The 56,077-nt window shown below is 70.7% G+C and carries 56 protein-coding genes (1 of these 56 cut by a window edge); 25 read left to right on the top strand and 31 right to left on the bottom strand.

Going from position 1 to position 56,077, the window contains the following annotated elements; genetic code table 11:
• Positions 1-27 precede the first annotated feature (27 nt).
• Positions 28-1,419 carry an amidase gene (locus tag ACFFC4_RS02940; protein WP_375497600.1) on the top strand — a complete coding sequence of 464 codons (1,392 nt, stop codon included), beginning with the start codon at positions 28-30 and terminating at the stop codon, positions 1,417-1,419.
• On the opposite strand, the gene ACFFC4_RS02935 is transcribed toward ACFFC4_RS02940, so the two are convergent.
• From ACFFC4_RS02935 to ACFFC4_RS02920, 4 genes are all read right to left on the bottom strand, one after another.
• Entirely contained in the window at positions 1,389-1,754 is a 366-nt protein-coding gene (locus tag ACFFC4_RS02935) for a DUF427 domain-containing protein (protein ID WP_375497598.1), read from the bottom strand. The two genes, ACFFC4_RS02940 and ACFFC4_RS02935, sit on opposite strands and share 31 nt — an antisense overlap.
• Before the next feature lie 28 nt (positions 1,755-1,782).
• Positions 1,783-2,172 (bottom strand): hypothetical protein, encoded by a 390-nt coding sequence (locus ACFFC4_RS02930; protein ID WP_375497596.1) that lies wholly within the window; start codon positions 2,170-2,172, stop codon positions 1,783-1,785.
• Between the two features lie 69 nt (positions 2,173-2,241).
• Complete coding sequence (locus ACFFC4_RS02925) at positions 2,242-3,816, bottom strand: phospholipase D-like domain-containing protein (RefSeq protein WP_375497594.1); 1,575 nt, start codon at positions 3,814-3,816, stop codon at positions 2,242-2,244.
• Positions 3,817-3,830: 14 nt separating this feature from the next.
• Positions 3,831-4,847, bottom strand: coding sequence for a LacI family DNA-binding transcriptional regulator (locus ACFFC4_RS02920; RefSeq protein WP_375497592.1), 1,017 nt, complete (start codon positions 4,845-4,847; stop codon positions 3,831-3,833).
• Positions 4,848-4,948: 101 nt separating this feature from the next.
• Between ACFFC4_RS02920 and ACFFC4_RS02915 the strand changes: the two genes are divergently transcribed.
• The 5 genes from ACFFC4_RS02915 to ACFFC4_RS02895 all read left to right on the top strand — a co-directional run bounded on the left by ACFFC4_RS02915 (position 4,949) and on the right by ACFFC4_RS02895 (position 10,497).
• A complete protein-coding gene (locus ACFFC4_RS02915; protein WP_375497590.1) occupies positions 4,949-5,842 on the top strand; it encodes an amidohydrolase family protein in 894 nt (297 codons plus the stop codon).
• Positions 5,839-6,441, top strand: coding sequence for a cysteine dioxygenase family protein (locus tag ACFFC4_RS02910; protein ID WP_375497666.1), 603 nt, complete (start codon positions 5,839-5,841; stop codon positions 6,439-6,441). The genes ACFFC4_RS02915 and ACFFC4_RS02910 overlap by 4 nt, the downstream gene beginning before the upstream one ends.
• Positions 6,438-7,664 carry an NAD(P)/FAD-dependent oxidoreductase gene (locus ACFFC4_RS02905; RefSeq protein ID WP_375497588.1) on the top strand — a complete coding sequence of 409 codons (1,227 nt, stop codon included), beginning with the start codon at positions 6,438-6,440 and terminating at the stop codon, positions 7,662-7,664. Before ACFFC4_RS02910 ends, ACFFC4_RS02905 begins: the two co-directional genes overlap by 4 nt.
• Positions 7,661-8,704: a homocysteine S-methyltransferase family protein gene (locus ACFFC4_RS02900; RefSeq protein WP_375497586.1), complete on the top strand. Its 1,044-nt coding sequence runs from the start codon at positions 7,661-7,663 to the stop codon at positions 8,702-8,704. Before ACFFC4_RS02905 ends, ACFFC4_RS02900 begins: the two co-directional genes overlap by 4 nt.
• Positions 8,705-8,790: 86 nt before the next feature.
• The gene (locus ACFFC4_RS02895; RefSeq protein ID WP_375497584.1) at positions 8,791-10,497 is read left to right on the top strand and encodes an MFS transporter; all 1,707 of its coding nucleotides are present in this window, start codon (positions 8,791-8,793) and stop codon (positions 10,495-10,497) included.
• A 1-nt stretch (position 10,498) separates the two neighbouring features.
• Here the strand turns inward: ACFFC4_RS02895 and ACFFC4_RS02890 are convergent, their stop codons facing one another.
• From ACFFC4_RS02890 to ACFFC4_RS02880, 3 genes are all read right to left on the bottom strand, one after another.
• Complete coding sequence (locus tag ACFFC4_RS02890; RefSeq protein ID WP_375497582.1) at positions 10,499-10,996, bottom strand: hypothetical protein; 498 nt, start codon at positions 10,994-10,996, stop codon at positions 10,499-10,501.
• Between the two features lie 13 nt (positions 10,997-11,009).
• Entirely contained in the window at positions 11,010-11,141 is a 132-nt protein-coding gene (locus ACFFC4_RS02885; RefSeq protein ID WP_375497580.1) for a hypothetical protein, read from the bottom strand.
• Positions 11,142-11,243: 102 nt separating this feature from the next.
• The gene (locus ACFFC4_RS02880; protein ID WP_375497578.1) at positions 11,244-11,423 is read right to left on the bottom strand and encodes a hypothetical protein; all 180 of its coding nucleotides are present in this window, start codon (positions 11,421-11,423) and stop codon (positions 11,244-11,246) included.
• Between the two features lie 115 nt (positions 11,424-11,538).
• On the opposite strand from ACFFC4_RS02880, the gene ACFFC4_RS02875 reads away from it, so the two are divergent.
• The 3 genes from ACFFC4_RS02875 to ACFFC4_RS02865 are packed head-to-tail and all read left to right on the top strand — an operon-like array spanning position 11,539 to position 14,219.
• Positions 11,539-11,835: a metal-sensitive transcriptional regulator gene (locus tag ACFFC4_RS02875; RefSeq protein WP_375497576.1), complete on the top strand. Its 297-nt coding sequence runs from the start codon at positions 11,539-11,541 to the stop codon at positions 11,833-11,835.
• A gap of 18 nt (positions 11,836-11,853) precedes the next feature.
• Positions 11,854-12,078 (top strand): heavy-metal-associated domain-containing protein, encoded by a 225-nt coding sequence (locus tag ACFFC4_RS02870; protein WP_375497574.1) that lies wholly within the window; start codon positions 11,854-11,856, stop codon positions 12,076-12,078.
• A gap of 29 nt (positions 12,079-12,107) precedes the next feature.
• Entirely contained in the window at positions 12,108-14,219 is a 2,112-nt protein-coding gene (locus ACFFC4_RS02865) for a heavy metal translocating P-type ATPase (RefSeq protein ID WP_375497664.1), read from the top strand.
• Here the strand turns inward: ACFFC4_RS02865 and ACFFC4_RS02860 are convergent.
• The 9 genes from ACFFC4_RS02860 to ACFFC4_RS02820 all read right to left on the bottom strand — a co-directional run bounded on the left by ACFFC4_RS02860 (position 14,212) and on the right by ACFFC4_RS02820 (position 24,521).
• Positions 14,212-15,309, bottom strand: a complete 1,098-nt coding sequence (locus ACFFC4_RS02860) for an MSMEG_0565 family glycosyltransferase (RefSeq protein WP_375497572.1) — start codon at positions 15,307-15,309, stop codon at positions 14,212-14,214. The two genes, ACFFC4_RS02865 and ACFFC4_RS02860, sit on opposite strands and share 8 nt — an antisense overlap.
• A gap of 2 nt (positions 15,310-15,311) precedes the next feature.
• Positions 15,312-16,151, bottom strand: coding sequence for a carbon-nitrogen hydrolase family protein (locus tag ACFFC4_RS02855; protein WP_375497570.1), 840 nt, complete (start codon positions 16,149-16,151; stop codon positions 15,312-15,314).
• A 3-nt stretch (positions 16,152-16,154) separates the two neighbouring features.
• On the bottom strand, positions 16,155-17,408 hold the full coding sequence (locus ACFFC4_RS02850; RefSeq protein ID WP_375497568.1) for an MSMEG_0569 family flavin-dependent oxidoreductase: 1,254 nt from the start codon (positions 17,406-17,408) through the stop codon (positions 16,155-16,157).
• 61 nt (positions 17,409-17,469) lie between these two features.
• Positions 17,470-18,306 (bottom strand): carbon-nitrogen hydrolase family protein, encoded by an 837-nt coding sequence (locus tag ACFFC4_RS02845; RefSeq protein ID WP_375497566.1) that lies wholly within the window; start codon positions 18,304-18,306, stop codon positions 17,470-17,472.
• On the bottom strand, positions 18,303-19,688 hold the full coding sequence (locus tag ACFFC4_RS02840; protein ID WP_375497564.1) for an MSMEG_0567/sll0787 family protein: 1,386 nt from the start codon (positions 19,686-19,688) through the stop codon (positions 18,303-18,305). The genes ACFFC4_RS02845 and ACFFC4_RS02840 overlap by 4 nt, the downstream gene beginning before the upstream one ends.
• A 117-nt stretch (positions 19,689-19,805) precedes the next feature.
• Positions 19,806-20,864: an MSMEG_0568 family radical SAM protein gene (locus tag ACFFC4_RS02835; protein ID WP_375497562.1), complete on the bottom strand. Its 1,059-nt coding sequence runs from the start codon at positions 20,862-20,864 to the stop codon at positions 19,806-19,808.
• Positions 20,865-20,867: 3 nt separating this feature from the next.
• On the bottom strand, positions 20,868-21,398 hold the full coding sequence (locus ACFFC4_RS02830) for an MSMEG_0572/Sll0783 family nitrogen starvation response protein (RefSeq protein WP_375497560.1): 531 nt from the start codon (positions 21,396-21,398) through the stop codon (positions 20,868-20,870).
• A gap of 29 nt (positions 21,399-21,427) precedes the next feature.
• On the bottom strand, positions 21,428-22,246 hold the full coding sequence (locus ACFFC4_RS02825; RefSeq protein ID WP_375497558.1) for an amidohydrolase family protein: 819 nt from the start codon (positions 22,244-22,246) through the stop codon (positions 21,428-21,430).
• 268 nt (positions 22,247-22,514) lie between these two features.
• On the bottom strand, positions 22,515-24,521 hold the full coding sequence (locus tag ACFFC4_RS02820; RefSeq protein ID WP_375497556.1) for an FAD-dependent oxidoreductase: 2,007 nt from the start codon (positions 24,519-24,521) through the stop codon (positions 22,515-22,517).
• 287 nt (positions 24,522-24,808) lie between these two features.
• On the opposite strand from ACFFC4_RS02820, the gene ACFFC4_RS02815 reads away from it, so the two are divergent.
• Complete coding sequence (locus tag ACFFC4_RS02815) at positions 24,809-26,677, top strand: serine/threonine-protein kinase (protein WP_375497554.1); 1,869 nt, start codon at positions 24,809-24,811, stop codon at positions 26,675-26,677.
• Positions 26,678-26,681: 4 nt separating this feature from the next.
• Here ACFFC4_RS02815 and ACFFC4_RS02810 read toward each other — a convergent pair whose 3' ends face one another.
• The 3 genes from ACFFC4_RS02810 to ACFFC4_RS02800 are packed head-to-tail and all read right to left on the bottom strand — an operon-like array spanning position 26,682 to position 28,802.
• Entirely contained in the window at positions 26,682-27,776 is a 1,095-nt protein-coding gene (locus ACFFC4_RS02810; protein WP_375497552.1) for a dipeptidase, read from the bottom strand.
• A complete protein-coding gene (locus ACFFC4_RS02805) occupies positions 27,769-28,410 on the bottom strand; it encodes an MBL fold metallo-hydrolase (protein WP_375497550.1) in 642 nt (213 codons plus the stop codon). Before ACFFC4_RS02805 ends, ACFFC4_RS02810 begins: the two co-directional genes overlap by 8 nt.
• Before the next feature lie 8 nt (positions 28,411-28,418).
• Complete coding sequence (locus ACFFC4_RS02800) at positions 28,419-28,802, bottom strand: DUF5709 domain-containing protein (RefSeq protein ID WP_375497548.1); 384 nt, start codon at positions 28,800-28,802, stop codon at positions 28,419-28,421.
• Positions 28,803-28,854: 52 nt separating this feature from the next.
• On the opposite strand from ACFFC4_RS02800, the gene ACFFC4_RS02795 reads away from it, so the two are divergent.
• The gene (locus ACFFC4_RS02795) at positions 28,855-30,210 is read left to right on the top strand and encodes a cryptochrome/photolyase family protein (RefSeq protein WP_375497546.1); all 1,356 of its coding nucleotides are present in this window, start codon (positions 28,855-28,857) and stop codon (positions 30,208-30,210) included.
• Positions 30,211-30,240: 30 nt separating this feature from the next.
• Here ACFFC4_RS02795 and ACFFC4_RS02790 read toward each other — a convergent pair whose 3' ends face one another.
• The 3 genes from ACFFC4_RS02790 to pdxH are packed head-to-tail and all read right to left on the bottom strand — an operon-like array spanning position 30,241 to position 33,130.
• Positions 30,241-31,131 carry an aldose 1-epimerase family protein gene (locus tag ACFFC4_RS02790; protein WP_375497544.1) on the bottom strand — a complete coding sequence of 297 codons (891 nt, stop codon included), beginning with the start codon at positions 31,129-31,131 and terminating at the stop codon, positions 30,241-30,243.
• Positions 31,128-32,492 carry an MFS transporter gene (locus ACFFC4_RS02785; protein ID WP_375497542.1) on the bottom strand — a complete coding sequence of 455 codons (1,365 nt, stop codon included), beginning with the start codon at positions 32,490-32,492 and terminating at the stop codon, positions 31,128-31,130. The genes ACFFC4_RS02790 and ACFFC4_RS02785 overlap by 4 nt, the downstream gene beginning before the upstream one ends.
• Entirely contained in the window at positions 32,489-33,130 is a 642-nt protein-coding gene (gene pdxH, locus ACFFC4_RS02780; protein ID WP_375497540.1) for a pyridoxamine 5'-phosphate oxidase, read from the bottom strand. The genes ACFFC4_RS02785 and pdxH overlap by 4 nt, the downstream gene beginning before the upstream one ends.
• A gap of 93 nt (positions 33,131-33,223) precedes the next feature.
• Here pdxH and ACFFC4_RS02775 point away from each other — a divergent pair, with 93 nt between their 5' ends.
• Together ACFFC4_RS02775 and ACFFC4_RS02770 are read left to right on the top strand one after the other, a co-directional pair.
• Complete coding sequence (locus tag ACFFC4_RS02775; RefSeq protein WP_375497538.1) at positions 33,224-34,330, top strand: citrate synthase 2; 1,107 nt, start codon at positions 33,224-33,226, stop codon at positions 34,328-34,330.
• 23 nt (positions 34,331-34,353) lie between these two features.
• Complete coding sequence (locus tag ACFFC4_RS02770; protein WP_375497536.1) at positions 34,354-35,649, top strand: D-arabinono-1,4-lactone oxidase; 1,296 nt, start codon at positions 34,354-34,356, stop codon at positions 35,647-35,649.
• Here the strand turns inward: ACFFC4_RS02770 and ACFFC4_RS02765 are convergent.
• Positions 35,646-36,041: a VOC family protein gene (locus ACFFC4_RS02765; protein WP_375497534.1), complete on the bottom strand. Its 396-nt coding sequence runs from the start codon at positions 36,039-36,041 to the stop codon at positions 35,646-35,648. The two genes, ACFFC4_RS02770 and ACFFC4_RS02765, sit on opposite strands and share 4 nt — an antisense overlap.
• Positions 36,042-36,072: 31 nt before the next feature.
• On the bottom strand, positions 36,073-36,720 hold the full coding sequence (locus tag ACFFC4_RS02760; protein ID WP_375497532.1) for a hypothetical protein: 648 nt from the start codon (positions 36,718-36,720) through the stop codon (positions 36,073-36,075).
• Positions 36,721-36,779: 59 nt separating this feature from the next.
• On the opposite strand from ACFFC4_RS02760, the gene serC reads away from it, so the two are divergent.
• From serC to ACFFC4_RS02740, 4 genes are all read left to right on the top strand, one after another.
• A complete protein-coding gene (serC, locus tag ACFFC4_RS02755) occupies positions 36,780-37,895 on the top strand; it encodes a phosphoserine transaminase (RefSeq protein ID WP_375497530.1) in 1,116 nt (371 codons plus the stop codon).
• Positions 37,896-37,949: 54 nt separating this feature from the next.
• Positions 37,950-38,978, top strand: coding sequence for a septation protein SepH (gene sepH, locus ACFFC4_RS02750; RefSeq protein WP_375497528.1), 1,029 nt, complete (start codon positions 37,950-37,952; stop codon positions 38,976-38,978).
• A 169-nt stretch (positions 38,979-39,147) separates the two neighbouring features.
• The gene (locus ACFFC4_RS02745; protein ID WP_375497526.1) at positions 39,148-40,956 is read left to right on the top strand and encodes an ABC transporter ATP-binding protein; all 1,809 of its coding nucleotides are present in this window, start codon (positions 39,148-39,150) and stop codon (positions 40,954-40,956) included.
• Complete coding sequence (locus ACFFC4_RS02740; RefSeq protein ID WP_375497524.1) at positions 40,953-42,791, top strand: ABC transporter ATP-binding protein; 1,839 nt, start codon at positions 40,953-40,955, stop codon at positions 42,789-42,791. The genes ACFFC4_RS02745 and ACFFC4_RS02740 overlap by 4 nt, the downstream gene beginning before the upstream one ends.
• A 34-nt stretch (positions 42,792-42,825) precedes the next feature.
• Here the strand turns inward: ACFFC4_RS02740 and ACFFC4_RS02735 are convergent, their stop codons facing one another.
• The 5 genes from ACFFC4_RS02735 to ACFFC4_RS02715 are packed head-to-tail and all read right to left on the bottom strand — an operon-like array spanning position 42,826 to position 46,808.
• Positions 42,826-43,176 carry a hypothetical protein gene (locus ACFFC4_RS02735; protein ID WP_375497522.1) on the bottom strand — a complete coding sequence of 117 codons (351 nt, stop codon included), beginning with the start codon at positions 43,174-43,176 and terminating at the stop codon, positions 42,826-42,828.
• Positions 43,177-43,214: 38 nt separating this feature from the next.
• Positions 43,215-44,288: a YncE family protein gene (locus ACFFC4_RS02730; RefSeq protein WP_375497520.1), complete on the bottom strand. Its 1,074-nt coding sequence runs from the start codon at positions 44,286-44,288 to the stop codon at positions 43,215-43,217.
• A gap of 5 nt (positions 44,289-44,293) precedes the next feature.
• Positions 44,294-45,076 (bottom strand): TrmH family RNA methyltransferase, encoded by a 783-nt coding sequence (locus ACFFC4_RS02725; protein WP_375497518.1) that lies wholly within the window; start codon positions 45,074-45,076, stop codon positions 44,294-44,296.
• Positions 45,076-46,383 (bottom strand): MFS transporter, encoded by a 1,308-nt coding sequence (locus ACFFC4_RS02720; RefSeq protein WP_375497516.1) that lies wholly within the window; start codon positions 46,381-46,383, stop codon positions 45,076-45,078. Before ACFFC4_RS02720 ends, ACFFC4_RS02725 begins: the two co-directional genes overlap by 1 nt.
• Complete coding sequence (locus ACFFC4_RS02715) at positions 46,380-46,808, bottom strand: MarR family winged helix-turn-helix transcriptional regulator (RefSeq protein ID WP_375497514.1); 429 nt, start codon at positions 46,806-46,808, stop codon at positions 46,380-46,382. The genes ACFFC4_RS02720 and ACFFC4_RS02715 overlap by 4 nt, the downstream gene beginning before the upstream one ends.
• A gap of 68 nt (positions 46,809-46,876) precedes the next feature.
• On the opposite strand from ACFFC4_RS02715, the gene ACFFC4_RS02710 reads away from it, so the two are divergent.
• Positions 46,877-47,113, top strand: coding sequence for a DUF2530 domain-containing protein (locus ACFFC4_RS02710; RefSeq protein ID WP_375497512.1), 237 nt, complete (start codon positions 46,877-46,879; stop codon positions 47,111-47,113).
• Here ACFFC4_RS02710 and ACFFC4_RS02705 read toward each other — a convergent pair.
• Entirely contained in the window at positions 47,036-47,929 is an 894-nt protein-coding gene (locus ACFFC4_RS02705; protein WP_375497510.1) for a DUF3027 domain-containing protein, read from the bottom strand. The two genes, ACFFC4_RS02710 and ACFFC4_RS02705, sit on opposite strands and share 78 nt — an antisense overlap.
• A gap of 79 nt (positions 47,930-48,008) precedes the next feature.
• Here ACFFC4_RS02705 and ACFFC4_RS02700 point away from each other — a divergent pair, with 79 nt between their 5' ends.
• The 3 genes from ACFFC4_RS02700 to ACFFC4_RS02690 are packed head-to-tail and all read left to right on the top strand — an operon-like array spanning position 48,009 to position 51,153.
• The gene (locus ACFFC4_RS02700) at positions 48,009-49,715 is read left to right on the top strand and encodes an MFS transporter (RefSeq protein WP_375497508.1); all 1,707 of its coding nucleotides are present in this window, start codon (positions 48,009-48,011) and stop codon (positions 49,713-49,715) included.
• Complete coding sequence (locus ACFFC4_RS02695) at positions 49,715-50,353, top strand: futalosine hydrolase (protein WP_375497506.1); 639 nt, start codon at positions 49,715-49,717, stop codon at positions 50,351-50,353. Before ACFFC4_RS02700 ends, ACFFC4_RS02695 begins: the two co-directional genes overlap by 1 nt.
• Positions 50,350-51,153: a 1,4-dihydroxy-6-naphthoate synthase gene (locus ACFFC4_RS02690; protein ID WP_375497504.1), complete on the top strand. Its 804-nt coding sequence runs from the start codon at positions 50,350-50,352 to the stop codon at positions 51,151-51,153. Before ACFFC4_RS02695 ends, ACFFC4_RS02690 begins: the two co-directional genes overlap by 4 nt.
• 201 nt (positions 51,154-51,354) lie before the next feature.
• Here ACFFC4_RS02690 and ACFFC4_RS02685 read toward each other — a convergent pair whose 3' ends face one another.
• Entirely contained in the window at positions 51,355-51,738 is a 384-nt protein-coding gene (locus tag ACFFC4_RS02685) for a cold shock domain-containing protein (RefSeq protein WP_375497502.1), read from the bottom strand.
• Positions 51,739-51,878: 140 nt separating this feature from the next.
• Here ACFFC4_RS02685 and ACFFC4_RS02680 point away from each other — a divergent pair, with 140 nt between their 5' ends.
• The 4 genes in view from ACFFC4_RS02680 to ACFFC4_RS02665 are tightly spaced (at most 23 nt apart) and all read left to right on the top strand, a layout consistent with a single transcriptional unit that may run on beyond the window.
• Entirely contained in the window at positions 51,879-52,094 is a 216-nt protein-coding gene (locus ACFFC4_RS02680) for a hypothetical protein (protein ID WP_375497500.1), read from the top strand.
• A 23-nt stretch (positions 52,095-52,117) separates the two neighbouring features.
• Entirely contained in the window at positions 52,118-54,559 is a 2,442-nt protein-coding gene (locus ACFFC4_RS02675) for a helicase-associated domain-containing protein (RefSeq protein WP_375497498.1), read from the top strand.
• Positions 54,556-55,704 (top strand): sensor histidine kinase, encoded by a 1,149-nt coding sequence (locus ACFFC4_RS02670; protein WP_375497496.1) that lies wholly within the window; start codon positions 54,556-54,558, stop codon positions 55,702-55,704. Before ACFFC4_RS02675 ends, ACFFC4_RS02670 begins: the two co-directional genes overlap by 4 nt.
• Positions 55,701-56,077, top strand: partial view of a response regulator gene (locus tag ACFFC4_RS02665; protein WP_375497494.1) — the 5' portion only. It continues 295 nt past the right edge of the window; the window shows 377 of its 672 coding nt (coding positions 1-377); the start codon lies at positions 55,701-55,703; the stop codon falls past the right edge of the window. The genes ACFFC4_RS02670 and ACFFC4_RS02665 overlap by 4 nt, the downstream gene beginning before the upstream one ends.

The following is a 56,077-nucleotide window of genomic DNA, read 5'->3' as shown; positions in this document are numbered from 1 at the left end:
GCAACACAACGCTGCCACGCTGGCGCGATGGAGCCGGAGCGCACCGCGGCGGCTCTGCCCGTGGTCGCGGGCGACGGGCTTGTCGGCTGGAGCGCGGCCGAACTCGCGGCCGCAGTGGTACGCGGCGAGGTGTCCGCCGTCGAGGTCACGCAGGCGCACCTGCACCGCATCGCGGAACTCGATGCCACCCTGAACGCACTCGTCCGGGTCGACGCCGGGCAAGCGCTGCGGTCGGCGCGGGCGGTCGATCGGCGCCGGGCCCGCGGTGCGCCGCTCGGGCCGCTGGCCGGGGTGCCGTTCGTGAGCAAGGACAACATCGACGTCCGACGACAGGCCACGACAAGCGGGTCGCGGGCAGGCGATGACGTCGTGGCGTTGCGCGACGCGCCGGCGCTGGCTCGGGTGCGAGCTGCCGGTGGGATCCTGCTCGGCCGGTCCAACATGGACGAGTTCGCGATGGGCGCCTCGACCCGTACCTCGGTATTCGGTGCGACACGCAACCCGTGGGACCCGGCGCGCAGCCCCGGCGGCAGCAGCGGCGGATCGGCGGCGGCGGTGGCCGCCGGGCTTGCTGCCTTCTCGCTCGGTACCGACACCGGGGGTTCGATCCGCGAGCCCGCTGCTCAGTGCGGCATCGTCGGCTTCGCGCCGTCGCCGGGTCTGGTCCCGCTCGCCGGGGTGGTGCCATTCGCGCCCGAGTTCGATCGCGTGGGTCCGCTCGCCCGCACCGTCGAAGACGCCGCGCTGGTCACGGCGGTGCTGGCCGGTCGGGCGCTGCCCAGCACACCCGCCGGTCGCCCGCGGGTTGGCGTGGTGCGGGAGCTCGCCGGTGCACCCAACCAGGCAGGGGTGCGACTGCGCTTGGCCGACGTGGTCGACCGGCTCGAGCGGGCCGGAGTCGACGTGGTGGAGGTGTCGATCCCCGACGCCGCCCGCGCGCTGCAGGCGTACATGACGCTGACGTCGGTGGCCTGCATCCCGCACCTCGAGCGCTATCTGCGGGCCGGACTCGCCGGCGGCGAGGTAGTACGGCGTATCGCACTAGGACAGGCGCTGCTGCTCCCTACCAGCTCGACCGACCTGAGCGCCGCGGGCGACGTACGCGCTCGCCTTGCCCGGCAGGCGGCTGAGGCGATCGCCGGGTGCACCGCGCTGCTCTCACCGACGATGCCCATCACCGCGCCGACCTGGGACTCCCTGGTCGCCGACACCGAGCTCACCGACCCGATGCGAGCGCCCTACACCGACTGCTGGACGGTCGTCGCGAACCTGATCGGCTGGCCGGCGGTGTCCGTCCCGGCGGGGGTGTCATCCGACGACGGCATGCCGGTCGGCGTCATGCTCAGCGGCCGCCCGGGCTCGGACGGCGCGTTGTTCGGCGTCGCAGATCAGGCCGCGATCTCGACCTTGTTCGGGTAGAAAGCCACGTGCTCGACGATGTCGGCCACGGCGTCGTAGGGCTGGGGGTAGAACCAGATGACGTCGTCCACGACCTGCTCGCCGACGGCCACCGAGTAGTAGGACGCGGTGCCCTTGTACGGGCAGTACGTCGTGGTACCGCTGTCGCGCAACATCGCTCGGTCGACGTCGGCGATCGGCAGGTAGTACGCGACCGGGTACGTCGACTCCTGCAGTTCGAGGGCCGCGGTGGTGTCGGCGACGACCGTGTCGCCGAGGCGGACGGTGACCCGGCCGGCGTGCGGCTGCACGGTGATCGGGTGGTCGGGTCCTGGGATGAGCTGCTGATTCGCCATGTGTCCTGCAACCATCCGGGCGAGCCGGTTATGCCGAGTCGCCGTCGTGCTTATCGTCGTCCTTCTCGTCATCGTCATCGGACGAGTTCTCGTCCGCTTCCGGGACGTCGTCCACCAGCTCATGTTCGCCCGGGATGTCGGTATCGCCCGTGACGGCTGTGCCGGTGTAGAAACCCTCGTCGGGATCGAAGTCGAGCTTGTCGCGGTCGTTGTACACGGGCTCGGCATCGGGTCCTTCGGGCTGGTCCTCGGACTTCGTGTCGTCCGACTTCGTGTCGTCGTCGGCCTTTGCGTCGTCGTCGTCGGACGCCGAGTCGCGGTCGCGGTCGCCCGGCATCGGACGGTGTTCGGGCCGATCGTCGGCCGAGTGGGCGCCGTTGCCGGGCATCGGACGGTCGGTCTCGTCGTCCTGGGTCACCGTTGCTCCGCATCGTTGCGATCGACTGGTAGCCGGGTGTCTACCCAATCCGAGAGGGCGACGCGCAGATCACGGACCGACCAGTCGCAGCACCCGCTCGGCCGGCGCGAAACCGGCTGGATGGTCCGGCGTGCGCCACAGCAGGGGATCGTCGACGCCCGCCCATTCGGGTCGCCACATGCCCAACGCTTGGTCGAGGTCCTCGAGCTGCGCTCGGATCGGTTCGAGCGGAGCCCGCAGGTGTTCGCCCCAGACCGCGACCCGCAGGTCGCGGACCACGTCGGTGGTCGTGGTGACGGCCGCGCACAGCTCGGCATCGGTGCCGAACATCGAGCGGCTGAACATGTTGGCCGAACCGATCGAGGCGAACACATCGTCGACGAGTACGAGCTTGGCATGCACGGTGACGTGCTCGACGCGGAACTCGGCCACGTTGTTGCGATGCCGGCGGTCGAGGGAATCGACGAGCTTGCGGCGGATGTCGGCGTTCATGGCGCGGTTGATCGGACTCAGGTGGAACCCGACGTCCTCGGGGTCGCGCACACCGGACCCGACGAGCACCACCCGCACGCCTCGTCCGGCTGCTTCGCGCAGTGCCGGCCACAGCTCGTAGCGTTCGTTGCCGCCGGCCGACTCGCTGAGGTACTGGTCCTCGATGTAGACGTAGCGCCGCGCGCGTGAGATCGCATGGGTGAGCGTGCCGAACACCTCTTGGTAGCCGCCCACAGGCTGCACGCGCCATGGGCTGCGCCGCCACGGCAGCGCCGACGCGACCTTGAAGGGGTGGGCCGAGCGCACGACGCGCACTGCGGTGCCCGGAGTCGGCACCGGGTCAGTGGTGACCGCCGGATCGACCGGGGGCACTGCCTGCTCGGGGTTGAGCAGCACGAGCCGTCGAGACGCGTTGATGCGGTACCTGCGCGGCAGCGTCGACGCCTCGATCCACCGCAACCGCAACGCCGTCCAGACCTGTTCGGCGGCCCGACCGCGCAGCCGCACCGCCATGTCGTGCCAGCCCCAGCGCTGCCCGCCCAGCTGCAGCGAGTCGTGCGGGCCGGCGTCGAAGCGCTGGCGCACCAGGTCGATGCCCGAGACGAGGGCGGTCAGGTCGCCACCGATGCGGGCCACGACCGCCTTCTGATGGTTCGAGCCGAGGATCGCGCCGCCGGAGTGGTCGAGCAGCACCCGCCCGCGCAGCGGAGGTTCGGGATTGTCGCGCAGCGGCGGCGGCGCCGCCGGATCCGCACGCAACGCGCGCAGCTGCGCAGCGTGCTCGGCCGTGGCCCGGAAGCCGCCGAAAAGCGTGCCGGGCGTCGACGACGCCCACGTTCGCGAGGCCAGCAGCACCCGGATCTCGACGCCGCCCGCAGCCATTCGCGCCAGCCGTTCGCCGAGCGGATGGTACCCCGCGTCGCCGGGCTCGCGGCCGTGCAGGTCGAGCGTCGGGTCGAGTTCGAGGCCGACAATCGACACCGCGTCGCCGGGGCCGGCCGCGGTGAGCAGGTCGCTCAGCGCGGGCAGGTAGCGCGCGCCGTCGAGCAGCGGTTCCCACGAGGTGTCCTCGACGAAGGTCGGGCACTCGTCAGTGGCCGGCGGGAAGTAGCGCAGCGCCTCACCCAGTCGATCGGACGCGAGGGGCAGCACGCACAGGACTCTATTCAGCGGGTCCGACGACCGGGCCGCAGGGGAGCGACCGAGGCCCGCTCCTGCAGCTGCGGGGTCAGCACGACGCGATGCGAGCGCTTGTCCTCGTCGATGGCTTCGATCGTCCGATCCACGACTTCACGCACCAGGTCGTCGAGCGGCCAGCGGAAGCTCGACATCGGCGGGGTCAGGATGCGCGACACCTGATGATCGTCGAAGCCTAGGACCGACACATGCTGCGGGATCCGCAGGCCGAGACGTTGCGCGGCAGCGTAGACGCCGTAGGCCATCGAGTCGGCGAGGCAGAAGATCGCCGTCGGCGGCGTGCTCGCCGACAGCACCTGCTCGGCGATGTCGGCGGCGCGCAGCAGATCGTGCTCTGCCATGTGCACCTCGATGCGCAGGCCGAGGCGCTCGCCGGCTTTGGCGACGGCGGCATCGGCCGGCCGGCCGGGCGTGCTCGGCGAGGACGGGGTCAGCACCGCGACGTGCCGGTGCCCGGCCGCGGCCAGGTGTTCGAGCGCGGTGTCGACGCCGCCGGCGTTGTCGAACACGATCTCGGCGGCTGCGCCCTGGATACCGTCGCCGACGGAGATCAACGGGACGCGACGCGCGAGCTCGGGCCAGTGCTCGCCGGTGGCGTCGACCGACAGCACGATCAGCGCATCGACCCGCTGGTCGACGAGCTGGTTGGCGAGGTGCTTCTCCAACGCGGGATCGTTCGAGGCGTCGACGATGAGCGCGTGCCGGTCGTGCTCGAGCAGGCCCCGGCCGAGGTCGGCAGACATGCCCTGCTGCCAGATGTCGGTCAGCGAGCCGCACAGCAACCCGATCGTCCCGGTCCGCCCTGACGCGAGCGCGCGAGCGATCGGGTCGACCTGGTAGCCGAGTCGCTCGGCGACGTCGCGCACCCGCTCCTGCGTCTCGACCGGGACGTGCAGTCCGCGCAGCGCGTAGGACACCGCAGCAGGCGAGAGCCCCGACTCGTCCGCCACGTCGCGAAGAGTCACCCGCTTGGCTCGCTGGCGCACGCGGCGATCGTAACCGGAAGTTGACGAGACGGTCTTCTGCACGAAGCAGGTGAAGCGTTACAGTGAAGCGGTTCACTAATCGCGCTCGGGGGAGAGGTTTCGTGTCGTCAGCCGCCGTCGACGTGCACCAGCACCTCTGGCCGGCTGCCCTCGTCGAGGCACTTCGGCAGCGCAGCACGCCACCCCTCTTGCGCGGCTGGGCCCTGCACCTCGCCGGCGAGCCGCCCTTCGACGTGGACCCGGCCGATCACGACGTCGCGGTCCGCGCCGCGGGCGAGGCGGGCACCGCCCTGGTGTCGCTGTCGTCGCCGCTCGGCATCGAGCAACTGCCCGTCGACGAGTCGGTGCCCCTGCTCGCCGCCTGGCACGACGGTGCGCGCGAGCTCGGTGGACCGTTCGGTGCGTGGGCGTCGGTCAGTGCGGTCGAGCCCGATCTGGACGGCCTGAAGCAGCTGCTTACCGAGGGTTTCGTCGGCCTTCAGGTGCCGGCCACCTCGCTGCGCGATCCGCACGCTGTGGAGCGGCTCGCGCCGATGCTCGAGCTGTGCGAGACGTTGGGCAGCCCGGTGCTCGTCCATCCCGGCGCGGTGCCTGCCAGCGGGTCGGTCGAGCCGTGGTGGCCGGCGCTCGTCGACTACCCCGCCCAGCAGCAGGCCGCCTGGTGGGCCTGGCATGCCGTCGGCCGTTCGTTGCTGCCCCGACTGAGGCTGTGCTTCGTGGCCGGCGCCGGTCTGGCGCCACTGCACCACGAACGCTTCGCCGCCCGCAGCGGCCGCCGCTTCGTCGTCGACCACGACGTCTTCGTCGACACCTCGTCGTACGGCCGGCAGGGCATCGACGCGCTGACCCGCACGCTCGGCATCGACGTCGTCGTGCTGGCCAGCGACCGGCCCTACGCCGAACCGCCGGCGCAGGCCCTGCTCGACCTCGGCGCCGCCGCCTGGCACGCGGTCGCCGTCAGCAACCCGAACCGTTTGTTGGAAGGAACCACCTGATGGCCGCGCCCGTCGACACCGGCGTCCCGGCGCGTGCCGCGCTGGGCATCGCCGACCTCGCCGGCGATCCCGACTGCTGGTCCACGTCCCTGTATGAAGCCCTGCCGGACCGCGACCTCGATCAGGACGAGCTGCTGCGTCTCGTGGCGTCGATCGCGACGCACCCCGAACTGTGGCGCGACAACGTTGCCTTCGACGACGACCACCGGCACTACGTCTGCCTGCACCGCGACACCCACGTCGACGTCTGGCTGCTGTGCTGGACGCCGAGCAACGACACCGGCTGGCACGACCACGACATCTCCTCCGGCGCGGTCGCCGTCGTCCGCGGGCGATTGCTCGAGCACAACCTTGCCGTCGGGGCGGACAGTTTCGAGACGGCCGTCGACGACGGCCAAGCGTTCAGCTTCGGCCCCGACCACATCCACCGGCTGACGGGCGCGCCCCGAGCCGACGGCACCGGCCAGGCCGTGAGTGTGCACGCCTACTCGCCGCCGCTGTGGCGCCTCGGCCAGTACGCCGTCAGCGCGTCGGGCCTGCTGCGCCGGACGTCGGTGTCCTACGCCGACGAACTACGACCCCTGGAGGACTTCTCGTGACCACCTACGACTCTGAGGACGTCCAAGATCTGTTGATCATCGGCGGCGGGGTGATGGGCCTGTTCACGGCCTACCACGCCTCCGCCACGTTCAGCCGGGTCACGGTGCTCGAGCGGGGCGAGATCGGCGATCCGACGACGGCGTCATTCGGACGCACCCGCTCGTACCGCAAGGACTACCTCGACGCCGTGTACGCGCGCTTCGCCGACGACGCGATCACGCTCTGGACCGAGTTCGAGCGGGCCACGGGACGCTCGGTGCTCGTGCGCTGCGGTTGTATGAACATCGCCAAGTCCAGCGTCACGCCCGAGCTCGACCAGACGTACGCGCAGCTGACGACCGATGTCCTGGCCGCTATCGGCATGCCGCTCGAGGTGCTCGAGCCCGGGCAGATCGCCGAGCGTTACCCCTATCTGTCCGCGGACCTGGCCCACCTCGACCCGGTGGCCGGACTCGTCGACCTCGCCGCGGTCACCGAGACGCTGGTCGCCACGTTGCACGGCCGAAAGGTGTCGGTCCACGAGCGGGTTTCGACCAGTGCGCTGGTCCGCGACGGCGAGCTGTGGCGGGTGCAGACCGACGCCGGCGAGTTCGTGGCCCGCAGCGTTGTGATCACCGCCGGGCATGGCACGAACGACGTGCTGTCCCGCATCGAGGGCTGCACGCTGCAGGTACCGATCACCAAGGACCGACCGAGCGAGGCGAAGTACTTCGTACCGCCGGCCGAGGATCGTGCGCGCTACACGTCAGACGTCATGCCGGTGATCGCCTATCTCGACACCGGTGTGTACGTGCACCCGATCGTGCCGGGCGTCATCGACGCGGTGAAGGTCGGCTACTACAACCCACCGGACATCCCGCGCGACCGCACCGGCGTGCGCGACATCGCCGACTTCGTCGAGCAGGTCATGCCTGGTCTGTCGTCGGCTTCGTCCTCGGACGTCCTGGACGTCGACCAGTGCGACTACGACCTCGTCGCCGACGACGATTTCGTGCTGGGCGCAGTACCCGGGGCGCCTGGCGTCCACGTCGGCGTTGGCTGGCGTGGCACCGGATACAAGTTCGCCCCCTGGATCGGCCGCGTGCTGTTCCAGCTCGCCCTGCAGGGCGGCACGGTCTACGACGTCTCCCGCTTCGACCCTGATCGATTCAGTGCCCCCGCTCGGTTCCTGACCGCGGGCTCAGAGGACCACCCCACATCCGACCTGGAGGCTGTGCTGTGAACCGACCGTCTTCCACCACGTTCGCCGAGCGTCTCGCCGCAGGCCCGCTCGTCGGCGCCGAGGGCTACGTCTTCGAGCTCGAACGCCGCGGCTACGTCAAGGCCGGCCCGTACGTCCCCGAGGTCATCCTCGACGCGCCCGACGCACTGCGTCAGCTGCACCGCGAGTTCCTGCGCGCGGGCGCCGACGTCATGGTCGCGCTGACCTACTACGCGCACCGCGAGAAGTTGCGCGATGTCGGCCGCGACGGCGATCTCGAGGAGTTGAACCGCCAGGCCGTACGCATCGCCAACGAGATCGCGAGGGAGGGTGGCGCGCTTGTGGCCGGCAACATCTGCAACACCTGGTGCTACGACCCGGCCAATCCGAAGGTGTCCGGCGAGGTGGTGCGGGCGCAGTACCGCGAACAGCTCGGCTGGGCCGTCGAAGAGGGTGTCGATCTCGTCATCAGCGAGACGAACGACTTCCTGGGTGAGGCGCTCATCGGTCTGGAGGTCTGCCAGGAGTACGGGCTGCCCGCCCTGGTCACCTTTGCGAGCGTGCAACCGACGACGACGTACGACGGCTACGACTACATCGAGGCCTGTCGGATCCTGGCTGACCATGGCGCGGCAGTTGTCGGGTTCAACTGCTCCCGTGGGCCGGTCACGATGATGCCGATGCTCGAGCAGTTGCGCGCAGCTGTCGACATCCCGATCGCGGCGCAGCCGGTGCCCTACCGCACCTCGCCGGTGGTACCGGCGTTCGAGTCGTTGACGTCGGCCGACGGTTCGCGGATGTTCCCCATCCAGCTCGAGAGCGCTGCCCTCACGCGCTTCGAGATGGCTGACTTCGCCCGCGATGCAGCCGCACTCGGCGTGGCGTACGTCGGGGTATGTTGTGGTGGCGCGCCGCACTATGTCCGGGCCATGGCCGAGGCGCTCGGCCGCGAGACGCCGGCCTCGCGCTACTCCCCCGCTCTCGAACTGCACCCGGTCCTGGGCACCGGCGAGAGCGGCGTCACGAGCAGCGAGATGGGTGACTGGTCGGCGGCCAGCTGACCGGCGTCGCGCCGCCTGAGAAACCGGCCGGGGTGGGTCGCGCCACGGACGGGTACCCACAGCTGTTGCACGGGTAGTTCGCTGACGTGGATTCATCAACCAACTCGCAGAACCCGGCGCACAGCGCACCGGGCATCGCCGTCGGTAATGGGCTGGAGCCGGGCAAGCACACACCGTCGGACACCTCGATCGCCGTCGCCGACCTGATCGACGGGCACGCGCACGAGCCGTCCGCCGACCCGGGCCGTGGCGGCAACGAAAGCGAAAGCGGCAACGGCAACGGCAACAAGTGGGTCACCCTAGTGGCCGTCTGCTTGGGCACGTTCATGCTGCTGCTCGATGTCACGATCGTGAACGTCGCTCTACCGGACATCCAGACCGCGCTGAAGTCGAGCTTCTCCGACCTGCAGTGGGTCGTCGACGCGTACGCGCTCACCCTGGCCGCCCTGCTGCTGACCGCCGGCAGCCTGGCCGACATGTTCGGTCGCCGGCTCCTGTACGTCATCGGGTTGACGATCTTCACGATCGCCTCGTTTCTGTGCGGGATCGCGTCCGACACCCTGCTCCTGCAGTTGTCCCGTGGTCTGCAGGGGGTTGGTGGCGCGATCATGTTCTCGGTCTCGTTGGCCCTGCTGGCCAACGCATTTCGCGGCAAGGACCGCGGCGTCGCTTTCGGCGTCTGGGGTGCGATCACCGGTCTGGCCGTAGCCATCGGTCCGCTGCTCGGCGGCGCCCAGACGTCCGGGCTGTCGTGGCGGTGGATCTTCTTCGTCAACCTGCCGATCGGCGTCGCCGCGGTCGTGCTGACGCTGGTCAAGGTCGGTGAGTCCAAGCTCGAGCACAGCCCCCGGCCCGACTGGCTAGGCTTTGTGCTGTTCTCGGTCGGTCTTGCCGCGCTGGTGTACGGGCTCATCGAGTCCAATCAGAAGTCGTTCTCGGATCCCACCGTCATCGGCGCACTTGTTGCGGCCGGCGTGCTGCTCGTGGCGTTCGTCGTCGTCGAGGCGCTCCTCAAACAGCCGATGTTCGACCTGTCGCTGTTTCGCAAACCGACGTTCACCGGCGGCGCGGTCGCCGCCTTCGGGCTCAGCGCGTCGATCTTCGCCCTGCTGCTGTACCTGACCCTCTACATCCAGGATGTCCTGGGCTACAACGCTTTCCAGACCGGCCTGCGCCTGCTCGTGCTCAGCGGCGGCATCCTGGTGACGTCCACCATCGCCGGCCGGCTCACCGAGCGGGTGCCGATCCGCTTCCTCATTGGGCCCGGCTTGCTCATGGTGGGAATCGGGCTGCTGCTCATGCGCGGCCTCGACGCCTCGACCGAGTGGACGCATCTCGTGCCCGGCCTGCTCCTCGCCGGATTCGGCGTGGGCATGGTCAACCCGCCCCTGGCATCCACGGCCATCGGGGTCGTCACGCCCCAGCGCGCCGGCATGGCCTCCGGCATCAATTCGACGTTCCGTCAGGTCGGCATCGCTACCGGCATTGCAGTGCTCGGCACCCTGTTCTCGAGCAAGGTCAAGGACGATGTCATGGCCCTGGTGAGCGGCGTGCCCGGCTTGCAGGGCAAGGGCGCCCAGCTGGCCGCTGCCGTGCAGGCCGGTCAGGTGGGTCGGGTGGCTGGTCGACTGCCCGCAAACCAGCGCGCCAAGGTGCAGGAGATCTCGACGAGTTCCTTCGCCGACGGCCTGAACCACATCCTGCTCGTCGCGGCGATCCTCGTACTCGCCGCCGGCGTCATCGCGCTGCTGACCATCCGCACCAAGGACCTCGTCGCCCGGGGCGGTGACTGAACTACGCGCTGGTGAACGGTGTCAGGAACAGATCCTGCTCGAGCTTCACCAGCGCGGGAGCCTGATCCATCGTTCGCCCGGTCAAGTACCAGGCGTCGAAGACGGTGACCCCGGCGTCCTGGCTCACGACGCTGAAGGCCTCGTCGGACGGGATGGCGTTCGCGCCGGGCAGGGTGCCGCCCTCACGCAACAGGTCGTTGACCGCGCCGGTCCCGTCGGCCTGCTCGAGCTTGATGAACATCTCTGTGGTGCCGTACGGATCCGCGGGCGTGCCTGGGAAGCTCGTGGTGATGGCCGACAGCGCCACCGTACGGCCGTTCAGCGGCAGGGTGGCCAGCACCCGGTGCGCGCTGCGGCAAGGGTGGGCGCCGAGGAAGCGGATCATTGCCGTGCCGTAGGCGTGGGTCGAGCAGTCGGCGATGTCATCGCTGTCCCACACGGTGACGTTGTACCTGACCGTTGTGGTGCTACCGGTGACGGTCAGGCGACGCTTCGGCACCGGCGCGGCGCTGCTACTGGCGTGGGTCGAGGTGGCTGGCGATGCCGGCGGCGTCCCGGTGGCCGGGCTCGACGGCGCGGCAGGCGACGGCGCCGGAGACGTTGCGCCCGAGCCGGCGGTGGTCGAGGTGCAGGCCGTCAGGCACGCCAGGGCGACGGTGACGACGACCGCGCCAGTTCGCAACGCACGAGAGCCGCCGGTCACTGGCGGACCAGTGACCGGCGGCTCGTGCGGCCGCGGCAGGAGCTCAGTCGCCCTGCAGCTCGTCCGCTGAGGCCTTGGCTGCCTCGGTGTCGGTGGTGACGCCGTCCTTCTCGCGCTCGAAGACGTCCTTGTAGTGCTCCTCGCTCGGCGTCTGCTCGTTCACCTGGGCGACCATCTCTTCGTCGCTGAGGCCCTCGCCGGCCTTCTGGGTCTCGCCGCTCATCTGGCACTCCGTAACCATAGGAAACGCGTACCGCCATGGCCTACCCGTACACCCCGCCGCCCAACCGACTACAGTTGTCGGCATACCCCTACCAGGTATTGAAACGAGGCCGACGATGACCGACCACGCCACCCCGGGCTACGCCGCGCACAAGCAGGCGCACGTCACCCGGCTGCGCCGCGTCGAGGGGCAGATCCGCGGCCTGCAACGGCTTGTCGAGTCCGACACCTACTGCATCGACGTGTTGACGCAGGTGTCGGCTGCCAAACGAGCTCTCGACTCGTTCGCGCTGTCGCTGCTCGAGGAGCACCTGGCGCACTGCGTTTCTGACGCCATCGCCCAGGGCGGCGACGAGGCCGAGAACAAGATCACCGAGGCGTCGGCCGCGATCTCGCGACTCGTCCGGTCCTGAGGTCGAAGGAGACCTGCCATGAGCACCCAGACCTTGTCGGTCACCGGCATGACCTGCCAGCACTGCGTGGCTGCGGTCAGTGAAGAGCTGCGCGCGCTCGACGGCGTCACGGGGGTGGCCGTCGAACTCGAACCAGAGGGCACCTCGACGGTCACGGTCACCGCTGAGCGGCCGCTCACCGACGAGGAGCTCACGGCCGCCCTCGACGAGGCCGGCGAGTACCGGCTGCTTGATGCGCCGTGACGCAGTCCGTCGAGCTCGAGATCGGCGGGATGACCTGCGCCTCGTGCGCGGCGCGGATCCAGAAGAAACTGAACAGGCTCGACGGCGTCACCGCGTCGGTAAATTACGCCACTGAGAAGGCGTTCGTCGATCACCCCGACACGGTCGGCGTCGCGGACCTTGTCGGGGTCGTCGAGAGCATCGGCTACTCGGCCGCCGTGCCGACCGTCGAGCCGATGATCGAGGAGTCCGCGGGAGACCCGCTGCTGCAGCGGTTGCTCGTCAGCAGCGGCCTGGCACTGCCCGTCCTGCTGTTGTCGATGGTGCCGGCGTTCCAGTTCCGCAACTGGCAGTGGCTCGCTCTGACCCTTGCCGCGCCGGTGGTGGTGTGGGGCGCATGGCCCTTCCACCGCGCGGCGGCGGCCAACCTGCGCCACCGCGCCACGACCATGGACACGCTCGTGTCGCTGGGCGTCCTGGCCGCGTTCGGGTGGTCGCTCTGGGCGCTCTTCTTCGGTGACGCCGGGCATCCCGGCATGCACATGTCGTTCTCGTTCGTCGCGTCCAGCGGCGACGACATCTATCTCGAGGTCGCGTCCGCGGTCACCGCCTTCCTGCTCGCCGGGCGTTACGCCGAGGCGCGTGCCAAACGACGCTCGGGCGCTGCGTTGCGGGCGCTGCTCGACCTCGGCGCAAAAGACGTCGCGGTGCTGCGCGACGGCCGGAAGCAGCGCGTCCCGGTCACCTCGCTCGTGGTCGGAGATCGCTTCGTCGTCCGGCCGGGCGAGAAGATCGCCACCGACGGAGTGATCGACGAGGGCACGTCCGCCGTCGACGCCGCGCTGGTCACCGGTGAGTCGGTGCCGGTCGAGGTCGGTCCCGGCGACGCGGTGGTCGGGGCGACAATCAACGTCGGCGGACGACTCGTGGTCACGGCGACGCGCGTCGGTGCCGACACGCAGCTGGCCCAGTTGGCGCGGCTCGTCGAGCAGGCCCAGCACGGCCGGGCCGAGGTGCAGCGACTGGCCGACCGGGTTTCGGCTGTATTTGTGCCGGTTGTCCTGACCTTGGCGGTGGTCACCTTCGGGCTCTGGCTGGCCCTCGACGGCAGCGCGCACGCCGCGTTCACCGCCGCGGTGGCGGTGCTGATCATCGCCTGCCCGTGCGCGCTCGGGCTGGCCACGCCGACCGCGCTGATGGTGGGCACGGGACGCGGCGCGCAGCTCGGCATCGTCGTGAAGGGTCCGCAGATCCTCGAGAGCACCCGCCGGATCGACACCGTCGTCCTCGACAAGACGGGCACGGTCACTACCGGGCGGATGACACTGCACGACGTTCAGGCACCGGACAAGGTATTGCGGCTGGCCGGTGCGCTCGAGGCGGCTAGTACACATCCGGTGGCGCAGGCAATCGCGGGCGCTGCTGCGGAGCGGTTCGGCGGATTGCCGGCTGTCGCCGACGTCACGGAGACGCCGGGGCTCGGCGTGCGCGGCGTCGTCGACGGCCGGTCGGTGCGCGTCGGGCAAGCGTCGTTCGTCGAGGGCGACGCACCGCCGCACGTCGAGACGGACGGGCGGACGGCCGTGTTCGTCTCGGTCGACGGCGTGGTCTGCGGCGTCCTCGTCGTCGGTGACGCAGTGAAGCCGACCAGCGCGGTTGCTGTCCGCGAACTGCGCGCGCTGGGTCTGACGCCGGTACTGCTCACCGGCGACAACCGGCAGGCGGCGCAGGCCGTCGCGGACGCGGTCGGCATCGACGAGGTAATCGCCGAGCTGCTGCCGCAGGACAAGGTGGCCGAGGTGTCGCGGCTGCGCGCGCAGGGGCGGGTGGTGGCCATGGTCGGGGACGGCGTGAACGATGCCGCCGCGCTCGCCGCCGCCGATCTGGGCATCGCGATGGGCAGCGGGTCGGACGTGGCCATCGAGGCCTCGGACCTGACGCTGGTGCACAGCGACCTGCGCTCGGCCGCGGTGGCGATCCGGTTGGCCCGGGTCACGCTGCGCACGATCAAGGGCAACCTGGTCTGGGCGTTCGGCTACAACGTCGCGGCGCTGCCGCTCGCCGCGTTCGGGCTGCTGAACCCGGTGATCGCCGGTGCCGCGATGGCCGCCAGCTCGGTGTTCGTCGTGAGCAACAGCCTGCGCCTACGCCGTTTCACCTGACCCCCAACCCGCGCTTGGGCAGGGCGGCGTAGAAGCGTTCGTGAGCGACGGCGGCGGCGCGCCAGGTGTGCCGGGCGGCGACCTTACGGCCGACCTCGATGCGGTGGACGTCAGGAGCGCTGGTGGCGTGCAGCAGCTCGGCAGCCAGCTCCCACTCGCTACCGATGAACGCCACCGAGCCGGCGAACACCTCGCGCAGCACGGGCAGGTTGCGCATGACCACCGGGACACCCGCGGCCAGCGCCTCCATGGGCGCCATGCCGAAACCCTCCTTCACCGAAGGGAACGCGAACGCCGAAGCCTGCGCCACCAGCGACGGCAGGTCCTCGTGCGGCACCGGGCCGAGCAGCTCGGGCACCACACCGAGGTCGGCCGCGCGGCCGAGCACCCGTGCGCGGTAATCGCGGTAGTCGAACAGTGTTTCGCCGCCGGCGACCACGAGTCGCAGCCCCGGATCACGCCGCTGCACCAACGCCATTGCGTTGATCAGGTCCTCGCTGCCCTTGCGCGGTTCGATCCCGCCGACGGCCAGCACATAGCGTCCGAGCCGCGCCGCCCACCGTTCGCGACCCGCGGTGTCGGACTCGGCTGCCGCAAACCGTGACCCGTCAATACCGTTGGGTATGACCGTCGCCTCGATGCCCCAGCCGGCACGCACCTCCTCGGCCACCGCAGCGGAGACGCAGATGTGTGCGCGCGGGCGGATGATGGCCCGTTCGTGACAGGCCGCGAGCTCGGGCGTCGTGAACTGGTCTAGGTGGTGGATGGTGCGTACGCAGTCCGGCACTGCGTTGGCGCTGATGCAGTCCTGGGCGTGCACGACGTCGTAGTCGCCTTCGAACGCCGCGCCGAGCGTGCTGATCGAGCGCAGGATGCGCGGCCCGACACCCTCGTCCGGCACGTCAGGGAAGGGCACGAGCCGGATGCCCACCGACGGATGGACGGGCCGGAAGAACCCCCCGTCGCCGCCGCGCGCCAGCGACCACACGTCGACGCGATGCCCGCGGGCCGCGAGCGCTTCGGCGAGGGCCAGCGTGTGCACAACCCCGCCGCGCGGCCTGGACGAGTACGTGAGTAGCGCGACCCGCATGCTCACTTGTCCGCATACAGATCTGGGCGTCGCTCCTGCAGGTGGTGCAGCACCAGCCGAGCCCGCTCGATCTCGGCGTCGACGTCGAGCTCGGCCACGGCAAGACCGGCCTTGGCCCACGTCCGCGCGAGCACGTCCCCGCCGGGTCCGACGACCTTCGACTGGCCGAGGAAGCGCAATCCGCCCGTCGAACCCGTCTGGTTCGAGGACACCCATACGATCTGGTTCTCGGCCGCCCGTGCGCAGTCGTACAGGTCGAACAGCCGCGACTGCCGATCCTGCGTCAGGCGCGGCGCCCGCTGGGTGAACGAGGCCGGCCAGGCGCACAGGCAGGCGACGATGCGCGCGTCGTCCAGGGCCAACGTCCGCGCCGCCTCGGGGAACGTCTTGTCGTAGTCGATCAACATCCCCATCCGCCCGACCGGGGTGTCGAACGCGGCGATCCGATCGCCCGACGCATACACGAGCGCCTCGCCGGGCGGCTGGTGCACCTTGCGGTAGCGGCCGAGCACGCCATCGCCGGAGAGGCAGATCGCCGAGTTCCAGCGCTGCCCGTCGGACTGCTCCGAGTAGCCGAGGCAGACGACCATGTCGCCGGCCATGGCCATCACGCGACGGAACTCCGGCGCGTCTGGGGCGATCGCCGGGGGCAGCGCGTCCGGATCGGGTGACCGCAGGTCGGCCAGGTAGCCGCCGAGCGCAGCGTCGGGCAGCACGAGCAGCGACGCCTCGGCCTTGCGAGCGGCGGCGATGACCATGCCGATCCGCTCGACCGACCGCGGCAGGTCACGCCCGAAGTGGGCCGAGGCCGCCGCGAGTCGTTGGGAGCGGGGCGTGGGCACGCGTCAGACCGTGGCCGTCACGGCGTCCGGTGCCGGGACGGCGGCACCCAGGTGCTGAGCCACGTGCGCGGCGTCGATGTCGACTCCGGCGAAGCGTCCCGACCCCCAGGTGTGTTGCCAGGGCAGCCCGACGAAGTAGACGCCAGGGACAGGCGTGACGCCGCGAACGTGCTGCGGATGCCCGGCGCCGTCGAAGACCGGGACGTGCAGCCAGCGGTAGTCGCGCGTAAAGCCAGTAGCCCAGACGACGGCCGCGAGATCGGCCGCCGGCAGCCGCGAGCCGCGGTAGCCGTAGGGCCGCCATACCGGATGGTATGTCGATGGCCCGTCGGGGGTCTCGATGCCCTGCCCGGCGATGAACTCGTCGATCAGGTGGTTGATGCCGTTGTAGACCTCGTCGGCGCCGTCGAGGCTGCGTTCGAGGTCGGCGTCGAAGCAGAGCGCGCCGTCGGCGACGTCGAGCAACCGGCCGTGCAACGTCATGCCCTGCTGGGCGAACGCCCGCAGGTCGATGTCGCGGCCACCGTCGCGGCCGGTGACGTAGTGGTTCGTCTTGTCCTGCGTACGTTCCTCGACCGGCTTGTCAGTGACCGGCTTGTCGTAGTGACCGGTGTCCTCGAGCCAGGCGATGACGTCGCGCCCGCGGTAGCGACGCGCGAACCGCGGCGCCCTGCCGACGGCCAGGTGCACCTGACGCCCGGCGAGCAGCAGGTCCTCGGCGATCTGCGCGCCGGATTGCCCGGTACCCACCACGAGGACCGGTCCGTCGGGCAGCGCCTCGGGGTTGCGGTAGGCCGACGAGTGCACCTGCTCGACGCCGGACGGCAGCCGTTCGCCGATGCGCGGAATCTGCGGCGTGTGGTAGCCGCCGGTGGCGATGACGACCCGCTCGGCAAGGTAGTTGTCGTCGATGGTGCGGACGTCGAAACCGCCTTCTACAGAACGCACCGACGTCACCGTGGTGTGCTCGTGCACCGGCGGGTCGAAGCTCGCGACGAAGCCGGCGAGCCACTCGAGGATCTCCTTGCGGATCATGAAGCCGTCCGGCTCGGCCCCGTCATAGGCGTAGCCCGGCAGCCGACACTGGAAGTTGGGCGTGACGAGGCAGAAGGTGTCCCACCGCGCGTCGGCCCAGGTGTGCATGAGCGTGTCGCGCTCGAGCACCACGTGCTCGATGCCGTCGCGCTTGAGGTACCAGCTGACCGCCAGCCCGGCCTGGCCCCCGCCGACGATGACGACGGGGATCCGAGTGGTCATGCCCTCACTCCGTTCGGGCATGCAGAGACGCGATGACATTGCTTCGCTCCGCAAGCGTCGCTCATACGCCGACCAATGAGTACGCGTCGGGTCGGCGATCGCGCAGGTGAAACATGTGCCGCCGCGCGCCATCGAGCATTCCGTCGAGATCGACGCTCGCGTACGCAACGCCGGCCTCGTAGCCGGTGGTGGCGAGGACGTCGCCGCCGGCGTCGACGACCTTGGCCGAGGCGACGAAGCGTAGGTCACCGAACGTGCCGGCCTGGTTCGCCGACACCCACAGCACCTGGTTCTCCAAGGCGCGGGCCCGGTCGTAGAGATCGAAGCGACGCGCCCAGCGGTCGTCGGCGATGTCGGGCGTGGACTGCGTGCGCGCGGTCGGCCAGGCGGACATGCAGCAGAGGATCTGCGCTCCGTCCACGGCCATCGCGCGGGCCGCCTCGGGGAAGGCCTTGTCGTAACAGATCATCATCCCGAGCCGTCCGACCGGGGTGTCGAAGGCGTCGAATGCCTCGCCCGCGGCGTAGGACGCGCCCTCGCCAAGCGGCTGGTGCACCTTGCGGTGCACACCCAGCACGCCGGCGCCATGCACCGCGATGGCGGTGTTGAAGCGGCGTTCGCCGTCCGCCTCGCACATCCCGGCCGTGACCACGAGGTCGCCGGCCAGCGCGGCCAGGCGCTGCACCTCCGGCCCGTCGACCTCCAGCGCCGGCGGCAGTGAGACGTCACCGGCACCGTCGAGGTTGGCGAGGTACCCGCCGAGCGTCGCCTCGGGCAACACCACCAGCTGGGTGCCGCGCGCGCGGGCGTCGTCGAGGATGACCTCGATGCGCGCGAACGCGTCGTCGAGGTCCCGTCCGAAGTTGGCCGCGACGGCGGCGACTCTGGTCTCTGTCATTGGTTGACTCCTGGTTTGGCGGGGCCGAGGCCGGTGACCCCGGCCGCGATGCCCTCGGTGGTCTCGCCGTCTGGCCAGCGCAGCGACACGCCGGCGCCCGGAACAAGGCCGCCGCAGACGGCGGACGCCGCGGGGCCGCAGGGCGCGACGTCGCGCCCGGGCTCGTCGGCGGTGATCATGGCGAAGCCGGGGAAGCAGGACAGCCAGTCGGCCGTGCCCGCGCCGGCCGGGGTGGGGACGGCCGCGACGTCGAGAACGGCGGCGCAGCCGCTGGCCTCGGCCAGCATGCCGAGCGTGCCGACCAGGCCGGCCATGCTGACGTCCTTGGCCGCGGGCGGCGCGGTGGCGGCCACCATGCCGCCGAGCGCTTGCAGTTCCGCGGTGCTGCGCACCGTGGTCGAGTCCCACTGCCGGCCAGTGTGCCCGCGCCGCCACGAGCCGCCGAGGTCGGCGGTGACGGTGACAGCGTGGCCGGGACGCCCGCCACCGGCCGGGACGGGACGGTCCGTTCGACCGAGCGCGGTGACGCACAACGCCGCAGGGACGCCGAATTGGGTGTGGCCGCCGAGCACGGGCACGCCCCATGCCTGCGCGGCGTTACGCAACCCGGACACGACGCGGGCTGCAAAGCTGGCGTCGCGCGCCCCGATCGCGTCGAGCAGGCCGACCGGCGCAGCCCCCATGGCTGACAGATCGTTGACGTTGACGAGCACACCGCACCAGCCCGCCCATTCGGGATCGCGCTCGACGAGCGAGGGGACGATCGCGTCGCAGGCGGCGACGAGGTCGCAACCAGGAACGGGGGCGCCGTCGTCGCCGACGAACCCTGGGCCGCCGAGGTGCAGTCCGGCCAGCAGCGGACCGAGCGCGGATTTGGTCGAGCGGGCCTGGGTAGCGAAGCGCCCGATCGGCCAGCGCATGCGCACGTGCGGCCGGCCGGCGAACTGGGTGTCGTCGAGGCGCGTCCAACCTAGCCGCCGGAACAGCGGCTCGTTCGCCGCCTGCACGCAGGCCTCGAAACGCAGCGCTCCTACCCGTTCGGCGTGTGCACAGGCGGCACGGACCAGCGCGGCACCGACGCCGATCAACCGCCGGGCGTCGGGCCGAACCACGAGGCGCGCCCCGATCCACCAGCCGAGGTCTGGCGTCGTGGCCGGCGCAAGGCGGACGCCACCGAGTACCGCACCGTCAGGAGCGCGAGCGACCAGCACCACCGCACGCGGGTCGTCGTCGACGTCGTCGTGATCAGAACCCGCGAACAAGCCCTGCTCCGTGACGAACACGTCGCGGCGCACGGTGCGGTAGGCCGCAAGGTCCGCGTCGTGCTCGGCCACCGCGATTGTCCAGGCCGGCGCTGTCACGTGCCCCGGACCGGACAGCACCGATCCGATCGTGTCCCCCCCTCTGTGATCAACAGCGCCAAAACGTCCGCTGACGACAGTTTCGCGCTGTTGATCAGCGGAGGGGGTGGTGCGCGAGGGCAGGTGCGTGGTCACGGGTCAGCCGCCGGCCGTCTGCAGGGCGCTGCAGGCGCCGCAGGCCGCGCAACCGGCCTTCTGGTCGGCACCGAGCATGCCGGCGTCGGCGAGCAGCTCGCCGACCCGGGAGGTGACGTCAGCGACCAACCATGCCGGCGGCGGGGTGGCGCCGTCGATCTCGGTGGCGAGCGTGCCGGCGATGGCGCGGTAGGGCACCACGAACGGGTAGACGCCCATGGCGATGAGCTCGGCGGCACCGGCCACCAACTCGTCCGGGTCCTCCCCCAGCCCCACGATCAGGTACGTCGACACCTGGTTGCGGCCGAAGACCCGCACCGCCTCGGCCCACGCCGCGCGGTACTCGGCCATGGGCACCGAGCCCTTGCCGGGCATCCAACGCCGCCGCACGTCATCGTCCATCGACTCGACGTGGATGCCGATGCTGACCGCTCCCGCGTCGCGCAGTTCCTGCAGCACGGCGAGGTCGGCGGGCGGCTCGACCTGCACCTGGATGGGGAACCCGGGCACCCGGTCGACGATCGCCCTGACGCAGCGCACGAGGTGGCGCGCTCCGCGGTCACGACCGGCCGACGTGCCGGTCGTCATGACCATCTGGGTGACGCCGTCGAGCCGGACTGCAGCCTCGGCGACCTCGGCCAGTTGCTCGGGCGTCTTGACCGCGGTGGTGGCGCCGGCCGTCAGCGATTCCTCGATGGCACAGAACCGGCACCGCTCGGCCTCGGCGTAGCGGATGCACGTCTGGACGACCGTGGTGGCCAGCACGTTGGCGCCGTGCAGCCGGGCGATCTTCTCGTAGGGCACGCCGTCGGCCGTCCGCAGATCGTAGAAGTGCGGACGGGCGACGGGCGTGACGTCGAGGCCGAGGTCGGCCCCGTCCAGCAGCAGCCGACCCTCGCGTACCCGGTACTTGCTCTTGGCCACGATGGGCAGGGCGGTACCGACACCGCCGAGCAGGACGTGCCCGTCGTCCGACGGGCCGGCCCCACCCTCGCGGTGCACGGGTGCGTCGACCGCCACGCCGCACACGGCGAGGTCGGAACGCAACGAGGTCGACGTCATACGTCAGACCATGAAGTTGGACTGGATGATGGCGCCCTTGTTGGCGTAGTGGATCACTGCGTCCTGGACGTCGAGGGCGTGGGCCGGGATGACACCCTCGATGAGGTCCTCCTCGCGCATGCCGTGCAGGGCCATGCCGAAGCGACAGCAGTACACCGTGCCGCCCTCCTTGATGAACGTCGCCAGCGCGTTGTTGATGTTGGTTTCGCCCGGGAAGGCGTCATCACCGGTCGTCGGGAAGCCGCGGTTGGCGTTGCAGTTGATCGCGCCCGGCCCGTAGAAGTACAACGCCGACTCGAACCCTTTACGCAGCGCGCGGGTGGCCTGCAGGATCGCGACGAAGCTGACCGAGGACTCGTGGGCGATGGCGTGGACCAGCGCGAACCAGGCCTGGCCCTCGGAGGCCTGATAGTCCGGGAAGACCTTCGTGCCGCCGTAGAGGTTCGTGCCCTTGGACAGGGACGGGTGCGGTATCTCGGCGCGGCTCTTCTCGGCGTTCTCGGCGACCTCGGGGTCGGAGATGGTGGTGGTCATGGTGCTCCTTCGGGTTGGGTGGTGGTGAGCTAGTCGTAGAGGGCTGCGAAGTTGTCGGTGAAGACGTGCCGGGACAGCTCGCCGTCGCCGGCGGCCTCGGCCAGCCGGGCGAACTCACCGGTGTAGTCGCCCCACGGCTCGTCGCTGGCGAACAGCACGCGATCGGCCCCGAGCCCGCGCTTGTCGATCTCGGCCGCGAGCCAGCGCGGCGCGAAGCCGATGGCCCAGCTGGTGTCGGTGTAGACGCGCTTGCCGGCCGAGATCCAGTCGAAGAACCGGCCGCCGATGAGCTTCATGTGCCCGCTCATGCCGCCACCCAGGTGAACGAGGTGGATCTTGGCGTCGTCACCGTAGCGCTCGACCAGGGTGCCGACCTGATCGATGTCGGACGCCGCGCCGGGCGAGGTGTGGATGTGCACGATCAGGTCGTGCTCGCGGGCAGCCGCGAAGATCAGGTCGAGCTGCTCGAGGCTCTCCGGGTCGGTGGGGTGGCCACCGAGCAGGAACGTCGTCTTCAGAGCCTTGACGCCCGGCTCGCCGGCCAGGGTCAGCGCCTTGGCGGTCAGCTCGGCGTCCTGCGGCCGCGGCGACACGTAGAGCCCGGCGCGGATGCGGTCGTCGCGCTGCGCAGCCTCGACCACCAGGTCATTGAGGGCGAACGTCAGCGAGACGTCCGGCACGCCGTAGTTGGGCAGGACGAGCGCACGCTCGGTGCCCTCGCGGTCGAGGTCGGCGAGCAGTTCATCGATGGTGGCCCGGGCGCTGATGTCGGCGCTGATCGGCGGCCCACCGTAGAACGGAAACGCGGGCAGGACCCCGAGGTGCCGGTGTCCGTCCGCGGTTGCCATAGGAACGAGTCAAAGGCGCGGGAGTGTTTCGGTGGTTACCGTCGGAATAAGTCCGCGTGTCCCACGACGGGCGTCCTCAGCAGGTACCGGTTGACGCTCAGGGCACTGCACACCTGCAAAGACGGGCCCTGCGTCGACGTTGCCGAGCTCCGTCATCGGCCGGTCGAATGTTTCAGCGCAGAGGCCTGGCGTGCGCCGTAATGCGCCCGTCGCCGTCCACAGGTGTGGATAACCGCTGTGGACGGCAGCGTCGAAGGGTCTGTCCGTGTTACAGGGTGGCCGCCAGCCGGGTGCCCTGGTCGATGGCGCGCTTGGCGTCGAGCTCGGCGGCGACGTCGGCGCCGCCCACGACGTGCACAGTGGCGCCGGTTGCGGCCAGGGCATCGGCCAGCTCACGGCGCGGCTCCTGGCCCGCGCAGATGACGACGTCGTCGACCTCGAGCACGCGAGGACGGCCGTGCACCGTGACGTGCAGCCCGTCGTCGTCGATGCGCTCGTAGTTGACGCCGCGCAGCATCTCGACCCCGAACGCGGTGAGCGTCGAGCGGTGCACCCAGCCGCTGGTCTTGCCCAGGCCCGCGCCGACCTTGCTCGTCTTGCGCTGCAGCAGGAACACCTGACGCGCGGCTGTCGGCCGAACCGGTATGGCCAGCCCGCCGCGGGTGACGGCGGGGTCGCCGACGCCCCACTCGCGCAGCCAGCCGTCGCGGTCCGGCGCGGTGACCTCGGTGAGCAGCGTGCTGACGTCGAAGCCGATGCCGCCGGCGCCGATGACGGCCACCCGCGCGCCGACCGTGACCGCGCCGGTGATCACGTCGGTGTAGCTGTGGACGTTCGGACGATCAGCGCCCGGAATGGCGACCTCGCGCGGGACGACGCCGGTGGCCAGCACGACCTCGTCGAAGCCGGCCAGCTCGTCGATACCGGCCCGCACGCCGAGGTGGGTCTTGACGCCGGTCAGCTCCAGGCGGCGGGTGAAGTAGCGCAGGGTCTCGGCGAACTCCTCCTTGCCGGGGATGCGACGGGCGAGTTGGAACTGCCCGCCGATCTCGTCCGCGGCCTCGAACAGCTCGACGTCGTGCCCGCGCTCGGCGGCGGCACAGGCCGTGGCCAGCCCCGCCGGCCCGGCCCCGACAACCGCGACCCGCTTGGCCCGCCGCACCGGCGATAGCTTGAGCAGTGTCTCGTGACCGGCCCGCGGGTTGACCAGGCAGCTGGCCACCTTGTGCTTGAACGTGTGGTCGAGACAGGCCTGGTTGCAGGCGATACAGGTGTTGATCTCGTCGCTGCGGTCGTCGGCGGCTTTGCGCACCCACTCCGGATCGGCCAGGAATGGGCGAGCGAGCGAGACCATGTCGGCGTCGCCGCGGGCCAGGATCTCCTCGGCCGTCTCGGGCATGTTGATTCGATTCGACGCGATCACCGGGATGGTCACCTCGGGACGCAGCTTCGCGGTGACCGCGGTGAACGCCGCGCGGGGCACCGAGGTGACGATCGTGGGCACCCGCGCCTCGTGCCACCCGATGCCGGTGTTGATCAGCGTCGCGCCGGCAGCCTCGACCTCGTTCGCGAGGGCTACCGTCTCGTCCCAGGTCTGGCCGTCCTCGACGAGGTCGAGCAACGACATCCGGTAGCAGAGAATGAAGTCCGGGCCGGTCGCGTCGCGCACCTGCCGGACGATCTCGGTCGGGAACCGGCGGCGGTTCGCCGACGACCCGCCCCACTCGTCGTCGCGGCGATTGACCCGCGTGGTCAGGAACTGGTTGATCAGGTAGCCCTCGCTGCCCATGATCTCCACGCCGTCGTAACCGGCTTCGCGGGCCAGCGCCGCGCTGTGCGCGAAGTCCGAGATAGTTCGACGCACCTCCCGCGCGCTCATGCCCCGCGCCCCGAACGGCGTGATCGGCGAGCGCGACTTCGACGCCGTGGCGCTGAGCGGGTGGTAGCTGTAACGACCGGCGTGCAGCAGCTGCAGGGCGATCCTGCCGCCCTCGGCGCGCACCGCGCCGGTGATCTCGCGGTGCCGCTCGACCTCGCGCCGAGTCGTCAGCTTGCCGGCCAGAGGCAGCAGCCAGCCGGTGCGGTTGGGCGCGAACCCGCCGGTGACGATCAGCCCGGCACCCCCGCGCGCCCGCTCGGCGTAGAACGCCGCCAACCGATGCAGGTTCTTCGGCCGGTCCTCTAGCCCCACGTGCATCGAGCCCATCAGCACGCGGTTGGGCAGCGTGGTGAAGCCGAGGTCCAGCGGGGCCAGCAGGTGCGGGTAGCGCGTCACCGTCGAACTGTATCTGCGACGGATCTTGCTGCCTCTCGAACGCTATGGCGCCACCGGCGCAACAAGATCCCGCGGGGCAGCGGCGATCAGCGTCGTCAAACACGAGAACCACACACCGGTGGGCGCGTTCAAGGTGCGCGGCGGGCTCGGCGTCACCATCGGGGTTCCGCATGGCGACAGCGCCGACAAGAACGCAGCGATGCGAGCGCTCGGCGCAGACGTCAGGTGCTATCGGCGCCGAGACCATAGGATCGCGGGCGGCAGCCATCTGAACCCAGGAGTTCCTCGTGTCGGAGCAGTTCGGTCACTACGTCCTCGAGACGATGATCGGGCGCGGTGGCATGGGCGAGGTCTACCGGGCCTACGACACGAAGCGCGATCGCATCGTCGCCCTGAAGAGGCTGCCGAAGGACCTGGCGAGCGACGAGATCTTTCAGGCCCGCTTCCGACGCGAGTGCCGGCTCGTGGCCCGGCTCAACGAACCGCATGTCATCCCCATCCACGACTTCGGCGAGATCAACGGGCACCTGTTCCTCGACATGCGCCTCGTCGAGGGCGTCGACCTGTCGACCGTCATCTCCAACGAGGGCCCCATGGAGCCGCGGCTCGCGGTCGACATCATCGGGCAGGTTGCGGCAGCCCTGGGATCGGCGCACAACCTGGGCCTGATCCACCGCGACATCAAGCCGTCGAACGTGCTGGTGACCGGTATGACGGCCGACCGGCAGAGCGTGTTCGCCTACCTTGTCGACTTCGGCATCGCCCGCAGCGAGGGCGCCGGTGGCGGCACCGCGCTGACCGCCACCACCGGCACCGTCGGCACGCTCGGCTATATGGCGCCCGAGCGCATCAGCGGGGGCGACGGGGACAGCCGCTCGGACCTCTACTCGTTGGCCTGCGTGCTCTACGAGTGCCTGACCGGCCACTCGCCGTTCAGGGGCGAGACGTTTCAGGTGATGTACGCGCACGTGAACGCGCCGCCGCCGCTGCCTTCCGTGGAGGTCCCGGGGTTGCCCCGGACGCTCGACGACGTCATCCGCAGAGGCCTGGCCAAGGACCCCGGGGACCGCTTCCAGACCGCCAGCCAGTTCGCGACCGCCGCCCGGGCCGCGTTGACCGGCGCCGGCGTCGCGTCGCCCCCACCGCCGCCGCCGCTCGCGCCACCGGTCGGACCGCCGATCCAGCGTGGTTTCACCGCCAGCGCCTTCCAGGGCCCGCCGATGACCCGGCCGCCGTCCGGGCCACCGCCGTCCGGGCCACCGCCGTCCGGGCCACCGCCGTCCGGGCCACCGCTGTCCGGGCCACAGCGTCCGGCGAGCGGTCCGTTCGCTCAACCGTCCGGCCCGCAAGGTTTCATTTCCGGCGTGCCCGGCGTGCCCGGCGTGCCCGGCCGCTCGGTCACCGGCCCCGGCGGCCCGCCGCCGTTCAACCCGCAACACCCGGGGAGCGGCGGAGGCGGCGGGTTCTTCGCCAACCGCAAGAATCTGATCCCGATCTCGATCGCGGCCATCGTCGTGATCATTGCGGTGATCATCATCGTCGCGGTGTCATCAGGCGGCGACGACAGCTCGTCGGCCGATCGGAGCGGCACAGCAAGCCCGACCGCGTCGGCGTCCGGCAGCGGCGAAGCCAGTAGCAGTACCAGCGAAAGCGCCTCACCCTCGACGTCCAGCTCGACCGTCGTCACCCCGGGGTGGAGTCAGTACTCCCAGTTCACCGAGCTGGTCGGCACGCACGCCAACGACACGGAGCACGCCTACAAGGGTGCGACGTGCACGCTCGAGACCGGCGTCAGCACAGCGCCGGGCATGCTGGACCAGATTGCCTGCAAGGACCTCAGCGGCACCAAGCTCGAGGTCGACATCGGCCGCTTCGACACCGCAGCAAACGTCGCGGCCTACGGCGCCGAGCTGGTCAACGACCGCAAGTACACCAAGACCTACTGGACGATCGACCAGATGCGCCGCGGTCTGCTCTACAAAGGGCCCTCAACCGCCACCTACGGCGACGTGACGACGGGATTCTGCTCGATGCCGCTGTTCCTCGTAAAGCTGTACGCGCCAGCCGGCGCAAACATCACGACGGACACGATCTTCACCCAGTTCTGGAAGAGCGCGCCGTTCCCGAACGACACACCGGCGGTCTGCGCGAGCTGACGCGTCAGCTCGCGACCTCCGAGTCGCGCAGCACCCGCAGCGTGTTGCCGTGGGTCAGCGCGGCGAGGTCGGCGTCCGACCACGACCGGTCGAGCAGCTCGGCCAGGAGCGCCGGGTAGCACGAGACGTCTTCCATACCCGAAGGCATGGGAGCGCAGCCGTCGTAGTCACCGCCCAGCCCGACGTGCTCGATGCCGGCCACCGCGCGGACGTGCTCGACGTGGTCGGCGACCTGGGCCACCGTGGCCACCGGTGCCGGGACGCGCTCGGCGTAACGCTCGGCCGCCTGCTGGTGTGCCAGCCAATCGCGCCGGTCCTCGCCACGCTCGGCCATCTCGGCGAGCACCGCCTCGTCCCACTCCCGCACCTCGTTCGAGACGAACGCGGGCACGAACGTCACCATGCAGACGCCGCCGTTGGTAGGCAAGGCGCCAAGCACGTCGTCCGGGACGTTGCGGACATGGTCGTTGACCCCACGGGCCGAGGAATGGCTGAAGATCACCGGCGCGGTGCTTACGGCCAGGGCGTCGCGCATGGTGGTGGCGGCGACGTGCGAGAGATCGACGAGCATGCCGAGCCGGTTCATCTCGCGCACGACGTCACGGCCGAAGTCCGACAGGCCGCCGACCACCGGGTCGTCAGTGGCCGAGTCAGCCCACGGCACGTTCTCGTTGTGGGTGAGCGTCATGTAGCGGACGCCGAGCGCATGCATCGTGCGTAGGACGGCCAGCGACGAGTCGATCGAATGGCCGCCCTCAGCACCCATCAGCGACGCGATCCGCCCGTCGGCCAACGCCTCCTCGACGTCTGCCGCGGTGAGCGCCAGCGCCAACCGGTTGGGGTAGCGGGCGATCATCCGCAGTACGAAGTCGATCTGCTCGAGCGTCGCTGCGACTGAGCGGTCGCCCAAGTTGCACGGCACGAAGACCGACCAGAACTGTGCCCCGACCCCGCCCTCCGCGAGTCGGACCAGGTCGGTCTGTGTACGGTCGCCGCGCACGTCGACCGGGTAGGCGTCGAGGTCGTAGCCGAACTGGTCGCGCATCTCCCACGGGAGATCGTTGTGACCGTCGAAGATCGGGTGACGGCGTTCAGGCATCAATGGTCTCGCCGGGCGCCAGCGCGACGAACTCGCTGCCGTGCTGACCGCCGAACTGCCCGACCAGCGTGCGCACCATGTTCAAACCGGTCGACGTGAGCAACGAATCGTGCAGGCCCGTCACCTTCGGTGCCCGCACGGACACGACGAAGTCGATGACCTCGGAGGTCTTCGACCACGGTGCGTGCAGCGGGGCAAAAAGAACTTCGATCGGCACCGGCGGCACGAAGAACGAGTCGCCCGGGTGGTAGACGGCGTCGCCGATCAGGTACCCGACGTTGCTGATCACCGGGATGGCCGGATGGATGACGGCGTGCTGGCCGCCGAAGGTGCGTACGCCGAAACCTGCGGCGTCGAAGGCCTGGCCGGGCTCGGCGGTCGTCACCTGCTCGCCGAGCTCGGCGAAGTTCTTGGCCACCGACGCCGGCGCCCACAGGCGCAGGCGGGAGTCGCGTTCGAGGGCGGCTCGCACCTTGTCGGTGTCGATGTGGTCGGCGTGTTCGTGGGTGATGAGCACGGCGTCAGCGCCGTCCAGAGCCGCCTCGACCTCGCTGAACGCGCCCGGGTCGATGACCAGGCTGCGGTCGCCGTCGTCGAATCGGATGCACGCGTGGGTGAACTTGGTCAGTTGCATGCCCCGACCTACCCTTCCTCGATGTGGACGGCAGCCTCCTCGGCGCTGGCCGCGTAACCTGCCCGGCCGACGTCGGTGGCGATCTCGTCCTTCTCCTCGTCAGCATGCGCGCCCTCGTCCGGGGCAACCAGGCGTCCGGCGCGCGGCTCCTCGAATGCCGTCTCGAGGTCGGCCTCGCTGACCTCGGGTACTTCCTCGGCGAGGCGGTCGTCGAGGCTCTCGCCCTCGCGCAGCTCGTCGGCGGTCTCGCCGCGCCAGCTCTTGTTAGGGCGATCGGGCGGGTTGTACCCCGCGTCGAGCGGGTCCTGCGTGTTGTCCCCGGTCAGCGTTTCGCTGGTGCCCTGATCGGCGCTGAACTCGGTGCCTACGTAGCTGTCGTCGGATTCACTCATGCCTGCACCCTCCCCGGTTCGTCGCTGCCTGTCACTTGGGCAGGCTGGTGCCATGACGTCAGTCCTCTGGTTCCGGCGCGATCTGCGGCTAGGCGATCATCCCGCTCTGCACGAGGCGGCCGGCGACGGGCCAGTAGCCGCTCTCTTCGTGCTCGACCCAGCGCTGCTCGAGCCCTCGGGCGCGCCCCGGGTGGCCTTTCTCTACCGCTCCCTGCGGGCACTGGACGAGGACCTGCGCTCGCACGGCGGCCAGCTCGTCGTCCGTCGTGGCGACCCGGTGAAGGTGGTGCCCGAGGTCGCGAAAGAGGTCGGAGCGTCCTCGGTGCACGTCAGTGCCGATTTCGGCCCCTACGGCCGCACCCGGGACGAGGCGGTGGAAGAGTCGCTCGGCGACGTCCGGCTGGTGCGCACGGGCTCGCCGTACGCCGTCGCGCCTGGACGCCTGACCAAGAAGGACGGCGAGGTCTACAAGGTCTACACGCCCTATCACCGAGCGTGGAAGGAGCACGGGTGGCGCAAGCCGGCCACCCCGATCGCGAGCCGCGTCGACTGGCACACCGGGCTGAATGGCATCGACATCCCCGGCGACCCGGCGTTGCCCGAGGGCATGGACCTACCCGACGCGGGCGAGGACGCTGCCCGCAAGGCGTGGACGAAGTACCACGACGGCGGACTGGGCGGTTACGGCAACGACCGCGACCGGCCGGACCTCGACCGCACGTCCCGGATGTCGATGTACCTCAAGTGGGGCGCGATCCATCCCCGCACGATCCTTGCCGACCTCGGACCGGGCGACGAGACCTACCGCGGCGAGATCGCGTGGCGCGACTTCTACGCGACCATCCTGGCGACCTGGCCGGAGTCCGCACGCGAGTACTTCCAGCCCGAGCTGGCCACCATGGAATACGCCCCCGCCGACGGCGCGGCCTTCGAGGCGTGGACGCAGGGCCGGACCGGTTTCCCGATCGTCGACGCCGGCATGCGGCAGCTGCTCGCCCTGGGCTGGATGCACAACCGGCTGCGAATGATCGTGGCGTCGTTCCTGGTCAAGGACCTGCACATCGAGTGGCAGCACGGTGCCCGGCACTTCATGAAGCACCTCGTTGACGGCGACCTCGCGTCCAATCAGCACGGCTGGCAGTGGACGGCCGGAACCGGCACGGACGCCGCGCCGTACTTCCGGGTGTTCAACCCGATCACGCAGGGCCAGAAATTCGACCCGCAGGGGGATTACGTGCGGCGTTGGATTCCCGAGCTGCTGAACGTCCCGGGCAAGGCCGTCCACACCCCCTGGGAGCTCGACGCACCGCCCGTCGACTACCCGGAGCCGATCGTCGATCACAAGAAGGAGCGGCTGGTCGCGCTCGAGCGGTATCAGGCCGCCCGCGCCGGGCGCAGCTCGTCCTGAACGACGTCCCTCGGTGAGTGGTCACGGGATTCAGCCGGGGACGATGCCCCAGGTCCCGGTCCAGGTCTCACCGGGTTCGAGGACGACGAGCCCGTCGCCGGAGTTGAACGCGTCCGGGGCGCAGGACATGGGCTCGAACGCCACGCCGGACTGCCCAGCCGACACGTCGTCGACGGTGTAACCCTGCACGTACCCGAACGCGTCACCGAACCACAGGGTTGCGCTAAAGCCGTCGCCGCGTAGTTCGGCCCGAGCCACCCCGTGAGTGAATTCGACGCCGGTGAAGCCCTGGTCGAAGCGTCGCCCGCCCAGCACGGCGCTGGCGCGGAAGTCCTCGTTCTCTGACACCGGCCGTCGACCCACCGGCACCTGCCGGTCGTCCACCTCGAACGTCTCGGCCACCGGGATCAACAGCGACACGTCGTCGAGAGAAGCGCCACGCGTCGACAGGTAGGGGTGCGAGCCCATGCCGAACGGCACTCGCTGCGCGCCGTCGTTGCGGCCGGTCAGCTCGACGACGAGCCCGTCCGGCCGGAAGCCGTAGCGCACCTCGGCGTGCACCTGGAACGGATAGCCCTTCTGCGGCACGACATCGAGGCCGAGGCGCACGAAATCGGAGGCCTGCTCGAGCACTGACCATCGCGCCCACCGGCCCAGGCCGTGAATGGCGTTGCGCTTATCGGGCTCGGTGAGCGCGAGCTGCTGCTCGACGCCGTCGAAGGTGTACTTGCCGTCGCGGATCCGGTTGGGCCACGGGACGAGCGTGGTGCCGCAGCCCTTAGGCGGCAGCTCGTTGTCGCCGTAGTGGCAGGTGACGTCGTTGCCGTCATGGGTGTAGCTGCGTAGTCCGGCGCCGACCTCGGCGATCTCGGCCCGATGCTTGCCGTTGGCGATGACCCACACCGTGCCGCACAAGCTCATGCGGTGGACGGTAGCGGCTCCGGGTCGACCGGCACCTCGCCGGCGGTCTTCGTGTCGTAGCGCCAGAACGAGCGGACAGCCACGCCGCCGATCGCCACCGCGACCATGCAGGCCACGCCGCCGCCGACCCAGGAGAATGTCGACCCGGTGACCGCCGCGGTACCACCGGCCCGTACGTCGCCCAGCCGTGGACCACCGGCCACGACCGCGATGAACACGCCCTGCATGCGACCGCGCATCTCGTCAGGTGCGTAAGTCTGCAGGATCGTTTGCCGGTACACGGCACTGACGAGGTCGGCCGCCCCGGCCACGGCCAGCAGCACGACGGCCAGCCACAACTGATGCGCGAGGCCGGCGAGTGCCACGGCACCGCCCCAACCGACGATGGCAATGGTCAGCGCACGTCCCTGGCGGCGCACCCGGCCGATCCAGCCGCTGGACAACCCGGCGACCACCGAGCCGATCGCGATGGCCGCGTAGAGCGGCCCGACGTTGCCACCGAAGCGGTCGTCCGCGACCTCGGGGAAGAGCGCACGCGGCATGGCCAGCACCATGGCCGCGATGTCGACCGCGAAGGACATCACCAGCACCGGACGGGTGGCGATGAACGCCAACCCCTCGACGACCGAGCGCAGCCCCAGCTTCTGTCCCTTGCCGTCGGGTGGGATGGCCGGCAGCTTCAGCGCCGAGTACAGGGCGGCGGTGAACAGCAACCCGTCGATGGAGTAGGCGTACTCGAACCCGTGCGGCAACGCCACCACGACGCCGGCGATCAAAGGGCCGACGACCTGACCGATGTTGCCGATGGTGAAGTTCAGGGTGTTGGCGGCGGGGACGAGGTCGGGCTCGACGATGCGCGGGATGATCGCCCCGCGGGCCGAGGACGCCACCGCGAAGAACCCCGACTGCACGGCGACCAAACCCAGGATCACCCCGACGCTGTTCAGCCCCGCGAACGTCTGCGCAAGCAGGGCGAGCGTCACGACCCAGGTGCCGAGCGACGACCAGAAGTACAGCGTGCGGCGGTCGACGGCGTCGGCGATCGCCCCGCCGTACAGGCCGAAGACGACGATGGGGACGAGCCCGGCCAACCCCACCAGGCCGACGTAGAGCGACGAGTGCGAGATCGCGTACACCTGCACCGGCACCGCGACCTGGGTCAGCATCGAGCCGATGAACGACGTGCCCTGGCCGATCAGCAGGCGCTTGAAGGCCGGGATCGCCAGCGGTCGGGTGTCGACGGCCTGCCGGCGCAGCAAGCGACCCAACCTGCGGGCCTGGTCGGGCGCCTCGGCCGGATCGGGCGCCGGGTCCAGGAGTTCGTCCGGCGTGCTCTGCGCCGACGGATCAACCTTGCTCACGGGGCAAGTCGTTCCCGCAACCACGTCCCGTCGGTCAGCCGGAAGCGGATTCGGTCGTGGACGCGGCCCGGGCGGCCCTGCCAGAACTCGACCGCGTCGGGCACGAGACGGTAACCGCCCCAGTGCGGCGGTGCGGGGATCGGCCCGGCCGCGAACTGCGCCTCGGCCTGCTCCACCAGGGCGTCCAGGGCCGCACGGGACTCCACGACCTGCGACTGCGGCGAGGCCCACGCGCCGAGCTGCGACTCCCGCGGTCGGGACGCGAAGTAGGCCTCGGTCTCAGCGCGCGAGACCTGCTCGACGTCGCCGGTCAGGCGCACCTGCCGCTCGTGGGCATGCCAGACCAGGACAGCCGCCGCGTACGGGTGTGCAGCGAGGTCGCGGCCCTTCGCAGACTCGTAATTGCTGTAGACGACGATGCCGCGCTCGTCCAACCCTTTGATCAACACCGTGCGCACTGCGGGCCGCCCCTCGGGCGACACCGTCGCCCACTGGACGGCGTTTGCCTCCACAACGGCGGGGTCGGCGACGGCCTCGTCGAACCAGGCCAGCAGCTGCGGGAACCAGGCGTCGGCAACGGCCTCGTCATCGAGGTGACCGCGTGCATAACGCCGGCGCAGAGCGGCTGGATCAGTCATCACCCTGAATCCTCGCACCTCACTCGCCAGGACAGATCCGGGTGTGAGCAGAATGGGGCTCGTCAAGCAGGACTACCTGAGCGGAGCGCGGCAATGGCAGACGATTACAGCCCGGGTCTGGAAGGCGTCATCGCCTTCGAGACCGAGATCGCCGAGCCCGACAAGGACGGCGGCGCCTTGCGCTACCGCGGCGTCGACATCGAGGATCTCGCCGGGCACGTCACCTTCGGCAACGTGTGGGCGTTGCTGGTCGACGGCAAGTTCGGTCCGGGTCTGCCGCCGGCCGAGCCGTTCCCGATCCCGGTGCACACCGGCGACGTCCGCGTCGACGTCCAGGCTGCGCTGGCCATGCTCGCCCCGGTGTGGGGCTACCGCCCGTTGCTCGACATCAGCGACGAGGAGGCGCGCGAGCAGCTCGCCCGCGCCGCCGTCATGGCACTGTCCTACGCCGCGCAGTCGGCCCGCGGGCTCTCGACGCCGGCCATCCCGCAATCGCGCATCGATCAGAGCGAGACCATCGTCGAGCGCTTCATGGTCCGTTGGCGCGGCGATCCCGATCCCCGCCACATCAAGGCCGTCGACGCGTACTTCTGCTCCGCCGCCGAGCACGGCATGAACGCCTCGACGTTTACCGCGCGCGTCATTGCCTCCACCGGGGCCGACGTTGCCGCCGCGATGTCCGGCGCCATCGGCGCCATGAGCGGCCCGCTGCACGGCGGCGCCCCGGCTCGTGTGCTGCCGATGATCCAGGAGGTCGAGAAAACCGGCGACGCGAAGAAGGTCGTCACCGAAATCCTTGACCGACACGACCGCCTCATGGGCTTCGGCCACCGCGTCTACCGCGCCGAGGACCCGCGTGCTCGCGTGCTGCGCCGCACCTGCAAGGAACTCGACGCACCGAAGTTCGAGGCAGCCAACGCGCTCGAGCAGGCGGCGCTCGCCGAGCTGCGCGAGCGTCGCCCCGACCGCCCCATCGAGACCAACGTCGAATTCTGGGCCGCTGTCATTCTCGACTTCGCCGAGGTGCCGCCGCACATGATGCCGGCGATGTTCACCTGCGCCCGTACGGCCGGCTGGTCGGCGCACATCATGGAGCAGAAGAAGACGGGTCGTCTCGTGCGCCCGTCGGCTCGCTACATCGGCCCCGACCCGCGCAAGCCGTCCGAGGTCGAGGGCTGGGACGACATCGCCCACGTCTGAGCCGTCGACGCGACAATGAGTCCATGACCACCTGGACGAACTGGGCCGGCACAGTGCGCGCCGACGTCACAGTTGCCACGCCCGCAACGGTCGGTGAGCTCCAGCGCGTCGTTGCCGGTGCGGCCGAGCGCGGGCAGCGGGTCAAGGCCATCGGTGCCGGCCACTCGTTCACGGCCATCGGCGCCACCGACGGCATTCAGCTGCGCCTGCACCGGATGAGCGGGGTCGTACACGCCGACCGCGCGAGCGGGCTCGTCACCGTGCTGGCCGGCACGCGGCTGCACGAGCTGAACGACACGCTGTGGGAGCTCGGCCTCGCGCTGACGAACCTCGGCGACATCGACGTCCAGACCGTCAGCGGCGCGATCTCGACGGGCACCCACGGCACCGGGGCGAAGCTCGGTGGGCTTGCCACCCAAGTCCGCGCGCTTGAGCTCGTGCTGGCCGACGGCTCGCTGCGGCGCTGCTCGGCCGACGCCGACCCCGATCTGTTCGCCACGGCGTGTGTCGGGCTCGGCGCACTAGGCGTCATCGCCACTGTCACCTTGCAGTGCGAGCCGGCCTTCGCGCTCGCCGCGAACGAGGCGCCGTCGACGCTCGACGCGGTGCTGGCCGATCTTGACGACGAGGTCGCCGGCAATGATCACTTCGAGTTCTACTGGTTCCCGCACACCCGCAGTGTGCTGACCAAGCGCAACAACCGCGTCCTGCCCGGCACCGAGCTCCAGCCGCTCGGCCGGGCGCGCGCGTGGCTCGACGACCAGTTCCTGTCGAACACCGTCTTCGACGGCGTCAACCGGCTGACGACGCGGCGTCCCGCACTCATCCCCCGGGTCAACGAGGTCGCGGCGCGAGCACTGTCAGCGCGCGGCTACGTCGACCGCTCGTACCGGGTGTTCGCCTCTCCCCGAACCGTGCGCTTCCGCGAGATGGAGTACGCCGTGCCGCGCGCGGCCGTGCCGCAGGTGCTGACCGAGATCGAGCGCTGGCTCGACCGCAGTAGCGAGCAGATCGGCTTCCCCGTCGAGGTGCGTTTCGCCGCCGCAGACGATCTCTGGCTGTCCACGGCCACCGGCCGCGACACCGGGTACCTCGCCGTGCACCAGTACCACCGGCGCGAGCACGAGCCGTACTTCCGGGCCGTCGAGGCGATCGCCTGCGACGTCGACGGGCGACCGCACTGGGGCAAGCTGCACTACCGCGACGCCGCGTCGCTCGCCGCCACCTACCCCCGGCATGCTGACTTCGTTGCCCTGCGCGACAAGCTCGACCCACAGCGGGTTTTCGGCAACGACTACCTGACCTGTGTGCTCGGCTAGTCCCTGGGACTCAACACGCAGAACTCGTTGCCCTCGGGATCGGCGAGCACGACCCAGGTGACGTCGGCGGACTGCCCGACGTCACTGCGGGTGGCACCCAAGCCGACCAGCCGTTCGACGGCCTCGGCCTGGTCCTCGCCGGCGAGGGGAGCGAGGTCGAGGTGCAGCCGGTTCTTGACCGTCTTGCCCTCCGGCACCGGGACGAACACGAGGCCGGGCCCCCGTTCCATCGGTGGTACGGAGTCGCTCTGGGTCAGCGCCTGCGGGGGAATCAGCACCACCTCGTCGGGCGCCTCGTAGACCTTTGGCCAGTCGAGCACCAGGGACCACCAGTCGGCCTGGGCAGAAGCATCGACGCAATCGACGACAACGGTGTACCAACGCAAGGGCATGTACCGACGATAGAAGAAGTGTCCGGCTACGTCAGCTACGCGGATGGGCTCGGCAGATCGCCACGCCGAGGACGAGCGCGCGGTGCAGGGCCGTCGCGCTGCGTTCGAAGGAGATGACGTCGCCGGACAGCGTCGGATCGTCGCGGCGGCTGGTCGCGCGGTCGACGAAGCCGGCCCGCAGGCTGCGGTCGACCCATCCGGCCGGGACCGCGAGGTGCTCGACGCGCGCCACCGGGACCCCGGCCGGGTCAAGTGCCGACCACGACAACCCCCGCTCGGCCGGGACGACGAGCAGCGGCGCACCGTCGCGCGCGGTGACGGTGAACCCCGCGCCGAGGGGTGCTCTGCGCACCGACGGCACCACCCCGACCGGCCGGCCGCTGCTCGAACTGACCGTTGCCGGCGCCGTGTGGGCCCGCCGAGCATTGGCCAACTCGACCCGCAGCCACAGCTGCCCGGAGGTGTCGTGCACGTCGTAGGTTGCCGGCAGGGTCGCGATGCGACCGGTGCCGGCGAACATGCGTCGCAGCTGGTAAGCGCCCGTGCCCGGGTCCTGGCGCACTTCGCCCGCGGACGCCGCGGCGCTGCCCCGGTCGAGCCGCCAGCGGCGCAATCCCGCCCAGCCGAAGCTGGCGGTGTCGACGAGGCGCACGACGTCGCCCACCAGATGATCGTCCACGACACCATGCTGTCCGACCATCGCCGCAAAGCGCGAACCGGCGGTGCAAGGATCGGACCGTGGACACACCGAGCATCACGATCCCGGCCGCGCTGCGACCCGCCGACGGCCGCTTCGGGTCGGGTCCGTCGAAGGTGCCTGCGTCGGTCGTTCGCGCGCTCGGCGACACCGGCGGGTCGCTGCTCGGCACGAGCCACCGGCAGGCGCCGGTGCAGGCACTCGTCGCCCGCATCCGGGCCGGGCTCGCCACGTTGTTCGGCGCCCCGGACGGTTACGAGGTGCTGCTGGGCAACGGCGGGTCGACGTCGTTCTGGGACGCCGCCGCGTTCGGCCTCGTCCGCGAACGGTCGCTGCACCTGGTCTGCGGCGAGTTCTCGAACAAGTTCGCCGCGGTGACGAGGGGTGCGCCGTTCCTCGGCGAGCCGCGCGTCCATACCAGCGAGTACGGAAGCGCGCCGGCGCTCGTCGCCGAGGCGGGCGTCGACGTCTACGCGTGGCCGCAGAACGAGACGTCCACCGGTGTGGTGCTCCCTGTGCAGCGGGCCGACGACGCGGGCGCACTCATGCTCGTCGACGCCACCTCGGCCGCAGGCGCGGTACCCGTCGACGTGGCGCAGGCCGACGCCTACTACTTCGCGCCGCAGAAGGCCTTCGCGGCCGAGGCAGGCCTCTGGGTGGCGTTGTGCTCGCCGGCTGCGATAGAGCGCATCGCCGAGGTCCGCGCCGGGCGCTGGGCTCCCCCGACCCTCGACCTGATGCTCTCGCTGGAGAACTCCCGCAAGGACCAGACGTACAACACCCCGGCCGTGGCGACGCTCTGGATGCTCGCCCACCAGGTCGAGTGGCTGCTGGCTTCCGGTGGGCTGCCGTGGGCCACCGCCCGGTCGGCCGAGTCCGCGCGCCGGCTGTACCGCTGGGCCGACGAGTCGTCCTACGCCACCCCGTTTGTCGCCGACCCGGTGCTGCGCAGTCCCGTCGTCGGCACCATCGATCTCGATCCGTCGGTCGACGCTGCGACGGTCATCGCCGTGCTGCGCGCGAACGGCATCGTCGACACCGACTCCTACCGGGCGCTGAAACGCAATCAGCTGCGGGTCGGCATGTTCCCGGCCGTCGAACCGGACGACGTCGAGGCCCTCACCCGGTGCGTCGACCACGTAGTAGAGCGCCTGTAGACCGCCCGGCGTGTGCTCCCGGGCGCATCCACGTCGGCGACCTATCGTCAGCCCATGCGTCAACTGCGCCTCGTAGGTCTCGCCGACGACCACTCCCACCTGGTGCTGGAGGCCGCTAATGGGCCCGACGGGCCGGATCGGTTCGCGCTGGCGCCCGACCCTGACCTGGACGCCGCGCTGCGCGCGCTCACGGCATCGACAGAACCCGCCGCGTCGACTGAAGCGCCCCCCGAACCCGCCGCTTCCGCAACCGCGCCGGGTCGGGACCTGACGGTCGGGCCGCGCGAGATCCAGGTCCGCGTGCGGGCCGGGGAATCACCCGAGCAGGTCGCCGAGTTCTACGGCGTCGACGTCGCACGGATCATGCGTTTCGCGGGACCCGTCCTCGAGGAACGCGTTCGCATCGCCGAGGAGGCCCGACGCGCCCGCGCGCACCGCAGCAAGGGCGAGGCCGGCGAGGGGACGCTCGTGGTGTTCGGCGAGGCCGTCGACGACCGGTTCACCGCACACGGCATCGACGCGAGCACGGTCACCTGGTCCACGCGGCGTCGGGACGACGGCGAGTGGATCGTGCGCGCCGAGTGGCAGGGCGGCCGATGGGCAGGGGGCGAGGGCACGCACGGCGCCGAGTGGGCCTTCCACCGATCGTCCCGGTCGGTGACCGCGCTCGACGCCGCCGCCTCGGACCTGCTGAGCGACCGCCCGATCCGACCCGTCGCGCCGCCCGAACGGGCCGCACTCGTCAGCGCCCCGCCGCTGATGCCGGGCGTGGTCGCCTTTCCGCCGATGCCGGAGGCGATGACCGATCCCCTGCCGGCGGTCGAGCACGTCTACGACCAGGAGGCCCCGGCCGACGGCCTGCGTGAGCTCGGCTTCCTGTCCGACGGCGAGTCCGAGCTCGGCTTCGAGGAACCGCCGCTGCCGCTGGGCATCACCGACCCTTCGACGCGTCCGCTGAGCCGGCTGTCGTCGGTGCGCACCCTCGGCGGCAAGCGCGAGGAGTCCGAGGAGGAGCGCGCTGCACGCGTCAAGGTGCCGTCCTGGGACGACATTCTGCTCGGGGTGCGTCGCAAGCAGGACTGATTCTCGACCCACCCGTTCGCCCACCACGTTGAGTGTCGGGTTACGCGTCGAGTGTCGAGTTGTAAGGCGACACTCGACGCGTAACCCGACACTCAACGCGGTGGGGTCGCGTTCGCTGTACGGAAACTGGGTCGCTGACAGTCGGTGCCTCGACGTAGCGTGGGTCAACGTGACGACGCCTGACTCCTACGCTCCAGCGGCGTCGTCCGACACCCCGTCCGACACCCCGGCCGGGACCACGGCCGGAACGCTGCGCACCGTCCTGCGGCTGTGGCACTGGGCGCGTCCGCACCGCCTGTCGGTGTTCGTCATGGTCGCCACTGCCACCGGCGCGATGGTCGTGCAGTCGCTCATCCCGCTGGTCGTCGGCGCGGTGGTCGACGGACCCATCCGCCACCACGACACCGCCGGGCTGTGGGCGCTGTCGGCGTTGGCCCTGGCTTTCGGGGTCGCGGAGGCGGCGCTGTTCTGGGCGCGGCGCCAGTCGATGGCCACCGCCGCCCTCGGTATCGAGACCGACCTACGCCGCGACCTCTTCGCCCACCTGCAGCGCCTGCCCGTCGCCTTCCACGACCGCTGGCCGTCGGGGCAGCTGCTGTCGCGGATGACCACCGACCTGTCGACGCTGCGGCGTTTCGTCGGGTTCGCGGCGGTGTTCCTCGTGGCCAATACCGTTGCCTCGCTCGTCGTGGTCGTCCTGCTGCTGCACATCGAGTTCTTGCTGGGCCTGTTCGTCGTTGTGGCGATGATCCCGCTGGTGGTCTTCACCCGGCGCTTCGAGCTGCGTTACAGCCGCGAGGCCCGCCGTGTCCAGGACCTCACCGGTGACATCGCGACCTCCGTCGAGGAGTCCGCGCTCGGCATCCGCGTCATCAAGTCCTACGGCCGCCGCCCGCACATGCTGGCCGGTTTCACCGCCGACGCTCGCCGGCTGCGGCAGGCCGAACTCGTCAAGCTGCGCACGCTCGGCCTGTTCTGGGCTGCGCTGGAGGGCCATCCGCAGCTTGTGCTGGCCGGCACCACGGTGGGCGGCGTGCTGGCCGTCAGCCACGGCGCGATGAGCCTGGGTTCGCTCGTGGCGTTCGTCGCGCTGTACCTGCGCCTGATCTGGCCGATCATCTCCCTCGGTTGGTTGCTGGCTCTTGCCGAGGAGGCGGCCAGCGCTGCGCGGCGCATCTTCGAGGTGCTCGACGCCGAACCCACCGTGCTCGACCCGGCCAAACCGGTGGCGGCCGAGTCCGGCACCAGCCTGGTCTTCGAGGACGTGCACTTCGGCTATCCCGGCTCCGACAGCGAGGTCCTGCGCGGTGTCGATCTCGCGCTCGAGCCGGGGGAGACTATGGCGCTCGTCGGCGCGGTCGGGTCGGGCAAGACCACGCTCACTGCGCTCGTGCCACGGCTGTACGACGTCATGAGCGGCCGGGTGCTCATCGGCGGTGTCGACGTCCGCGACCTGCGCCTGGACCAGCTACGACACGCAGTCACCACCGCGTTCGAGGACGCCACGCTGTTCTCGGCCAGCGTCCGAGAGAACCTCACGCTCGGACGATCGGGCATCGACAAGGCCGACCTCGCTGAGGCGATCGAGGTCGCGCAAGCCGGTTTCGTCCACCACCTGCCGTTCGGGCTCGACACCCGCATCGGCGAGCAGGGCCTGTCGCTGTCCGGCGGCCAGCGACAGCGCCTCGCGCTCGCCCGCGCGGTGCTCGGCCGGCCCCGGGTGCTCGTGCTCGACGACCCGCTCTCGGCGCTGGACGTGCACACCGAGGCGCAGGTCGAGTCGGCGCTGCGCCGGGTGCTCGCTCACACCACCGCCCTCGTCGTCGCGCATCGACCGTCGACCGTGCTGCTCGCCGATCGGGTGGCGCTGCTCGCCGACGGTCGGGTCGCTGCGGTCGGGACGCATCGTGAGCTGCTGGCCAGCGTGCCCGCCTACCGCGAGCTGCTGGCCCAGACCTCGGAGCTCGAAGTCGCATGAGCGAAACGGATTGGCAGGGCGAGCTGACGGAAGAGGCGCGGGCCGAACGCGCGGTCGACGCGGTCGACGCCACCGGCCGGCCACGCCTGCACGGCGCCGGCCGGGCGCTGCTGCGCGAGCTGCTGCGGCCCTACCGCGCCCGGGTGTGGGGCGTGCTCGGCATCGCGCTGGCCCAGGTGCTGTTCACCATGGCCGCACCGTGGCTCGTCGGCGTGGCCATCGACGACTCGCTGCCCGACGCGCGGCGGGGCGACTTCACCTCGCTCACCCTCGTCGGGGTCGCCCTTGTCATCAGCGCGCTGGGTGGCGCCTGGCTGCGGGCCGTGTTCGTCATCCGCAGCGGGCGCATCGGGCAGGCCGTCATGTACGACCTGCGCCGCCGCGGCTACGACCATATTCAGGCGCTGTCCGTGGCCTTCCACGAGCGCTTCACGTCCGGCCGGGTCATCTCGCGCCTGACCTCCGACGTAGACACGCTGAACGAGCTGCTGGAGGCGGGTCTCGACGGCCTGCTGACCGCGGTGTTCAACGTCGTGGCCATCGCGGTCGTCCTGCTGGTCCTCGACGTGCCGCTGGCGCTGGTGGCCATCGGCGCGCTGGTGCCGCTGTACCTGCTCTACCGCTGGTTCTCGGCCCGTGCGGCGGTCGCCTTCCGGCGCACCCGCGAGAACGTGGCGACGATGATCGTGAACATCGTCGAGACGTTCAACGGCATCCGCGCGGTGCAGGCCTTCCGCCGCGAGAAGCGCAACGACGCGATCTTCGCCGATCTGAACGACACCTACCGCGAGGCCAATCGCCGCACGTTCACGCTGCAGGCCTGGTTCATCCCGGGCACTGCCCTGATCGGCAACCTGGCCACGGTTGCCGTACTGCTGATCGGCGGCCGGCGGGTTATCGAGGGCGGCCTCGAGCTGGGCGTGTTGACCTCGTTCCTGCTCTACCTGCGCCAGTTCTACGACCCGATGGAGGATCTCGGCCTGTTCTACAGCGAGCTGCAGTCGGCCACTGCTGCGCTGGAGAAGATCGCCGGCGTCCTGGCGGTGCGTCCGGACGTGCCGGAGCCCGAGCACCCGCGCGAGCTGCCCACGCCGGTCGCCGGCGCGCTCGACCTCGACAACGTGACATTCGCCTACACCGACGACCGCGTCGTGCTCCCCGAGCTGTCGCTGCAGGTGCCGGCCGGGCAGACCGTCGCGCTTGTCGGCGCCACGGGCGCGGGCAAGACGACGATCGCGAAGCTGCTGGCCCGCTTCTACGACCCGACGACGGGCACCGTGCGGCTCGATAGCGTCGACCTGCGCGACGTCTGCGACACCGAGCTGCGCAGTGCGATCGTGATGATCACCCAGGACGGTTTCCTGTTCTCGGGCTCGGTTGCCGACAACATCGGGTTCGGACGCCTCGGCGCCACGCGCGACGAGATCGAACAGGCAGCCCGCGAGGTGGGCGCGCACGAGTTCATCGCCGCTCTTCCCGAGGGCTACGACACCGACGTCCGAAAGCGCGGCGGGAGGTTGTCGGCCGGGCAGCGACAACTCATCGCGTTCGCCCGGGCGTTCCTGGCCGACCCGGCCGTGCTGATCCTCGACGAGGCCACCTCGTCACTCGACGTCCCGGCCGAGCGGGCGGTCCAGCGTGCGCTGCGCACCGTGCTCACCAGTCGGACAGCTCTGATCATCGCCCACCGGCTGAGCACCGTTGAGATCGCAGATCGCGTAGTCGTGCTGGCCGACGGACGAATTATCGAAGACGGCACGCCCGTCGACCTGATCGAAAGCGGGAGGGGGCACTTCGCCGAGCTGCACTCCTCGTGGGCCGACTCGCTGGTCTGAGCTCGTGCCGCTGGTCTGAACTCGCGGGGATCGGTCAGACGGCCCTGGCGAGGCCGGCACCGACGACCGGCCGGCGCCATGCCAGCTCGGGCCAGGTGCGGTTGCGCAGGACCCAATACGCGACGGCTGAATAAACGAGGGCCGGATCGGGCGTCTCAGCCTGATACCGGCGAGTTACGCCGCCATCGTGGACCTCGAGCAGCCAGCTGTCGTGGGTGCGATTGGCCTGCAGGTGGGTCACGCTGCCGGCAGCAGCGTGGCGCTCGACCACGAGAAAGGCGTCATGGCCGCTGCGATCGACCTCAGCGACCAGATCAGCAAGCTGGAGCACCGTCGGCTGGTCGACGACAGCGCCTGTTGACGTAGTTGCCCGGTGACGATCCATAGCGCCAGCATTCCCACGCCGAGCCGATTCCTCCCATGTTAACGGCGGATGAGCTGAACGACGCCGTCGTCGGTGCCGGTGACCCACAACCGATGGCTGCCCGGGTCGACGGCCACCGTGTTCGGTTGCCGCACGGTCGGGTAGCGCGCGATCACCGTCATCCGGTTGCCGGTCACTCGCACGCCGACCACCTGGTTGAGCGCTGTCAACGTGACCCACACGGTCGCGGTGCGAGCGTCGACGGCGAGTCCGTACGGCGTGCCCGGCAGGGCCAGGCGGCTGGTCTGACGCAGCGGGGAAACGGTATCGAGCAGGAGCGCGTCGCCCCGGGTGTCGCTGACCAGGATCCGGTTCGAGCCGACGAGCACGCCGTGGGTAGGCCCCTTGCCGGCGCCGATCCGGCCGGTGCGCTTGAGCGTGGCGAGGTCGTAGGTGCTGACGGAGAAGGCGCCGACGTCGACCACCGCCACACTGTCGCCGGCGGCCACCACGCCGCCAGGCTGCGTCAGGTCGCTGATCGTGCGCAGGACCCGCCCGTTGCGCAGCACCGAGATGGACTTGCCGAACTCGTTGCCGACGACGACGTCGCCGTTGGCCGCGCGGACCGCGTCGTGCGGCTGCTTGCCGACCGTCGTCGCGACCACCGGGCCGGTCGGCAGCGGCACCTCGAGAATCTGCCGGGCGCTCTCGGCGGGCACCAGTACCTCGTTGCCGGTCACCGAAACCTGCAGGTGCCGCACATCGCCAGGCAGCGGCACGCTGCGGCGTACCGCGAGCGTGTCGGGATCGAGCAGCAGCAGGCGGTCGGGGTCGCGGACGGCAACGGCCACCAGCTGCGACCTCGAGTCGTAGACGATGCCCTCGGGCGTGGCGCCCACCGTGCGGATGCTGCCGACCGGCGCGGTCGACGTGACCGGTGCCGTGGCCGGCTCGGCTGCCCCAGGCTTGGCATCACTCGAGCAGGCTGCGGTACCGACCACCGTCAAGGCCAGCACCGCCAGTGAACGACGGACGCGCGCGTGACCCATAGCGGCCAGTGTGCCTGCCGACCACCGCTTGGCGCCTGCACCGGTCGCCCTGGCCGCCCAGATCGCGACCACAGCAGGCGTCACGCTGTTCAGGTGAGCTGCGCGAACGCCACCGCGGCGGCAGTGGCCACGTTGAGGGAGTCGACGCCGCCGGCCATCGGGATCCGCACCCGCATGTCGGCCGCGGCGAGCGTGGCCGGCGTGAGCCCGGGGCCCTCCGCGCCGAGCAGCAGCGCCCAGCGGGGTGGGGCGTCGAGACTGCGTAACAGTTGTTCGCCGCGTGGGGTCAGCGCGAGCACCCGGTGCCCGTGCGCGCGCACCTGGTCGAGCGCCGCCGGCCCTTGGCCCGGCAGCACCGCGAACGGCACCCGCAGCACGTGCCCCATCGACACCCGGACGCTGCGCCGGTACAGCGGGTCGGCGCACTGCGGGTCGAGCAGCACCGCGTCGACGCCGAACGCGGCAGCGTTGCGGAACAGCGAGCCGAGATTCTCGAAGTCGTTCAACGACTCGAGCACCGCAATTCGGTCGGACCTGGCGATCAACTCGTCCGGGTCGAGCGGGGCCGGGCGGTCGGCCGAGGCCAGCACCCCACGGGTGACGCGGAAGCCGACGACCTGCGAGAGCAGCCACTTGTCGACGGCCAGCACCGGCGCGTCTAGCTCGCGCAGGTGCGGGGCCAGCGCCTCGAGACGCGCCGGCACGCCGACCACGGCGCGGACCCGGTACGGCGAGCTGAGCAATCGCTCGACGACGTTCACGCCCTCGGCGATCACGATGCCGCGGCGGTCCGGGCGCACGTCGGCGTCGGTGAGGTCGCGGAAGTCGTCGAACTCGGGGTCGGCCGGGTCCGCGACGGCCCGCACCGGCATCAGGCGTGCCGGAGCCGGGCCGCCGCGCGCGCCGGCAGCTCGACGGCACCGATGCCGCGCTGACGGGCGTGCACGACCGCCACGATCAGCGCACTGAGCACGCAGACGAGCCCACCGCCCACGACGGCCCAGCGCGGCCCGGCTGTCTCACCGATCCAGCCCATGATCGGGGCGCCCAACGGCGTACCGCCGAGGAAGCAGACGAGGTACAGCGCCATGACGCGCCCGCGCATGGTCGGGCTGACACCGAGCTGCACCGAGCTGTTCGCCGCCGTCGTGATGGTGAGCATGGCCAGGCCGGTGGGAACGAGCAGCAGCGCGGTGAGCAGGAAGGTCGGCATCAGGCCGCTGACGATCTCGGCGGTACCGAAACCGGTGACGGCCAGCAGCAGGAAACCCGGCGAGGGACGACGCACGCGGCGCGCGGCCAGCACGGCACCTACCACGGCGCCGACGGCCAGCGACGTCGAGAGCAGCCCGTAGCCGCTGGCGCCGCGATGGAAGACGTCCTTGGCCAGCAACGCCGAGGTGATCTGGAAGTTCAAGCCGAACGTGCCCACGACAAAGATCAACACCATGGCCAGCATGAGGTCGGCCCGGGCGCGGACGTAGGCGAAACCTTCGCGCAGCTGCCCGGGACCGCGCTCGACGGCCGGCGACGGGAACAGCTCGTCGCGACGCATCAGGGCAAGAGCGGCTAGCACGGCAATGCTCGAGCACGCATTGGCCACGAACGCCCACCCGGTGCCGACGGCGCTGATCATGACGCCGGCCGCGGCAGGACCGAGGATGCGCCCGGTGTTGAAGATCGTCGAGTTGATGCCGACGGCGTTGGCGAGGTCGTCGCGGCCGACCATCTCGACCACGAACGACTGCCGTACCGGGGTGTCGATCGCGGTGACCAGGCCCAGGGCCAGGGCGAGCACGAGCACCTGCCAGTAGGCGACGACACCGGCGACGTCGAGCACGCCGAGGGCGAGGGCGACGATCGCCAGGCCGGTCTGGGTGCCGAGCAGGATGCGCCGCTTGTCGCCCCGGTCGGCGACCACGCCGCCCCACACCCCGAGCACCAGCTGCGGACCGAACTGCAGGGCGGTGACGATGCCGAGGGCGGTGCCGGAGTTCGTGAGCTCGAGGACCAGCCAGTCCTGCGCGACGCGCTGCATCCACGTGCCGGTGAGCGACACCAACTGACCGCCGGCGTAGAGCCGGAAGTTTCGGGTGCGCAGTGCGCGGAACACACCGCGGTCGGGGGCCGTGGCGGGGTCGGAGGGCGGGAGCGTCGGTCGGGACGCCACCGACGTCACTGGTCGGCCAGCTTGTCCAAGATCGGCACCACATGTTCGAGCAGGGCCCGCTCCTCGGCGGTCAGGGTCTCCAGCTGGCGCGACAGCCAGCGATCGCGGGAGCGCCGCTCGTCGTCCAGCAACGCCACCCCGGCATCGGTAATGGCAATGATCGCTTGCCGCTTGTCGCTCGGGTGCGGCTCGCGACTGACCAGGCCGTGGTCCTCGAGCGTCGAGAGCACCTTCGTCATCGACGGCGGCTGAACCTTCTCGCAAGTGGCGAGGTCGCCGGCGCTCATGGCGCCGTGTTTGGCGAGCGTGGCCATGGCGGACAGGCTGGTGAGCGTGATCGAGGTGTCGACGCGCTGGTTGCGCACCAGCCGGGTGAGCCGCAGCAGCGCGGGTCGCAGCAGGGAGGCCAGCTCGGCCGCCGGGGTCTTCGTCACCGCCGCCACGATAGTTAGACTAGCTAACGAAGTCCCCGTGGCCAAGCCCGCGGTCGTAGGCTCGGGAGGTGCCCAGCGATCGCCAGCTCGTGCAGCCCCCCGCGGTGCAGATGAACACCCGCCGGATCGTGGCCGTCGGCACCGCACTGTGGTTCGTCGCGGTCGTGGTGCAGCTGCCGTTCTACCGCTGGTTGGGCGAACACGGGCACCGCATCACGCTGTGGTCGTCAGTCGCCGGTTTCCTGCTCGGCTTCTGCGGCTACGCCATCATGCTGCGGCACAGGCGCATCGGCCGCACCCTCTGACTCCACCGCCGGCTCCGTGACCTCTGGGTGCGGCTCGGGGCTGACCTCGTTGACCGTGATCTCGTCGCCGTCGTCCCAGACCAGCTCGGGCGCCTCGGTCAGCTTGGTCGATTCGGCCGCCACGCCGGAGTGCGCGCCGCAGCCGTACTCGACGCTGACCACTGCGCCGTCGCTGTCGGTGACCTCGTTGCCGCAGACCCCGAAGCCAGCCGCCAGTGAACCGGCGAGCGACAGGAAGAACCCGCAGGTGCCGCAGTGCGCAGGCGCCTGGCGGGCCATCGGCGAGTCGGGGCCCCGGCCGCCTGCATACCAACGTTCGGCGGAGTCGAGGCGACCGTCGCGCGACATGACGAACTCACGACCGAGGCCGAGCTCGAAGGCGACGGTTTCGACGGCCGGGTCGTCGGAGTCGACGTAGGCGGGCACCAGGCGGGGGTCGTCGGCGCGCGGCGGCAGCAGGTCGCCGGGACTCAGATCGCCGGGCTGTACCCGCTCGTCCCACGGCACCCAGGCGGGCGCGAGCAGCGCCGTGTCACCGGGCAGCAGCACAACCTCGTCGACGGTCACCTGCTCGTCATCGTCGACTCGGCCGAGGGTGACCGCCCAGTGCCAGCCGACGTAACCCGGCAACGTGCTGGCGAACGCATGGGTGACGACGTACGCACCGTCGCTCGCCGGTTCGGCGCGTGACCCGGCATGCTCGCCGACGTGCTCCCCGCCCACCTCACGCGCCGCGGTGCGGGCGAGCTCGACGGCGGCGCTCAGCACGGCATCGAGCTCGGTGCGGGTGTCTTCGGCGGGTTCGGTGCTCGTCACACCCACCATTCTGTCCGACGTGCGAGTCCTGCGCCCGCCACCCCCGGTAATGGCGTCCCTGGTGGGGCAGGATGGACGCGTGGGTAAGCGCAGCGACGACCGGCCGCACGGGCGGTTCGGCCGCTCCGCGCACACCACCCACCACCTACCCGTCCAGCGCGAGGACCCGCCCAACGGCACCCGCACTTACGAGCCCGCGGCCGCACCGCCCGCCGAGTCCCGCGGTGCCTACCGCTATCCGGACGACACGGATCACTACCCCACCGACCACCGCGAGCCACCGCGCTACCGCGACGACGAGCGCTACGGCTACCGCGAGGGACTGCACTACGGTTCGTCGACTTATCACACCGGCACGACCGTTACCGGCGAGTCGCCGACGGTGGGCAAGGCTGCGCTGCAACTGGGCAAGGCCACTGTCACCGGCACCAACAAGGCCGCACGGGTCGTCACGCGCAAGGTCATCTCGCTCAGCGAGGCAGACGGCGCGAAGGAATCAGGTCTCACCGCGCTGATCTGGAACCAGGTGCTGAGCTACGGCACCGACGCGATGATCACTGTCGCGCTGGCCGGCACGGTGTTCTTCGGTGCTTCGTCGAGCGCCCAGCGCGGCAACGTCCTGCTGTACCTGCTCGTCACCATGGCTCCGTTCGCCCTTGTCGCTCCGGTGATCGGCCCCGCTCTCGACCGGTTGCAGCACGGTCGGCGCTGGACGATGGCCGGCACCGCGATCGGCCGGGCCGTCCTGGCTTTGATCATGGCCATGCATCCCACTGACCTGCTGGTGCTCTACCCGTGCGCACTCGGCTCGCTGGTGCTGTCGAAGGCCTACGGCGTGCTGCGCGCGGCCGCCGCGCCGCGGCTCGTTCCGGCCGGCATGTCGCTCACCGCCGCCAACGCCAAGCTGACGATCTTCGGGCTCGGTTCGACGATCGTGCTCGGCGGCCTGGTCGGCGCCATTATCAGGGTCACCGGTTCCTACGGTGCCGGGCTGATTGTCACCGCGGTTGGTTTCTCAGCATGCGCGTTCTTCGCCTTCCTGCTGCCGAAGCAGGTCGACTCCGCGCAGCCCGCGCCACGGCACCCGGAGGAACCCGTTCGGCCGCGCCGTCAGGACAAGGTGCCGCCGATCGCGCGGATCCACCAGTGGGCGCGGCGCGGATTCGCGGCGCACCTGGTCATCGCGCTGCAGGGCCAGTCGGTGCTCCGCCTGCTGTCCGGCATGCTGACGATCTACCTCGCGTTCTACGTCGAGTCGACGCAGCACGGGGTGACCGGTGCCCTCGAGCTCGGCGGCGTGGTCGGGGCCGCTGGCTTGGGCAACTTCATCGGCACCGCCATCGGCACGCGGCTGCGGATGGCCAAGCCCGAGTCGCTCATCGTGATCTCGACCGTCATCGGATTCGCAACCCTGCTCGTCGCCGCGCTGACCTTCAGCATCCTGGTCGCCATCGTGGCCATGCTCGTCGTGTCGGCCCTGAACTCGCTGTCGAAGATCGCGCTCGACTCGCTGATCCAGAACGACGTCGTCGAGACGTTGCGCTCGAGCGCGTTCGGCAAGTCCGAGACGTTCCTTCAGCTTGCCTGGGTGATCGGCGCCGCGCTCGGCGTCGCCCTGCCCAGCTCCGACACCGGCGACGGCACCATCGCCCTTCTGGTAGCCACCGTGATCACCGGCGTAGTGGCCGCGGTGGTTGTCCTGCGGCTGCGCGCGCTCCCGCCCCAAGCGGCGGGAATGCACCCGCAGGGCCAGCCGGGCGGTGGCGTCCCGCGCAGCGTCGACTGATGCCGTCCACACCGATCCTGATCGTGACAGCTGTCGACGCCGAACGCGACGCGATCCGTCTCGCGACGGGACCTGAAGCTCGCGTCATCACCGTCGGCGTCGGGCCGGCCGCGGCGGCAGCCAACACCGCGCGTGCACTCGCCGAAGGAATGGCCGAGATCGTCGTGTGTACCGGCATCGGCGGTGGTTTCGCCCCGCTAAGCGTCGGTGACGTCGCGGTGGCCTCTGCCATCGTGCACGCCGATCTGGGCGCCGAGAGCGCCGACGGCTTCCTGCCGATGTCGGAGCTCGGGTTCGGCGTCGACCGCTATGACGTCGCGCCGAAACTGGCCGTCGAACTCGCCGACCGCACCGGCGGCCACCTCGGCACGATCCTCACCGTCAGCACCGTCACCGGGTCGGCAGCCAACGCTGCCGAACTCGTCCGCCGGCACCCGGACGCGCGCGCCGAGGGTATGGAGGGCGCGGGCGTCGCGGCTGCGGCACGTGCCTACGGTGTCGCCTTCGCCGAGCTGCGCGCGGTGTCCAACGCCGTCGGCCCCCGCGACCGCGCGGCGTGGCGCATCCCCGAGGCGCTGGACGCGCTCGGCTCCGCAGTCGCGGCCGTGCTGGCCGCCGAAAGAGAGGTATCCGCATGAAGCTCGCGCACTCCCCGTGCCCCAACGACACGTTCGTCTTCTACGCGTGGTCGCACGGTCTGCTCGAGGGCGCCCCGCCCGTCGACGTCACCTTCGCCGACATCGACGTCACCAACACCGCCGCCGAGCGTGGCGAGTTCGACGTCGTCAAGGTGTCCTACGCCGCCCTGCCGTGGCTTCTCGACGACTACACCCTGCTGCCCAGCGGGGGCGCGCTCGGTCGGGGGTGCGGGCCTTTGGTGCTGACGCGCGGCGACATCCCGTCCCTGGATGGACGCACGGTCGCGGTCCCCAGCGAACGGTCGACGGCCTACCTGCTGTTCCGGCTCTGGGCCACCGGGCAACGTCCGGCCCGCATCGACGTCGTGCCGTTCACGTCGATCATGCCGGCGGTCCGCGACGGCGCGTACGACGCCGGACTGGTGATCCACGAGGCCCGCTTCACCTACCCGAGCTTCGGGCTCACCTCGCTCGTCGACCTCGGCGCGTGGTGGGAGTCCGACACCGGCCTGCCCATCCCGCTCGGCGCGATCCTGGCCAAGCGCTCCCTCGACATCGATGCGCTCACCCGAGCCGCGCGGGCGTCGGTCGAACACGCCTGGGCCGACCCGTCGGCGTCCGCGGCCTACGTCGCTGCACACGCCGACGAGATGTCCCCCGATGTCCAAGCCCAACACATCGCGCTCTACGTCAACGAGTTCACCCGCGACCTCAGCGACGAGGGCTACGCCGCCATCGAAGCCCTCCTCAACCGCGCCCACACCGCGAAATTGACCCCCGCGAGCCCGAAACTGCGCTGACCCGAAGCCCGACCGGTTTGGGACCCGGCAGCCACGGTTGAAAGGCAACCACCAACGCGATGAGCGCTCGCGCGAACAGCCGCCTGGCCGCGCGAGCGCAGCGAGCTTGCGGACCGAGCGCTAGCGAGGTGCGGAGGGAGCAAGCTCCCGAGCGAAGCGAGGGCGCTGTACGACCGACGCTCTCCAGGCGTCTGACACAGCTCAGGCTTCTAGATTGTCCGCGAAGCGACGCAGCAGGCCGGCGATCTTGCGGGCCTCGGGACGGTCGGGGTAGCGACCGCGGCGCAGCGAGTTCGAGGTGCTGTCCAGCAGCTTGATGAGGTCCTCGACGAGCGGGGCCATCTCCTCGGCCGGCATGCGGACGTTGCGGGTCACCGAGGGCACCGGGTCGAGGACGCGCACCTGCATCGCCTGGTTGCCCTTGCGCCCGGACACCACGCCGTACTCGACGCGCTGCCCGGCCTTGAGCTCGGTCAGGCCGTCAGGCAGGGCATCCTTGTGGACGAAGACGTCGTCGCCCTCGTCGTTGGACAGGAAGCCGAAACCCTTGTCCGTGTTGAAGAACTTGACCTTGCCGGAAGGCACCGGGGACTCCTAGATCGACTGACGCGCGGGGGATAGAACGCCAATCTACTGCCCGGGCGCCACCGGTCTTCACGCCGCCCGTGGCACACTGGATCGTCCGGTCCGAACCGCTACCGCACCCAGCCCGAGAGGTCCCGAGCATGAGCACGCCTCGTCTTCCCGAGCAGTTCCGTGACGATCCCGAGGAAGAGTTCAACGTCTCCGAACTCGTCTCCGAAGCGGCCGGCGCCCACTCGCCGTTCGGCAACATCGAGTATCCGATCCCGGCCGATCAGCTCGCCTTCTACAAGCACCCGCGTCCGCAGGACCGGCCGAACCTGGCCGGCGGCCGCAACCCCGAACCGCCCACCCACTGAGTCGACCCGAGTCGCATCGATCCGTGGCCGCATCGCCGGTACCGCACCCCGACCGCGGTGCTGCCCAGCCCCGTGCGGCGTCACTCACCGAGTGGCTGCGCCGCCGCGACGACCCACAGCTGGCCCAGTTGCTGCGGCTGCGTCCCGACCTCGCGCTGCCCGCTGCCCCTGACCTCGGGGCGCTGGCTGCCCGGCTCGGAGTGCGGACGTCCACGCAGCGCAGCGTCGACGGCCTCGACGCGCTGACCCTGCGCGTTCTCGAGAACCTGGTGCTGGCCGCCGGCCCCGACGACACGATCACCGGCGGTGTTTCCGACGAAGACCTCGATGCTCTCGACGCGCTGTTCGACCGCGTCCTGGTGTGGGGCGACGCCGAGCTCGTGCACCTCACCCCCGCCGTCCGCGACGCCGTCGGCCCCTATCCGGGCGGCCTCGGCAGGCCGGCCGTGCGGCTCTTCGCCGGGGTGGCCGACGTACAGCTCGTCCCCGTGCTGCGCCATCTTGGCATCCCGCCAACGGCCCAACCGCGCGGCGGCCAGGCGGCCGCGGCCCGGCTCGGCGACGACGACTGGCTGACCCGGGAACTCGCCGATCTCACCGACGACGAACACGAGATCGTCGACCGCCTGGCGGTCGGGCCGCCGTTGGGCACGGTTCGCACAGCGCGCGGCGAAACCGGCCCGCAGTCGCCGGCCCACCGGCTGGTGGAGCGCGGCCTGCTGGTGCCCATCGACGGGCAGCGCGTCGAGCTGCCCCGCGAGGTCGGCCTGGCGTTGCGGGCTCAGCGCGAGACCCTGGCCCGTCCCGAGGCGCCGCCGCTGCGCGTTGTCGCACGCGAGCCGCTGACCCTCGACCAGGTCGGCACCACTGCCGTCCTCGAGCTGCTGCGCCTCGTCGAGGCCGTCGCCGACTCCTGGTCGGCACAGGCGCCGGTCACCCTGCGGGCAGGTGGCCTGGGCGTGCGCGAGCTGCGCCGCACCGCCAAGGACATCAACGCCGACGAGGTCACCACCGCGCTGGTCATCGAAACGATGTACGCCGCCGGCCTGCTGAACGCCACCACCGGCGCGGAGCCGGCGTACCTGCCCAGCGTCGACTTCGACGCCTGGGCGGCCCGCCAGCCGGCCGCCCGCTGGATGGTCCTGGCCTCGGCCTGGCTGGGCATGACCCGTCAGCCGAGCCTCGTCGGGCGGCGCGGCGAACGTGACCGCGTCCTGACCGCGCTCGGACCGGACGTCGAGCGCGGCACCTTGCCGGCGCTGCGCCGCCAGGTGCTCGACCTGCTCGGCGAGCTGCCGCCCGGTTCGGCGCCCGCCGACCGTGACGAGGTCCTGGCGCTGTTCGCGTGGCACCAGCCGCGCCGCGCCGCGGGCCAGGTGCCGGTCGTCGACGCGATCCTCAGCGAGGCCGACCTGCTCGGCGTCACCGCGGCGGGCGGCAGCACCGGATACACCCGCACACTTGTCGCCGGCTCGGCCACCCAGATGGCCCGGTCGGCCGCCGAGCGTGCGCTCGACCTTGCGCTGCCCGAACCCGTCGACCACTTCCTCGTCCAGCCCGACCTCACCGTCGTCGTGCCCGGGCCGCCGGTCGCCGAGCTCGGCGCCGAGCTCGGGCTCGTCGCCGACCTCGAGTCGACGGGCGGGGCCAGCGTTTACCGCATCACCGAGCGTTCGGTGCGCCGCGCGCTCGACGCCGGGCGTACCGGCGAACAGCTGGCCGCGTTCGTCGCCGCCTACTCCCGAACCCCTGTGCCGCAGGCGCTGAGCTACCTGATCGACGACGCCGCCCGCCGACACGGGGTACTGCGCGCTGGGGTGGCCGGGGCCTACCTGCGCTGCGACGACGTCGCCCTGCTCGACCGCGTGCTCGCCGATCGCGGCACCTTCGGGCTGCAGCTACGCCGCCTCGCCCCGACGGTGGTGGTCACGACAGCCGCGGTCACCGACCTGTTGGACACCTTGCGCGAGGCGGGTTTCGCGCCGGCCGCCGAGTCGCCCGAGGGCGAGATCATCACCCTGGGCGTCGAACCACCGCGGTCACCGTCCCGACCCGCCGGGCGCAACGCTGCAGTGCGCGCCGCCGTCGACCCTGACGCGCAGGCCGCCGAGCTCGTCCGCCGGCTGCGCTCGGGTGACGCCCTGACCGGGGCCGACAATCGCGTCCAGACCATCGCCCGCGACATCCCCGGCGTCGCGTCGGCGGCCACGATGGAGACGCTGCGGCGCGCGGTACGTGAGGCCCAGGTCGTGTGGTTCGGCGCGGCCGAGGCCGACGGCTCGACGAAGGCACACACCATGCAGCCCATCTCGCTAGCAGCCGGCACGCTGCGCGGCTACGAGCGCGGCCGGACCGGGCTCGCCGCCTACCCCGTTCATCGGATCACGTCTATCCGCATCCTCGACGAGGACGAAGCGCACGGCCTGGACCAGGACGACGGGCACGGGTTCGGCAGGGAGGGGTGAGCCTGCTCGCGGACGCCAAGCTGCCCGATTCCTGGAACCCGTTGTGGTATCGCGTCCCGGCCTGGACGGTGATCATCGCGGTCAGCGTGTACCAGACCCACGGGCTTGCCGAGCGAGTCGCGACCACCGTGTTAATGGTCATGAGTGCGCTAGCCCTGCAGCTGGTCCAGAACGATCCGCCGGCGGTTCGGCAGGCCGCCGTGTTGATCTGCACCATCACCGGGTTGATCGCCTGCTTCACGGCGCCCCAGGGGTTGGCCGAGATCCTGGTCGTGGTCGTCGCCGGGCGTGCCCCGCACGCGTTCGAGGGGCGGCCCCTCACCTGGTTCACGATCGTGGACACGATTGCCTTCGGGGCCACCGTCGGCATCATCAGCCGCAGCTATCCCGGGCTGCTGGCCGGGATGGGCATCCCGCTATTCGTGCAGCGTGCGGTCGAGCACCGCGATCTCGTGCGCGAGCGCGACCGAGCCACTGCACTGTTGGCCGAGGTGCAGCGCGGGCGCGAGTCCGAGGCCCGGGCCGCGGCCCTGCAGGAGCGTGGTCGCATCGCCCGCGAGATGCACGACGTGCTCGCCCACAGCCTGGCCGGACTGTCGGTCCAGCTGCAGGCCGTACGCGCCGTCGCCGCACGCGAGCAGGTCGGGCCCGCGGTCCTCGAGCCGCTGGACAAGGCAGCAACGCTCGCGCGGGACGGCCTGGCCGAGGCCCGTTCGGCGGTCAGCACCCTGCACGACCCGATCACGCTTGGGCTCGACGCCCTGCCTGCGCTGGTCGACCGGCACCCGGGAGACGCCACGCTGACGGTCGAAGGTCCACCGGGCACCCTGTCGGGTGCGGCCGGCCATGCCGTCTACCGAGCCGTCCAGGAGTCATTGACGAATGCCGCCCGCTACGCCCCGGGCGGTTCCGTGCAGGTTCGGCTCGGGTGGCACCCGGACCGGTTGACCGTCGCCGTCACCGACACCGGTCCTGGGGTGGACCGCGCGCCGGTCAGTGGCGTCGGCAGTGGGCTCGGGCTGGCCGGCATGGACGAACGCGTCAGCTCGGTCGGCGGCATGCTGCGGGCCGGCCCGTCCGGCACCGGTTGGTGCGTCGAGCTCGACGTGCCCACCGTTCCCGCGTCCGTGCAGGTCGGCTCGTGATCCGCCTCGTGCTCGCCGACGACCAGCCCGTCGTCCGCGACGGCCTGCACCTGCTGCTCACGGCCGGTGGCGAGGTCGACGTCGTGGCCAGCGTCGGTGACGGTGCGCAGGCCGTCGAACAGGTACTTGCGCACTCCCCCGATGTCGCGCTGCTCGATCTGCGGATGCCGGTGATGGACGGCGCCGAGGCCACCGCGGCCATCACCCGCCAGTGCCCCGACGTCGGCGTGCTCATCCTGACCACCTTCGCCGACGACGACGCCGTGCTGCCCGCGCTGCGGGCCGGTGCCGTCGGGTACCTGACCAAGGACGCGTCGGCCGAAGAGCTGCTGGCCGCGATCCGCGACGTCGCCGCCGGGCACACCGTCCTCGA

Source organism: uncultured Jatrophihabitans sp. (genome assembly GCF_964244045.1).
GTDB lineage: Bacteria > Actinomycetota > Actinomycetes > Mycobacteriales > Jatrophihabitantaceae > Jatrophihabitans.
The sequence above is the reverse complement of the archived record's forward strand: the minus strand, read 5'-3'. Positions and strand labels throughout refer to the sequence as shown.

What these genes read in the sequence shown, in the direction of transcription:
- ACFFC4_RS02940 (WP_375497600.1), top strand. Translation starts at nt 28, where the DNA reads ATGGAGCCGGAGCGCACCGCGGCGGCTCTGCCCGTGGTCGCGGGCGAC.
- ACFFC4_RS02935 (WP_375497598.1), bottom strand. Translation starts at nt 1,754, where the DNA reads ATGGCGAATCAGCAGCTCATCCCAGGACCCGACCACCCGATCACCGTG.
- ACFFC4_RS02880 (WP_375497578.1), bottom strand. Translation starts at nt 11,423, where the DNA reads ATGAGCGGCGAGACCCAGAAGGCCGGCGAGGGCCTCAGCGACGAAGAG.
- ACFFC4_RS02875 (WP_375497576.1), top strand. Translation starts at nt 11,539, where the DNA reads ATGACCGACCACGCCACCCCGGGCTACGCCGCGCACAAGCAGGCGCAC.
- ACFFC4_RS02870 (WP_375497574.1), top strand. Translation starts at nt 11,854, where the DNA reads ATGAGCACCCAGACCTTGTCGGTCACCGGCATGACCTGCCAGCACTGC.
- ACFFC4_RS02865 (WP_375497664.1), top strand. Translation starts at nt 12,108, where the DNA reads ATGACCTGCGCCTCGTGCGCGGCGCGGATCCAGAAGAAACTGAACAGG.
- ACFFC4_RS02860 (WP_375497572.1), bottom strand. Translation starts at nt 15,309, where the DNA reads ATGCGGGTCGCGCTACTCACGTACTCGTCCAGGCCGCGCGGCGGGGTT.
- ACFFC4_RS02850 (WP_375497568.1), bottom strand. Translation starts at nt 17,408, where the DNA reads ATGACCACTCGGATCCCCGTCGTCATCGTCGGCGGGGGCCAGGCCGGG.
- ACFFC4_RS02845 (WP_375497566.1), bottom strand. Translation starts at nt 18,306, where the DNA reads ATGACAGAGACCAGAGTCGCCGCCGTCGCGGCCAACTTCGGACGGGAC.
- ACFFC4_RS02835 (WP_375497562.1), bottom strand. Translation starts at nt 20,864, where the DNA reads ATGACGTCGACCTCGTTGCGTTCCGACCTCGCCGTGTGCGGCGTGGCG.
- ACFFC4_RS02830 (WP_375497560.1), bottom strand. Translation starts at nt 21,398, where the DNA reads ATGACCACCACCATCTCCGACCCCGAGGTCGCCGAGAACGCCGAGAAG.
- ACFFC4_RS02825 (WP_375497558.1), bottom strand. Translation starts at nt 22,246, where the DNA reads ATGGCAACCGCGGACGGACACCGGCACCTCGGGGTCCTGCCCGCGTTT.
- ACFFC4_RS02810 (WP_375497552.1), bottom strand. Translation starts at nt 27,776, where the DNA reads ATGCCTGAACGCCGTCACCCGATCTTCGACGGTCACAACGATCTCCCG.
- ACFFC4_RS02805 (WP_375497550.1), bottom strand. Translation starts at nt 28,410, where the DNA reads ATGCAACTGACCAAGTTCACCCACGCGTGCATCCGATTCGACGACGGC.
- ACFFC4_RS02800 (WP_375497548.1), bottom strand. Translation starts at nt 28,802, where the DNA reads ATGAGTGAATCCGACGACAGCTACGTAGGCACCGAGTTCAGCGCCGAT.
- ACFFC4_RS02795 (WP_375497546.1), top strand. Translation starts at nt 28,855, where the DNA reads ATGACGTCAGTCCTCTGGTTCCGGCGCGATCTGCGGCTAGGCGATCAT.
- ACFFC4_RS02790 (WP_375497544.1), bottom strand. Translation starts at nt 31,131, where the DNA reads ATGAGCTTGTGCGGCACGGTGTGGGTCATCGCCAACGGCAAGCATCGG.
- pdxH (WP_375497540.1), bottom strand. Translation starts at nt 33,130, where the DNA reads ATGACTGATCCAGCCGCTCTGCGCCGGCGTTATGCACGCGGTCACCTC.
- ACFFC4_RS02775 (WP_375497538.1), top strand. Translation starts at nt 33,224, where the DNA reads ATGGCAGACGATTACAGCCCGGGTCTGGAAGGCGTCATCGCCTTCGAG.
- ACFFC4_RS02770 (WP_375497536.1), top strand. Translation starts at nt 34,354, where the DNA reads ATGACCACCTGGACGAACTGGGCCGGCACAGTGCGCGCCGACGTCACA.
- ACFFC4_RS02765 (WP_375497534.1), bottom strand. Translation starts at nt 36,041, where the DNA reads ATGCCCTTGCGTTGGTACACCGTTGTCGTCGATTGCGTCGATGCTTCT.
- sepH (WP_375497528.1), top strand. Translation starts at nt 37,950, where the DNA reads ATGCGTCAACTGCGCCTCGTAGGTCTCGCCGACGACCACTCCCACCTG.
- ACFFC4_RS02740 (WP_375497524.1), top strand. Translation starts at nt 40,953, where the DNA reads ATGAGCGAAACGGATTGGCAGGGCGAGCTGACGGAAGAGGCGCGGGCC.
- ACFFC4_RS02735 (WP_375497522.1), bottom strand. Translation starts at nt 43,176, where the DNA reads ATGGATCGTCACCGGGCAACTACGTCAACAGGCGCTGTCGTCGACCAG.
- ACFFC4_RS02725 (WP_375497518.1), bottom strand. Translation starts at nt 45,076, where the DNA reads ATGCCGGTGCGGGCCGTCGCGGACCCGGCCGACCCCGAGTTCGACGAC.
- ACFFC4_RS02695 (WP_375497506.1), top strand. Translation starts at nt 49,715, where the DNA reads ATGCCGTCCACACCGATCCTGATCGTGACAGCTGTCGACGCCGAACGC.
- ACFFC4_RS02690 (WP_375497504.1), top strand. Translation starts at nt 50,350, where the DNA reads ATGAAGCTCGCGCACTCCCCGTGCCCCAACGACACGTTCGTCTTCTAC.
- ACFFC4_RS02680 (WP_375497500.1), top strand. Translation starts at nt 51,879, where the DNA reads ATGAGCACGCCTCGTCTTCCCGAGCAGTTCCGTGACGATCCCGAGGAA.